General features: G+C 70.0%; 57 protein-coding genes, 1 tRNA gene and 2 pseudogenes (2 of these 60 cut by a window edge). 36 read left to right on the forward strand and 24 right to left on the reverse strand.

The window, feature by feature from the left end:
• A protein-coding gene (locus ACLQ2N_RS14155; protein WP_425812702.1) for a pyridoxal phosphate-dependent aminotransferase crosses the window boundary here: on the forward strand, nucleotides 1-52 show its end. It extends 1,124 nt beyond the left edge of the window; 52 of the gene's 1,176 nt are visible here — the last part of the coding sequence; the start codon falls outside the window, past its left edge; it ends in the stop codon at nucleotides 50-52.
• A 130-nt stretch (nucleotides 53-182) separates the two neighbouring features.
• Here ACLQ2N_RS14155 and ACLQ2N_RS14160 read toward each other — a convergent pair.
• From ACLQ2N_RS14160 to clpB, 4 genes and pseudogenes are all read right to left on the reverse strand, one after another.
• Nucleotides 183-284 (reverse strand): annotated as a pseudogene (locus ACLQ2N_RS14160) (class I tRNA ligase family protein); the annotation flags it as partial.
• Between the two features lie 330 nt (nucleotides 285-614).
• The gene (locus ACLQ2N_RS14165) at nucleotides 615-1,178 is read right to left on the reverse strand and encodes a YbjN domain-containing protein (protein WP_425812704.1); all 564 of its coding nucleotides are present in this window, start codon (nucleotides 1,176-1,178) and stop codon (nucleotides 615-617) included.
• A gap of 80 nt (nucleotides 1,179-1,258) precedes the next feature.
• Nucleotides 1,259-2,524 carry an MFS transporter gene (locus ACLQ2N_RS14170; protein ID WP_425812706.1) on the reverse strand — a complete coding sequence of 422 codons (1,266 nt, stop codon included), beginning with the start codon at nucleotides 2,522-2,524 and terminating at the stop codon, nucleotides 1,259-1,261.
• Nucleotides 2,525-2,837: 313 nt separating this feature from the next.
• A complete protein-coding gene (gene clpB, locus ACLQ2N_RS14175) occupies nucleotides 2,838-5,432 on the reverse strand; it encodes an ATP-dependent chaperone ClpB (RefSeq protein WP_425812708.1) in 2,595 nt (864 codons plus the stop codon).
• Between the two features lie 214 nt (nucleotides 5,433-5,646).
• Here clpB and ACLQ2N_RS14180 point away from each other — a divergent pair, with 214 nt between their 5' ends.
• Nucleotides 5,647-6,051, forward strand: a complete 405-nt coding sequence (locus ACLQ2N_RS14180; RefSeq protein ID WP_425812710.1) for a pyridoxamine 5'-phosphate oxidase family protein — start codon at nucleotides 5,647-5,649, stop codon at nucleotides 6,049-6,051.
• 107 nt (nucleotides 6,052-6,158) lie between these two features.
• Here ACLQ2N_RS14180 and ACLQ2N_RS14185 read toward each other — a convergent pair whose 3' ends face one another.
• Both ACLQ2N_RS14185 and ACLQ2N_RS14190 read right to left on the reverse strand, forming a co-directional pair.
• Nucleotides 6,159-6,479 (reverse strand): (2Fe-2S)-binding protein, encoded by a 321-nt coding sequence (locus ACLQ2N_RS14185; protein ID WP_425812712.1) that lies wholly within the window; start codon nucleotides 6,477-6,479, stop codon nucleotides 6,159-6,161.
• Nucleotide 6,480: 1 nt separating this feature from the next.
• Nucleotides 6,481-6,702 carry a hypothetical protein gene (locus ACLQ2N_RS14190; RefSeq protein WP_425812714.1) on the reverse strand — a complete coding sequence of 74 codons (222 nt, stop codon included), beginning with the start codon at nucleotides 6,700-6,702 and terminating at the stop codon, nucleotides 6,481-6,483.
• 128 nt (nucleotides 6,703-6,830) lie between these two features.
• Here ACLQ2N_RS14190 and ACLQ2N_RS14195 point away from each other — a divergent pair, with 128 nt between their 5' ends.
• The 3 genes from ACLQ2N_RS14195 to ACLQ2N_RS14205 all read left to right on the forward strand — a co-directional run bounded on the left by ACLQ2N_RS14195 (nucleotide 6,831) and on the right by ACLQ2N_RS14205 (nucleotide 10,008).
• Nucleotides 6,831-7,814, forward strand: a complete 984-nt coding sequence (locus tag ACLQ2N_RS14195; protein WP_425813224.1) for a helix-turn-helix transcriptional regulator — start codon at nucleotides 6,831-6,833, stop codon at nucleotides 7,812-7,814.
• Between the two features lie 185 nt (nucleotides 7,815-7,999).
• Complete coding sequence (locus ACLQ2N_RS14200; RefSeq protein ID WP_425812716.1) at nucleotides 8,000-9,004, forward strand: LuxR C-terminal-related transcriptional regulator; 1,005 nt, start codon at nucleotides 8,000-8,002, stop codon at nucleotides 9,002-9,004.
• Entirely contained in the window at nucleotides 9,001-10,008 is a 1,008-nt protein-coding gene (locus ACLQ2N_RS14205; RefSeq protein WP_425812718.1) for a LuxR C-terminal-related transcriptional regulator, read from the forward strand. The genes ACLQ2N_RS14200 and ACLQ2N_RS14205 overlap by 4 nt, the downstream gene beginning before the upstream one ends.
• A 30-nt stretch (nucleotides 10,009-10,038) precedes the next feature.
• Here the strand turns inward: ACLQ2N_RS14205 and ACLQ2N_RS14210 are convergent, their stop codons facing one another.
• The 4 genes from ACLQ2N_RS14210 to dnaK form a co-directional block, all read right to left on the reverse strand.
• Nucleotides 10,039-10,485, reverse strand: a complete 447-nt coding sequence (locus tag ACLQ2N_RS14210) for a heat shock protein transcriptional repressor HspR (RefSeq protein WP_018522258.1) — start codon at nucleotides 10,483-10,485, stop codon at nucleotides 10,039-10,041.
• A 1-nt stretch (nucleotide 10,486) separates the two neighbouring features.
• Entirely contained in the window at nucleotides 10,487-11,665 is a 1,179-nt protein-coding gene (dnaJ, locus tag ACLQ2N_RS14215) for a molecular chaperone DnaJ (RefSeq protein WP_425812720.1), read from the reverse strand.
• Between the two features lie 132 nt (nucleotides 11,666-11,797).
• Nucleotides 11,798-12,451 carry a nucleotide exchange factor GrpE gene (gene grpE, locus ACLQ2N_RS14220; RefSeq protein WP_425812722.1) on the reverse strand — a complete coding sequence of 218 codons (654 nt, stop codon included), beginning with the start codon at nucleotides 12,449-12,451 and terminating at the stop codon, nucleotides 11,798-11,800.
• Nucleotides 12,448-14,307 (reverse strand): molecular chaperone DnaK, encoded by a 1,860-nt coding sequence (dnaK, locus tag ACLQ2N_RS14225; protein WP_425812724.1) that lies wholly within the window; start codon nucleotides 14,305-14,307, stop codon nucleotides 12,448-12,450. The genes grpE and dnaK overlap by 4 nt, the downstream gene beginning before the upstream one ends.
• Nucleotides 14,308-14,556: 249 nt before the next feature.
• On the opposite strand from dnaK, the gene ACLQ2N_RS14230 reads away from it, so the two are divergent.
• From ACLQ2N_RS14230 to ACLQ2N_RS14240, 3 genes are all read left to right on the forward strand, one after another.
• Nucleotides 14,557-15,228, forward strand: a complete 672-nt coding sequence (locus tag ACLQ2N_RS14230) for a sugar transferase (protein WP_425812726.1) — start codon at nucleotides 14,557-14,559, stop codon at nucleotides 15,226-15,228.
• Between the two features lie 137 nt (nucleotides 15,229-15,365).
• Entirely contained in the window at nucleotides 15,366-17,633 is a 2,268-nt protein-coding gene (locus tag ACLQ2N_RS14235) for a (Fe-S)-binding protein (protein ID WP_425812728.1), read from the forward strand.
• 195 nt (nucleotides 17,634-17,828) lie between these two features.
• On the forward strand, nucleotides 17,829-18,764 hold the full coding sequence (locus ACLQ2N_RS14240; protein ID WP_425812730.1) for a Yip1 family protein: 936 nt from the start codon (nucleotides 17,829-17,831) through the stop codon (nucleotides 18,762-18,764).
• 65 nt (nucleotides 18,765-18,829) lie between these two features.
• On the opposite strand, the gene ACLQ2N_RS14245 is transcribed toward ACLQ2N_RS14240, so the two are convergent.
• Nucleotides 18,830-19,330: a phosphoribosyltransferase gene (locus ACLQ2N_RS14245; protein ID WP_361027588.1), complete on the reverse strand. Its 501-nt coding sequence runs from the start codon at nucleotides 19,328-19,330 to the stop codon at nucleotides 18,830-18,832.
• A gap of 7 nt (nucleotides 19,331-19,337) precedes the next feature.
• Nucleotides 19,338-19,913 carry a dCTP deaminase gene (gene dcd / locus ACLQ2N_RS14250; protein WP_018102070.1) on the reverse strand — a complete coding sequence of 192 codons (576 nt, stop codon included), beginning with the start codon at nucleotides 19,911-19,913 and terminating at the stop codon, nucleotides 19,338-19,340.
• A gap of 453 nt (nucleotides 19,914-20,366) precedes the next feature.
• On the opposite strand from dcd, the gene ACLQ2N_RS14255 reads away from it, so the two are divergent.
• Both ACLQ2N_RS14255 and ACLQ2N_RS14260 read left to right on the forward strand, forming a co-directional pair.
• Nucleotides 20,367-20,440, forward strand: a tRNA-Gly gene (locus ACLQ2N_RS14255).
• A gap of 816 nt (nucleotides 20,441-21,256) precedes the next feature.
• Nucleotides 21,257-23,026 (forward strand): ATP-dependent nuclease, encoded by a 1,770-nt coding sequence (locus tag ACLQ2N_RS14260; protein WP_425812733.1) that lies wholly within the window; start codon nucleotides 21,257-21,259, stop codon nucleotides 23,024-23,026.
• A gap of 423 nt (nucleotides 23,027-23,449) precedes the next feature.
• Here ACLQ2N_RS14260 and ACLQ2N_RS14265 read toward each other — a convergent pair whose 3' ends face one another.
• On the reverse strand, nucleotides 23,450-24,292 hold the full coding sequence (locus ACLQ2N_RS14265) for a DUF1932 domain-containing protein (protein WP_425812735.1): 843 nt from the start codon (nucleotides 24,290-24,292) through the stop codon (nucleotides 23,450-23,452).
• Nucleotides 24,293-24,520: 228 nt separating this feature from the next.
• Between ACLQ2N_RS14265 and ACLQ2N_RS14270 the strand changes: the two genes are divergently transcribed.
• The 9 genes from ACLQ2N_RS14270 to ACLQ2N_RS14310 all read left to right on the forward strand — a co-directional run bounded on the left by ACLQ2N_RS14270 (nucleotide 24,521) and on the right by ACLQ2N_RS14310 (nucleotide 30,494).
• Nucleotides 24,521-25,750: a helix-turn-helix domain-containing protein gene (locus ACLQ2N_RS14270; RefSeq protein ID WP_425812737.1), complete on the forward strand. Its 1,230-nt coding sequence runs from the start codon at nucleotides 24,521-24,523 to the stop codon at nucleotides 25,748-25,750.
• A 404-nt stretch (nucleotides 25,751-26,154) separates the two neighbouring features.
• A complete protein-coding gene (locus tag ACLQ2N_RS14275; protein WP_425812739.1) occupies nucleotides 26,155-26,472 on the forward strand; it encodes a hypothetical protein in 318 nt (105 codons plus the stop codon).
• A 203-nt stretch (nucleotides 26,473-26,675) separates the two neighbouring features.
• Entirely contained in the window at nucleotides 26,676-27,227 is a 552-nt protein-coding gene (locus ACLQ2N_RS14280; RefSeq protein WP_425812741.1) for a hypothetical protein, read from the forward strand.
• A 130-nt stretch (nucleotides 27,228-27,357) separates the two neighbouring features.
• Entirely contained in the window at nucleotides 27,358-27,606 is a 249-nt protein-coding gene (locus ACLQ2N_RS14285) for a type II toxin-antitoxin system CcdA family antitoxin (RefSeq protein WP_329043579.1), read from the forward strand.
• Nucleotides 27,603-28,004 carry a DNA-binding protein gene (locus tag ACLQ2N_RS14290; RefSeq protein WP_425812743.1) on the forward strand — a complete coding sequence of 134 codons (402 nt, stop codon included), beginning with the start codon at nucleotides 27,603-27,605 and terminating at the stop codon, nucleotides 28,002-28,004. Before ACLQ2N_RS14285 ends, ACLQ2N_RS14290 begins: the two co-directional genes overlap by 4 nt.
• A gap of 612 nt (nucleotides 28,005-28,616) precedes the next feature.
• Nucleotides 28,617-29,366: an SDR family NAD(P)-dependent oxidoreductase gene (locus tag ACLQ2N_RS14295; protein WP_124277767.1), complete on the forward strand. Its 750-nt coding sequence runs from the start codon at nucleotides 28,617-28,619 to the stop codon at nucleotides 29,364-29,366.
• A gap of 97 nt (nucleotides 29,367-29,463) precedes the next feature.
• Complete coding sequence (locus tag ACLQ2N_RS14300) at nucleotides 29,464-29,607, forward strand: hypothetical protein (RefSeq protein ID WP_425812745.1); 144 nt, start codon at nucleotides 29,464-29,466, stop codon at nucleotides 29,605-29,607.
• A 267-nt stretch (nucleotides 29,608-29,874) separates the two neighbouring features.
• Nucleotides 29,875-30,264 (forward strand): VOC family protein, encoded by a 390-nt coding sequence (locus ACLQ2N_RS14305; RefSeq protein WP_425812747.1) that lies wholly within the window; start codon nucleotides 29,875-29,877, stop codon nucleotides 30,262-30,264.
• On the forward strand, nucleotides 30,252-30,494 hold the full coding sequence (locus ACLQ2N_RS14310; RefSeq protein WP_425813226.1) for a YciI family protein: 243 nt from the start codon (nucleotides 30,252-30,254) through the stop codon (nucleotides 30,492-30,494). Before ACLQ2N_RS14305 ends, ACLQ2N_RS14310 begins: the two co-directional genes overlap by 13 nt.
• Before the next feature lie 94 nt (nucleotides 30,495-30,588).
• On the opposite strand, the gene ACLQ2N_RS14315 is transcribed toward ACLQ2N_RS14310, so the two are convergent.
• A complete protein-coding gene (locus ACLQ2N_RS14315; protein WP_425812749.1) occupies nucleotides 30,589-30,801 on the reverse strand; it encodes a DUF6243 family protein in 213 nt (70 codons plus the stop codon).
• 543 nt (nucleotides 30,802-31,344) lie between these two features.
• On the opposite strand from ACLQ2N_RS14315, the gene ACLQ2N_RS14320 reads away from it, so the two are divergent.
• The 4 genes from ACLQ2N_RS14320 to ACLQ2N_RS14335 all read left to right on the forward strand — a co-directional run bounded on the left by ACLQ2N_RS14320 (nucleotide 31,345) and on the right by ACLQ2N_RS14335 (nucleotide 34,007).
• A complete protein-coding gene (locus tag ACLQ2N_RS14320) occupies nucleotides 31,345-31,548 on the forward strand; it encodes a cold-shock protein (RefSeq protein WP_072489439.1) in 204 nt (67 codons plus the stop codon).
• Between the two features lie 225 nt (nucleotides 31,549-31,773).
• The gene (locus tag ACLQ2N_RS14325) at nucleotides 31,774-33,264 is read left to right on the forward strand and encodes a DEAD/DEAH box helicase (protein ID WP_425812751.1); all 1,491 of its coding nucleotides are present in this window, start codon (nucleotides 31,774-31,776) and stop codon (nucleotides 33,262-33,264) included.
• A 42-nt stretch (nucleotides 33,265-33,306) separates the two neighbouring features.
• Complete coding sequence (locus tag ACLQ2N_RS14330) at nucleotides 33,307-33,651, forward strand: CBS domain-containing protein (protein ID WP_425812752.1); 345 nt, start codon at nucleotides 33,307-33,309, stop codon at nucleotides 33,649-33,651.
• Between the two features lie 44 nt (nucleotides 33,652-33,695).
• Nucleotides 33,696-34,007, forward strand: coding sequence for an SCO5918 family protein (locus ACLQ2N_RS14335; protein ID WP_425812754.1), 312 nt, complete (start codon nucleotides 33,696-33,698; stop codon nucleotides 34,005-34,007).
• Nucleotides 34,008-34,105: 98 nt separating this feature from the next.
• Here ACLQ2N_RS14335 and ACLQ2N_RS14340 read toward each other — a convergent pair whose 3' ends face one another.
• Entirely contained in the window at nucleotides 34,106-34,465 is a 360-nt protein-coding gene (locus tag ACLQ2N_RS14340) for a hypothetical protein (protein WP_425812756.1), read from the reverse strand.
• A 670-nt stretch (nucleotides 34,466-35,135) separates the two neighbouring features.
• On the opposite strand from ACLQ2N_RS14340, the gene ACLQ2N_RS14345 reads away from it, so the two are divergent.
• Both ACLQ2N_RS14345 and ACLQ2N_RS14350 read left to right on the forward strand, forming a co-directional pair.
• Nucleotides 35,136-35,465, forward strand: coding sequence for a MerR family transcriptional regulator (locus tag ACLQ2N_RS14345; RefSeq protein ID WP_425812758.1), 330 nt, complete (start codon nucleotides 35,136-35,138; stop codon nucleotides 35,463-35,465).
• A 206-nt stretch (nucleotides 35,466-35,671) separates the two neighbouring features.
• Complete coding sequence (locus ACLQ2N_RS14350) at nucleotides 35,672-36,019, forward strand: hypothetical protein (RefSeq protein WP_425812760.1); 348 nt, start codon at nucleotides 35,672-35,674, stop codon at nucleotides 36,017-36,019.
• 214 nt (nucleotides 36,020-36,233) lie between these two features.
• Here the strand turns inward: ACLQ2N_RS14350 and ACLQ2N_RS14355 are convergent, their stop codons facing one another.
• Nucleotides 36,234-37,010 carry a hypothetical protein gene (locus ACLQ2N_RS14355; RefSeq protein ID WP_425812762.1) on the reverse strand — a complete coding sequence of 259 codons (777 nt, stop codon included), beginning with the start codon at nucleotides 37,008-37,010 and terminating at the stop codon, nucleotides 36,234-36,236.
• Between the two features lie 147 nt (nucleotides 37,011-37,157).
• On the opposite strand from ACLQ2N_RS14355, the gene ACLQ2N_RS14360 reads away from it, so the two are divergent.
• Entirely contained in the window at nucleotides 37,158-38,069 is a 912-nt protein-coding gene (locus ACLQ2N_RS14360; RefSeq protein ID WP_425812764.1) for a glycosyltransferase family 2 protein, read from the forward strand.
• 57 nt (nucleotides 38,070-38,126) lie between these two features.
• Here the strand turns inward: ACLQ2N_RS14360 and ACLQ2N_RS14365 are convergent, their stop codons facing one another.
• Entirely contained in the window at nucleotides 38,127-39,143 is a 1,017-nt protein-coding gene (locus tag ACLQ2N_RS14365; protein ID WP_425812766.1) for a glycoside hydrolase family 11 protein, read from the reverse strand.
• A gap of 308 nt (nucleotides 39,144-39,451) precedes the next feature.
• Between ACLQ2N_RS14365 and ACLQ2N_RS14370 the strand changes: the two genes are divergently transcribed.
• The 3 genes from ACLQ2N_RS14370 to ACLQ2N_RS14380 all read left to right on the forward strand — a co-directional run bounded on the left by ACLQ2N_RS14370 (nucleotide 39,452) and on the right by ACLQ2N_RS14380 (nucleotide 42,860).
• Nucleotides 39,452-41,080, forward strand: coding sequence for a hypothetical protein (locus ACLQ2N_RS14370; RefSeq protein WP_425812768.1), 1,629 nt, complete (start codon nucleotides 39,452-39,454; stop codon nucleotides 41,078-41,080).
• A gap of 137 nt (nucleotides 41,081-41,217) precedes the next feature.
• Nucleotides 41,218-42,525, forward strand: a complete 1,308-nt coding sequence (locus ACLQ2N_RS14375; protein ID WP_425812770.1) for an ammonium transporter — start codon at nucleotides 41,218-41,220, stop codon at nucleotides 42,523-42,525.
• Nucleotides 42,522-42,860, forward strand: coding sequence for a P-II family nitrogen regulator (locus ACLQ2N_RS14380; RefSeq protein WP_425812772.1), 339 nt, complete (start codon nucleotides 42,522-42,524; stop codon nucleotides 42,858-42,860). Before ACLQ2N_RS14375 ends, ACLQ2N_RS14380 begins: the two co-directional genes overlap by 4 nt.
• 6 nt (nucleotides 42,861-42,866) lie before the next feature.
• Here the strand turns inward: ACLQ2N_RS14380 and ACLQ2N_RS14385 are convergent, their stop codons facing one another.
• The 4 genes from ACLQ2N_RS14385 to ACLQ2N_RS14400 all read right to left on the reverse strand — a co-directional run bounded on the left by ACLQ2N_RS14385 (nucleotide 42,867) and on the right by ACLQ2N_RS14400 (nucleotide 47,557).
• Entirely contained in the window at nucleotides 42,867-43,511 is a 645-nt protein-coding gene (locus ACLQ2N_RS14385; RefSeq protein WP_425812774.1) for a response regulator, read from the reverse strand.
• Nucleotides 43,508-44,698, reverse strand: a complete 1,191-nt coding sequence (locus ACLQ2N_RS14390; RefSeq protein WP_425812776.1) for a sensor histidine kinase — start codon at nucleotides 44,696-44,698, stop codon at nucleotides 43,508-43,510. Before ACLQ2N_RS14390 ends, ACLQ2N_RS14385 begins: the two co-directional genes overlap by 4 nt.
• 5 nt (nucleotides 44,699-44,703) lie before the next feature.
• Nucleotides 44,704-46,893, reverse strand: coding sequence for an MMPL family transporter (locus ACLQ2N_RS14395; RefSeq protein WP_425812778.1), 2,190 nt, complete (start codon nucleotides 46,891-46,893; stop codon nucleotides 44,704-44,706).
• 82 nt (nucleotides 46,894-46,975) lie between these two features.
• On the reverse strand, nucleotides 46,976-47,557 hold the full coding sequence (locus ACLQ2N_RS14400; protein ID WP_425812780.1) for a TetR family transcriptional regulator: 582 nt from the start codon (nucleotides 47,555-47,557) through the stop codon (nucleotides 46,976-46,978).
• A 120-nt stretch (nucleotides 47,558-47,677) separates the two neighbouring features.
• On the opposite strand from ACLQ2N_RS14400, the gene ACLQ2N_RS14405 reads away from it, so the two are divergent.
• A complete protein-coding gene (locus tag ACLQ2N_RS14405) occupies nucleotides 47,678-48,067 on the forward strand; it encodes a VOC family protein (RefSeq protein ID WP_425812782.1) in 390 nt (129 codons plus the stop codon).
• Nucleotides 48,068-48,099: 32 nt separating this feature from the next.
• A pseudogene (locus ACLQ2N_RS14410) lies at nucleotides 48,100-48,515 on the forward strand (DUF4267 domain-containing protein).
• 48 nt (nucleotides 48,516-48,563) lie between these two features.
• Here ACLQ2N_RS14410 and ACLQ2N_RS14415 read toward each other — a convergent pair.
• The gene (locus tag ACLQ2N_RS14415) at nucleotides 48,564-49,148 is read right to left on the reverse strand and encodes a GNAT family N-acetyltransferase (protein ID WP_425812784.1); all 585 of its coding nucleotides are present in this window, start codon (nucleotides 49,146-49,148) and stop codon (nucleotides 48,564-48,566) included.
• Nucleotides 49,149-49,195: 47 nt separating this feature from the next.
• Nucleotides 49,196-49,972, reverse strand: a complete 777-nt coding sequence (locus ACLQ2N_RS14420; RefSeq protein WP_425812786.1) for a peptidoglycan recognition protein family protein — start codon at nucleotides 49,970-49,972, stop codon at nucleotides 49,196-49,198.
• A gap of 251 nt (nucleotides 49,973-50,223) precedes the next feature.
• Between ACLQ2N_RS14420 and crcB (ACLQ2N_RS14425) the strand changes: the two genes are divergently transcribed.
• From crcB (ACLQ2N_RS14425) to crcB (ACLQ2N_RS14435), 3 genes are read left to right on the forward strand one after another with little or no spacing between them, the layout of a single operon-like run.
• Entirely contained in the window at nucleotides 50,224-50,643 is a 420-nt protein-coding gene (crcB, locus tag ACLQ2N_RS14425) for a fluoride efflux transporter CrcB (RefSeq protein WP_425812788.1), read from the forward strand.
• Entirely contained in the window at nucleotides 50,640-50,993 is a 354-nt protein-coding gene (locus ACLQ2N_RS14430) for a DUF190 domain-containing protein (RefSeq protein ID WP_425812790.1), read from the forward strand. Before crcB (ACLQ2N_RS14425) ends, ACLQ2N_RS14430 begins: the two co-directional genes overlap by 4 nt.
• On the forward strand, nucleotides 50,990-51,364 hold the full coding sequence (gene crcB, locus ACLQ2N_RS14435) for a fluoride efflux transporter CrcB (protein ID WP_425812792.1): 375 nt from the start codon (nucleotides 50,990-50,992) through the stop codon (nucleotides 51,362-51,364). Before ACLQ2N_RS14430 ends, crcB (ACLQ2N_RS14435) begins: the two co-directional genes overlap by 4 nt.
• Here the strand turns inward: crcB (ACLQ2N_RS14435) and ACLQ2N_RS14440 are convergent.
• Nucleotides 51,336-52,778 (reverse strand): DEAD/DEAH box helicase, encoded by a 1,443-nt coding sequence (locus ACLQ2N_RS14440; RefSeq protein WP_425812794.1) that lies wholly within the window; start codon nucleotides 52,776-52,778, stop codon nucleotides 51,336-51,338. The two genes, crcB (ACLQ2N_RS14435) and ACLQ2N_RS14440, sit on opposite strands and share 29 nt — an antisense overlap.
• 477 nt (nucleotides 52,779-53,255) lie before the next feature.
• Between ACLQ2N_RS14440 and ACLQ2N_RS14445 the strand changes: the two genes are divergently transcribed.
• Nucleotides 53,256-53,702, forward strand: a complete 447-nt coding sequence (locus ACLQ2N_RS14445) for a hypothetical protein (RefSeq protein ID WP_425812796.1) — start codon at nucleotides 53,256-53,258, stop codon at nucleotides 53,700-53,702.
• Nucleotides 53,703-53,705: 3 nt separating this feature from the next.
• Nucleotides 53,706-54,252, forward strand: the 5' portion of a protein-coding gene (locus tag ACLQ2N_RS14450) for a toxin (protein ID WP_425812798.1). The gene runs 14 nt beyond the window's last position; 547 of the gene's 561 nt are visible here — the first part of the coding sequence; the start codon lies at nucleotides 53,706-53,708; its stop codon lies beyond the right edge, outside the window.

The following is a 54,252-nucleotide window of genomic DNA, read 5'->3' on the forward strand; positions in this document are numbered from 1 at the left end:
CTGCAAGCGGACCACCGTTCTCCAAGAGGCGCTCACCCGGCTTCGGCGATAGCGGGATCGTCCTTCCGAGCGCTGCCCAGCCTCCGCAGGAGAAGATCCCGTACTCCCGCAAACGATTCACCGCGTCGCCGAGGAGATCAGGACTCGTCGGGTCGAGGCACAGGGCCGAAAGAGGGATTCGCACCGGCCACCGTCGTGTAGGCGTGACCCAGGTGGGGGGCGTCGTTGACGTAGTAGATGGGTGTGGAAACGTAGTAAGTGGCGGGATTCCGGAGCGTGTTCACACCCGGGGCCTAAAGGCGGCCCCGGGGCCCGGCCGGAAGGCGGCGGCGGCCGGCGCGCGGCGGTGCGGGTCCGGGCCGGACCGCCCGTCCAACCGCGGACGGCGGGCAGATGGACGGACGGTCCGCGTCCGCTCACGCGGGTTCGGCGGAGAGGTGACCCCGCTGCACGGCGTGGGCGCCGGCCTGAAACCGGCTGTGCGCGGAGCAGCTCGGGGGCCAGGGCACGTAGGCGTGCTGCACGGACGCGGGCCCCTTCCTCCGGGCCGGGCGACATGAAGAGGCCCGGCGCGGGTTCCCCCGGCCGGGCCTCTTCACACGTGCGGAGAGGACTCAGGCGTCCGGAGCGGACTGCTCCGTGCCGTCCTCGGACTTCTGCTCGGCCGGGGCCAGGCCCAGGCGCTCCAGCAGCCACTTGTCGAACTCGATGGAGGCGCGCACCCAGCTGACCGTCGAGGAGACGAAGTGCTCCAGGGAGACGCCGGTGCCGATGAGCATCTGCGCCTCGCCGATCAGGCGGACCGAGGGACCGCCCTCCTCCGCGCCCTCCTCGGGCTCGTGGGTGTGCGTGTAGACCTTGGGCCACAGGGTGCGGCGGTTCCAGTCGTCGATCGCGTCGAGGAGGACCGGGCGCTGGTCCGTGGCGTGCGGGCGGTCGTAGAACGTACGGACCGAGAAGACCTGCTGCTCGCCCTCGCCGCGGAACATGAAGTACGTGCGGAATTCCTCCCACGGCGCGGCGAGGTCGCCCTCGTCGTCGACGACGTACTTCAGCTCCATCTGGTCCAGCAGCTGCTTGACGAGGTCCTGGTCGGGGACGACGGGGCCCTCCGGTCCTGCCGCCTGCGGTTCGGGCTGAGCCCCGAAGTTGGGAATCGAGGACGGGTCGATAGACATTGCCGGTACTCCTGTGGATCTCGTGGTTTCCTGCCGACGACCCTAGCCGCGATCGGCCGCCGGGGCGTAGACGGCCCGGGCTACGCCTTTCCGGGAATCATCGTGGCGCCTGCTCCCTGGGCCCGGGTCCAGGCGGTGGCGACCAGGACGGCGCAGACCACCCCGAGCAGCCCGGCGGCCCCTATGGTGTTCGCCGAGGACCCGGTCAGCTCGGTCACCGCGCCCCCGGCCGCCACGCCGATGCCCTGCATGGCGATCATCCCCGACCGGGCGAGCCCCAGTGCCTGGCCCCGCCGGTCGGCCGGGGTGAGGAGGACGAAGGTGGCTCCGGCGGTGATCTGGTACGCCGAGCACACCCCGGCGACGAACAGCAGGACCATCGCCGCTTCCGTACGGGGATCGAGCAGGTAGAGGACCAGCGGCAGGTTCGCGGCGACCGCCAGCGGGCCGAGCAGCCGGCGCCGGGTCTCGTCCCCGACGCCGGACCGTCCCAGCAGGGCCGCCCCCAGCACCATGCCCGCCGGGTGCGAGGCGAGCAGCAGCCCCACCGCGTAGGCCCCGCCGCCCGCCTCGTCCGCGAACGGGGCGGCCAGGCCCTCCGGCAGGACGACGAACCCCGCGAGCCAGCCCAGCCCGAGCAGCGAGCGGAGCCTGCGGTCCGACCAGATCAGTGCCGCGGCACCGCCGACCCGGGCGCCGAGCTTCGCCGTACGGGCCTCGGCGCTCGTCACCGGGCGGGCCTTCACGCCGAACCGGATGAGGGCCGCCGAGAGCAGGAAGGTCGCCGCGTTCACCGCCAGCGAGCGGTTGCTGCCCAGCCACGCGGCGAGCAGTCCGCCCCCGGCGAAACCGACCAGCTGGCCGACCTGATGGGTGATCTGCATGATCCGCTGGCCCCGCTCGTAGCGTCCGGCGCCGAGCACGGTGGGCAGCAGCGCGCCCTGAGCGGCGCCGAAGGGCGCCTCGGCCAGCTGCGCCAGCACGAGCAGGCCGGCGAGCAGCGGGAGCGGCATCCCCGGCAGCGCCATCAGCCCCACCAGCACCATCCGGGTCAGGTCGCAGCTGACCATGACCGTGCGCCGGGGGAAACGGTCCGCCAGGCCGGAGAGCAGTACCCCGGACACCAGGGCCGGGAGGGTGGTCAGGGCATAGGTCGCCGCGGTCCATCCCGGTGAGTGCGTACGCTCGAACACGAACAACGACAACGCCACACGTGCCAGCTGGTCGCCCAGGATCGACTGAGCATAAGCAACCCAAAGCGTACGGAATTCGCCGAGGTGAAAGAGCTTGTCAGATCCGGACTTCTTGGGTCCGTTGTCTGTCTCATCGCCTGTCCGCTCGTTCATGCGGGCACGCTACCGGCGGTCCAATCCGACTTCTAACCCCAGCTACGGGCAGGTTGGCGCAGGTAAGGCGGGGTGTCCTGTTTATGCGCGCGGCCAGGGCCGGAGCCCATGGCCTGGTGTACGCAACTCCCTTGGCAGAAGCGGTGCACCGGGGTGACGAGCGCTCCCGCGAGGGAGTTCACTCACCAGGGGTCCGGCGGAGTGTTTGGCGTGATACCGATGTTGAAAGATTGATCACTTGAGGGCGGCGCCGGGCATGTGACACCCGCTCCCCGGGTGCCACATGCCCGGCCCACGGCCCGGCCGGGCGCTCTCAGCTCGCCGCGCCGACGATCAGGCCGTCCTCGAACCGGTCCACGCGGACCGTGTCGCCGTCCTTGATCTCGCCCGCCAGGATCTCCTTCGCGAGCCGGTCGCCGATCGCCGTCTGGATGAGGCGGCGCAGCGGCCGGGCACCGTACGCCGGGTCGTTGCCCTCCTCGGCCAGCCAGGCCAGGGCCTCGGGGGTGACGTCCAGGGTGAGCCGCCGGTCGGCCAGGCGCCCCGCGAGCCGGTCGATCTGGAGGCCCGCGATGTGCGCCAGCTCGTCGCCGGACAGGGCGGAGAAGACCACCAGGTCGTCCAGCCGGTTCAGGAACTCCGGCTTGAAGGAGGCCCGGACGACGTCCAGGACCTGGCGCTTCTTCTCCTCCGGTTTGACCAGGGGATCGGTCAGGTACTGGCTGCCGAGGTTGGACGTCAGGATCAGGATGGTGTTCCGGAAGTCCACCGTCCGGCCCTGTCCGTCGGTGAGCCGGCCGTCGTCCAGGACCTGGAGCAGGATGTCGAAGACCTCGGGGTGGGCCTTCTCGACCTCGTCCAGCAGGACGACGGTGTACGGGCGGCGGCGGACCGCCTCGGTCAGCTGGCCGCCCTCCTCGTAACCGACGTAACCGGGCGGGGCACCGACCAGGCGGGCGACGCTGTGCTTCTCGCCGTACTCGCTCATGTCGATGCGGACCATGGCCCGCTCGTCGTCGAAGAGGAAGTCCGCGAGGGCCTTCGCCAGCTCGGTCTTGCCGACACCGGTCGGGCCGAGGAACAGGAACGAGCCGGTCGGGCGGTCGGGGTCGGCGATACCGGCGCGGGTGCGGCGCACCGCGTCCGAGACGGCCTGCACGGCCTCGGTCTGCCCGATCAGGCGCTTGCCCAGCTCCGACTCCATGCGCAGCAGCTTCTGCGTCTCGCCCTCCAGGAGGCGGCCGGCCGGGATGCCGGTCCAGGCGCCCACGACATCGGCGATGTCGTCCGGCCCCACCTCTTCCTTGACCAGGGTCTCCTTGGGCTCGCGGGCGGCCTCCTGCTCGGCCTCGTCGGCCTCGGCCAGTTCGCGTTCCAGGCCGGGGATCTCCCCGTACAGCAGCTTCGACGCGGTGTCGAAGTCGCCGTCGCGCTGGGCGCGTTCGGCCTGGCCGCGCAGGTCGTCCAGGCGTTCCTTCAGCTCACCGACCCGGTTGAGGCCCTGCTTCTCCTTCTCCCAGCGGGCGTTGAGGCCGCGCAGCTCCTCCTCCTTGTCGGCGAGGTCGCGGCGCAGCTTCTCCAGGCGCTGCTTGGAGGCGGCGTCGGTCTCGTTCCTGAGGGCCAGCTCCTCCATGTGCAGACGGTCGACGGAGCGCTGGAGCTCGTCGATCTCGACGGGCGAGGAGTCGATCTCCATGCGCAGCCGCGAGGCCGCCTCGTCCACGAGGTCGATGGCCTTGTCGGGCAGGAAGCGGGAGGTGATGTAGCGGTCGGACAGGGTCGCGGCGGCGACCAGGGACGCGTCCGCGATCTGGACCTTGTGGTGGGCTTCGTAACGCCCCTTGAGGCCGCGGAGGATCGCGATGGTGTCCTCCACGGACGGCTCGGCGACCAGCACCTGCTGGAAGCGCCGCTCCAGGGCGGGGTCCTTCTCGATCCGCTCGCGGTACTCGTCGAGCGTGGTCGCGCCGACCATCCGCAGCTCGCCGCGGGCCAGCATCGGCTTGAGCATGTTGCCCGCGTCCATCGCTGAGTCACCGCCGGCGCCCGCGCCCACGACCGTGTGCAGCTCGTCGATGAACGTGATGATCTGCCCGTCGCTCTCCTTGATCTCGGAGAGGACGGTCTTCAGGCGCTCCTCGAACTCGCCGCGGTACTTCGCGCCGGCGACCATCGCCCCCAGGTCGAGCGAGACGAGCCGTTTGTCCTTGAGGGACTCGGGAACGTCGCCCTTCACGATGCGCTGGGCGAGCCCTTCGACGACGGCGGTCTTGCCGACGCCCGGCTCACCGATGAGCACCGGGTTGTTCTTGGTGCGCCGCGAGAGCACCTGGACGACGCGACGGATCTCCTGGTCGCGCCCGATGACCGGGTCGAGCTTGCCCTCGCGCGCGGCGGCGGTGAAGTCGGTGCCGAATTTCTCCAGGGCCTTGTACTGGCCCTCCGGGTCGGGAGTGGTCACCCGTCGCCCTCCCCTGCTCTTCTCGAACGCGTCCAGCAGCTTCTTCGCACTGGCACCCTGCCCGTCGAGGATCTCACCCGCCCGGCCGCCCTTCGCGGCGATCCCGATCAGCAGGTGCTCGGTGGAGACGTAGTCGTCGCCCAGCTCCTCGGCGCGCTGCGCGGCGTCCGCGATGACGGCGAGCAGCTCGCGGTTGGGCTGGGGCGGCGCGACGGTCGCCCCGGTCACGCTGGGCTGCGCGGCGAGGAGCCGCTCCGTCTCGGTGCGTACGGCGATCTGGTCGGCCTCGACGGAGGCCAGCAGATCGACCAGATTCTCGTTGTCCTCGCCCGAGAGCAGCGCCAGCAGCAGATGCCCCGGGGTCAGATCGGGGTGCCCGTCCTTCACGGCCCTGCCGGTGGCCGCGTTGATGGCGTCCCTGCTCCTGTTGGTCAGCTCGGCGTCCACGTGCGCTGTCTCCTCCTTGCGACGACTGGTCCGACTCTCACTTCTGACACGGTCAACGTGTACAAAGTTGAGTCTATTCCACTCAAGGCAAGGCGCGCCGAGAGTTGAGCGCGTTCCACTCAAGGCGAAAGGGCGGCCCTGTCCTCGTCCGAGTGAACCGGCCACTGCCGGCACCCGCCACCGCAGCGCGCGGGGCCCCGCATACGCTGGGGCCATGGCAGTCGACGTACACCAGCCGAGCCCCGAGTACCTCGCCTTCTGGCGCGAGAGCCACGTGTGCACGCTCACCACGCCCCGCCCCGACGGCACGCCGCACGTGGTCCCGGTGTGCGTGACGTACGACCCCGAGGCCGGCCTCGCCCGGGTCATCACCAACAAGCACAGCCGCAAGGTGGCCAACATCCTGGCCGCCGGCCCGGACGGCGCCCGCGTCGCGGCATGCCAGGTGCACCGCCGCCGCTGGGCGACCCTGGAGGGCGTGGCCAGGATCAGCACGGACCCGGAACGGGTCGCGGAGGCCGTACGCCGCCACACGGAGCGCTACGACCGCGTGCCCTCCCCCAACCCGGACCGGGTCGTCATCGAGATCAGCCTGGACCGGGCGCTCGGACGCGGCTGAGCGCGCCGCCCCCGCCGGCACAGCACAACGGCGCCACCGTGTTCAGGTCACGGTGGCGCCGTTGTGTGGGGGAAGTGACTGAGCGACGTGGAACGACGGGGGATCGCTCAGGCACTGCGGGGGGTGGCGGAAATGGCTTCTGGTTCGAACAGCTGATGGTCGCGCTGCGCGAGGTTCACAAAGATCATGTCGTACCGGATGGCACAGCGCACCGGCTGCGGCGCGCCCCGCGGCTTGCGCAGGCAGCGGTAGGCACGGACCTCACCGTCGTCCTCGCGGGCGACGACGACCGGGTCGCCGAACAGAGTGACCATCAACGAGTCACCACGGTGGGGCAGCGCCGTGACGAGATCGATGAAATGCCACCCTGACCGGTAGGCGGTCGCCATCTCACGCCGGAAGGTCCGGTCGTCCGGTGGGGTGGCCATGTCAGGCGCCCGCACCGGTCGACGCGGCCGAGGCGATGTCCGCTCCGGCGGGCGCGACGGTCCAGCCGATGTCCGACTTGGCAGGCGAGACAGTCCAGCCGATGTCCGCGGCAGAGGTGGTCCCGGTGCTGACCTGCCCAAAGCCGCTGCCGCCCAACAATCCTATGCCCAGGGCCGCAACGAACGACGCGGCAAGCGCCGAGCGAAGCATTCGCTTATACATAGTCGGCTTCGTCCTCACTTGTGGATTCCTCTCCCCCGCATCAAAAACGATGTCTCACAGGGGCACGCGAGCACCACTGAGGAGATGCATCATGTTCCTGTATGTTCATGAACCTGGGGGGTGAAGATATGGCCACAATAAGCACGAAACCGGCACATCCTCATGGGATCACCGAACTTTGCCAGGCCGGGGAGCACCTTTACGCCAGCGCGTTGCGCCTGGGACGCATAGCGCGGGCGGACATCGGACCCGCGCCCTGCCTCGTGGATTTCGCCCTGCTTCACCCCGACCCCGATGACCCGGCATGGCTCCGGCCGGTCCCGCCTTCGGTCGCGCTGGCCCAGCACCTGCAGCCCCTGGAACGGGAGATCCTCGAGCGCCGCAGGCATACGGTCCAACTGACCGAATCATTCGAGCCATTCATGGACATCAGCACGCAGGGGCCTCCCGTCACCCACGCGATCACCGTGCTGGAGGGCGTCAACCGGATCAACGCCGCGCTCGACCAGGCCACGGCGGAGTGCCGTACGGAGGTCCTGACGGTCCAGCCCGGTGGCGGACGTATCGAGGACCGCCTCAGCAAATCGCTGGACCGCGGGCTCTCGGTCGTCCGGCGAGGTGTCCGGATGCGCACCCTCTATCAGCACACCGTGCGGCACAGCCCCAGCACCCTCGCGTACGCGGAGCGCATGGCTGACAGCGACGTGGAGATCCGGACACTCGAGGAGCTCATCGAGCGCCTGATCGTGTTCGACCGGACGGTGGCCTTCATCCCGGCCCAGGACGACCGTCAAGTCGCCCTGGAACTGCGCCATCCCGGACTCGTCGAGTACCTGGCCAACGTGTTCGAGCAGCTCTGGACGCGGGCGGCTCCCTTGCGGGAGGAGGTCAAGTACGAACCGACCCGTCTGGGGATCAGCGGGGTTCAGCACTCCATCGCCCAACTGCTCGTCGAGGGACACGTCGATGACTCGATCGCCCGTCGGCTCGGTATGAACGTCCGTACCTGCCGGGCCCATGTCGCCAAGCTCGCCGCCACGCTCGGCAGCACCAGCCGTGCCCAACTCGGCTACCTGATCGCCCGGTCAGGAATCCTGGACCAGGATTCCTGACCGGCCGGCCCCAAAGATCCCCACCCCCCGGGCCGGGCGGGCGTGCCACGCAATGGGGGAGAGCATGGCCACGCCCTAGATCAGCCGGGGGAGTTCCCGGCTCCCCCGACACCCCCACACTGGCCCGGGAACTAGGCTGGCACCACCGTCATCTTGCTGCACTGCCAAAAGTGAGGGGGTCACGAATGGGCAAGGACGAGGGCATACCGCACCAGCCGCACGGTGATCTGGAACTGTGCGACGCCGGCGTCAGGACGTACACCGAAGCACTCGGAGCCGGCCGGCTGCCGCGCTCCGCTCTCGAACCCGTCCCTTGCCTCGTCGAGTTGGCCCTCGTCCACGCCGATCCCCAGGACGATGGCTGGATCCGTCCGGTGCCTCCGTCCGCCGCGCTCGCCCATCTGCTCCAGCCCGTCACCCGGGAGATCCACGAGCGCATACGGCTCTCCGCCGCCCTGGCCGACTCCCTGGCCCCCCTGGCCTCCGTCGCCAGCACCGACCCCAACCTCGCCATCACCGTCCTCGAGGGCCTCCCGCTGATCGAGGCGGCCATCCAGAACGCCACGGACGGCGCACGGGAGGAGGTCCTGACCCTGCAGCCCAGCGGCAACCGCCCCGTGGACCAGCTCAAGAAGGCGCTGGACCGGGCACTGTCCATGGCCGGCCGGGGAGTGACGCTGCGCCACATCTACCAGCACCCCGCCCGGTACAGCCCGGCCATCAAGGCGTACCTGGACGACATACCGTCGGGCTTCATCCAGGTACGCACCATCGAGCAGACGGTCGAGCGCCTCTTCGTCTTCGACCGCACCGTCGCCTTCATCCCGGCCAGTCCCCGGCGCGACATCGCCCTGGAGATCCGCCACCCCGCCCTCGTGCGCTACCTGATCCAGGTGTACGAGGTGCTGTGGGCCCAGGCCAAGCCGCTCACGGCCCCCCTCCAGGCGCCCGCGCACGACATGCCGATCACCGCCGTCCAACTGAGCATCGCCCGACTCCTCGTCGAGGGCAACACCGACCAGGTCGTGGCCCGCAAGCTGGCCATCAGCGTCCGCACGTGCCGCGCCCACATCGCCAAGCTCATGCACACCCTCGACGCCACCAGCCGCACCCACCTCGGCGCCCTGCTCGTCCACTGCGGCGTCGTGGAAGGCGTTGCAGGGGGCGCCGGGGAAGGCGCCGGGGAATGACCGTTCAGGCGACGCACCCCCACAGCGAACGGGAGCTCTGCGAAGCCGCCCTCGCCCTTTACGGGGACGCCCTCGCCGCCGGCCGCATCGCCCGCAGCGCCACGGAGCCCGCGCCCTGCCTCACCGCACTCGGACTGCTCCTCCCCGACCCGCGGGACGAGGCGTGGCTGCGCCCCGTGCCGCCGTCCGCGGTCCTGGGGCAACTGCTCAGCCCTCTCAGCCGGGAGATCGACGCACGGCTCCGGCTGACGACCCAGCTGACCCGGTCCCTGCTGCCGCTGCTCACGGGGGCCGACGAGGACCCGAGCCGGTCGATCACCGTGATCGAGGGGCCCGAACGGATCAACGCGGCACTCCGCGACGCCTCGCGGTCGGCCAGGGACGAAGTCCTCACCGCCCAGCCCGGCGGCAACCGCCTGGTCCACAACATGCGCCAGGGCCGGATGAACGCGGAGTTCGTCCTCGCGGCGGGCGGACGGCTCCGACATCTCTACCAGCACTCGGCGCGCTACAGCCCCCGGCTCAAGGAGTACCTGGCGGAGATCCCGGCCGGCCGTCTCCGGATCCGCACCATGGAGCAGAGCGTGGGCCGCATGCTCGTCTTCGACCGGACCGTCGCATACCTCCCCGCCGACCCCGACGGCAGCGCCGCCCTGGAGATCCGCCACCCCGCCCTCGTGCGCTCCCTGGCCACCATCTACGAAACCCTCTGGGCCGGAGCCACGCCCTTCGGCGACCCCCTCCCCACCGCGCTCCCCGGTGCCCCCGTCACCGCCGTCCAGCAGAGCATCGCCCGCCTCCTCACCGACGGCTGCACCGACCAGGCCGCCGCCGAAAAACTCGGCATCAGCGTCCGCACCTGCCGCGCACACATCGCCAAGCTCATGCAGACCCTCGGCGCCACCACCCGCACCCACCTCGGCGCCCTGCTCGTCCGGTCGAGCATCGTGGAAGGCCCCGTACCGCCGCCGTGGACAGCGAAGCGGCCCGCCACCTCGGAGTGACGGGCCGCACAGGCGAACAGTGAGCAGCGCTCAGTCCTTCGGGCGCTTGGGGCGCCAGACCACCAGGGCGCTGGTCTGCTGCACGTCCTGGTACGGGACCAGGTCGCGCCGGTACGAGGCGTGGACCTGGGCCTCGCGCTGCTGCATGGCCGCCGCGGCTCCGTCCACGGCCGCCGAGAGCTCGGCGACGCGCTGCTGGAGCGCCGCGACCTGGTTCTCCAGCTCGATGATGCGCTTGATGCCGGCGAGGTTGATGCCCTCGTCCTGCGACAGCTGCTGCACCGTACGCAACAGCTCGATGTCGCGGGCCGAGTAGCGCCGGCCGCGTCCGGCCGTACGGTCCGGGGAAACCAGGCCGAGGCGGTCGTACTGGCGCAGTGTCTGCGGATGCAGGCCCGAGAGCTGGGCCGCGATCGAGATCACGTACACCGGGGACTCGTCGGTCAGTTCGTAAGGATTACGCCGTCGGCCGTCCACCTCAAGCTCCCTTCGCCGCCTGGAACAGCTCCGCCCTCGGGTCATGCCCCGCGGTCGCCTTGCGGTATGCCTCCAGCGCGTCCCTGGCCTCGGTACCGAGGTCGGTGGGCACGGACACCTCGACGGTGACCAGGAGGTCGCCCCGGGTGCCGTCCTTGCGGACCGCGCCCTTGCCGCGGGCCCGCATCGTACGCCCATTCGGCGTACCGGCGGGTAGCTTCAGGGTCACGGACGGGCCGCCGAGCGTCGGCACCTTCACCTCGCCGCCGAGCGCCGCCTCCGTGAAGGTGACGGGCACCGTGACGGTGAGGTTGTCGCCCTTGCGGCCGAAGACCGGGTGGGCGTCGACGTGGACCACGACGTACAGGTCGCCGGCCGGTCCGCCGCGCTCGCCCGGGGCGCCCTTGCCGCGCAGCCGGATGCGCTGCCCGTCCGAGACGCCCGCCGGGATGCGCACCTGCATGGTGTTCGAGGAGCGGGCCCGGCCGCTGCCCTTGCAGACCTCGCAGGGGTCCTGGGCGATGAGGCCGCGGCCCTTGCAGTCCACGCACGGGTCGGTGAGCGAGAAGCCGCCGCCGCTGCCGCGCGAGACCTGACCGGTGCCGACACAGGTCGGGCACACCCTGGGCGTGCCGTTCTTGTCGCCGGTGCCGGAGCACGCCTTGCAGGGGGCCTGGCTGGACATCCGGAGCGGGACCGTGGCCCCGTCGACCGCCTCGGTGAAGCTCAGCGTCACCTCGGACTCGATGTCCTGGCCGCGCCGCGGCTGCACCCGCGTACCGGCGCCGCCGCCGCGGTTGAAGAGGCCGCCGAACACGTCGCCGAGGCCGCCACCACCGCCGAAGCCGCCCTGGCCCCCGCCCGGGGCGCCTCCGAAGAGGTCCCCCAGGTCGAAGTTGAAGTTGCCCTGGGCGCCGCCGGGGCCGGCGCGGAAGCCGCCGTTGCCGAAGAGGGCGCGCGCCTCGTCGTACTCCTTGCGCCTCTTGGCGTCGCCGAGGACGTCATTCGCCTCGGAGATCTCCTTGAAGCGCTCCTCCGCCTTGTCGTCGCCCTTGTTGGCGTCCGGGTGGAACTCGCGGGCGAGCTTCCGGTACGCCTTCTTGATCTCGGCGTCGGTGGCGTCCTTGGGGACGCCGAGAACCTTGTAGTAGTCCTTCTCGACGAAGTCCTTCGTACTCATCGACGTCCCTCCTTCCGGACGACCGGCCGGGAGCCTCCCGTCCGGGCGGTGCCGGGCCCGCAGGCCCTGGTACCGACCGGACGGGAGGCCCGGGTGGCCGGGCGGTGTGCTGCCAGGTGATCGGACGGAATGTCAGACCTCCTCGCCGCCACCGCTCTCCTCGTCGTCTGCCTTCTCTTCCTTCGCGGCGGCGGGAGCCGCCCCCGGCTGGGGTTCGGCGACCGCGACCCGCGCGGGGCGAATGGTGCGCTCGCCGATCCGGTAGCCGGGCTGCAGGATCGCCACGCAGGTCGTCTCCTCGACGTCCGGCGCGTAGCTGTGCATCAGGGCCTCGTGGACCGTCGGGTCGAAGGGCTCGCCCTCCTTGCCGAACTGCTGCAGGCCCAGCTTCGCGACGACCGTCTCCAGCGATTCGGCCACCGACTTGAACCCGCCCACGAGCTCGCCGTGCTCCCGGGCCCGGCCGACGTCGTCGAGGACGGGCAGCAGCTCGGACAGGAGGTTCGCGACGGCGATCTCCTTGACCGTGACCCGGTCCCGCTCCACGCGGCGGCGGTAGTTCTGGTATTCGGCCTGCAGCCGCTGGAGGTCGCCGGTGCGCTCGTTGAGCGCGCTGCGTGCCTGGTCCAGCTGCGCGGTCAGGGCCGTGGTCTCGTTCGCGTCCCCGGCCGGGGCCGCCGCCGCCTCCTCCTCGGAGGGGGCGGCGGCCTTCGGCTCGGCGTCGTCAGAGGTGGCGCCGGAGGGGACGTCGGGCTCCTCCTCGAAGCCCGGAGTCTCCTCGGTCACGCCGCACCGCCCTTGGAGTCCTTCTCGTCGTCCACGATCTCGGCGTCCACGACGTCGTCCTGGGCGTCGCCCTGGGCCTGCCCGGCGCCCGGCTGCGCGTCGCCCTGCGGGCCGCCCTCGGCCTGCGCGTTGGCGTACATCGCCTGGCCCAGCTTCTGGGAGACGGCGGCGACCTTCTCGGTGGCCGTGCGGATCTCGGCGGAGTCCTCGCCCTTGAGCTTCTCCTTCAGCTCGGCGACCGCGGTCTCCACCTCCGTCTTCACGTCGGCCGGGACCTTGTCCTCGTTGTCCTTGAGGAACTTCTCCGTCTGGTAGACGAGCTGCTCGCCCTGGTTGCGCGACTCGGCGGCCTCGCGGCGGGCGTGGTCCTCCTCCGCGTACTTCTCGGCCTCCTCACGCATCCGGTTGACCTCGTCCTTCGGCAGCGAGGAGCCGCCGGTGACGGTCATCTTCTGCTCCTTGCCGGTGCCGAGGTCCTTGGCCGTCACGTGCATGATGCCGTTGGCGTCGATGTCGAAGGAGACCTCGATCTGCGGGACCCCGCGCGGGGCCGGCGGCAGACCGGTCAGCTCGAACATCCCGAGCTTCTTGTTGTACGCCGCGATCTCGCGCTCGCCCTGGTAGACCTGGATCTGCACGGACGGCTGGTTGTCCTCGGCCGTCGTGAAGATCTCGGACCGCTTGGTCGGGATCGTGGTGTTGCGCTCGATGAGCTTGGTCATGATGCCGCCCTTGGTCTCGATACCGAGGGACAGCGGGGTGACGTCGAGGAGCAGGACGTCCTTGACCTCGCCCTTGAGGACACCGGCCTGGAGCGAGGCGCCGATGGCGACGACCTCGTCCGGGTTCACGCTCTTGTTGGCCTCCTGGCCACCGGTCAGCTCCTTGACGAGCTCGGTGACGGCCGGCATACGGGTCGAGCCACCGACGAGAACGACGTGGTCGATCTCGGAGAGCTGGATGCCCGCGTCCTTGATGACGTTGTGGAACGGGGTCTTGCAGCGGTCCAGGAGGTCCGCGGTGAGCTGCTGGAACTGCGAGCGCGTGAGCTTCTCGTCCAGGTGCAGCGGGCCCTCGGCCGAGGCCGTGATGTACGGCAGGTTGATCGTGGTCTCCGTCGAGGAGGACAGCTCGATCTTCGCCTTCTCCGCGGCCTCGCGGAGACGCTGGAGAGCCATCTTGTCCTTGGACAGGTCCACGCCGTGGCCGTTGGCGAACTGCTTCACCAGGTAGTCGACGACGCGCTGGTCCCAGTCGTCACCACCGAGCTGGTTGTCACCGTTGGTGGCCTTCACCTCGACGACGCCGTCGCCGATCTCCAGGAGGGACACGTCGAAGGTGCCGCCACCGAGGTCGAACACGAGGATCGTCTGGTCGTCCTTGTCGAGCCCGTACGCCAGCGCGGCGGCGGTCGGCTCGTTGACGATGCGCAGGACGTTCAGGCCCGCGATCTCGCCGGCCTCCTTCGTCGCCTGGCGCTCGGAGTCGTTGAAGTACGCCGGGACGGTGATCACCGCGTCGGTGACCTTCTCGCCCAGGTACGACTCGGCGTCACGCTTGAGCTTCTGCAGGATGAAGGCGCTCATCTGCTGCGGGTTGAAGCTCTTGCCGTCCAGGTCGACCTTCCAGTCAGTGCCCATGTGGCGCTTGACGGAGCGGATGGTCCTGTCGACGTTGGTCACTGCCTGGCGCTTGGCGACCTCGCCGACCAGCACCTCGCCGTTCTTCGCGAAGGCGACGACGGACGGCGTGGTCCTGGCGCCCTCTGCGTTGGTGATGACGGTGGGCTCGCCGCCTTCGAGAACGCTGACGACGGAGTTAGTCGTGCCCAGGTCGATGCCGACCGCACGTGCCATTTCGATTCCTCCAACTGACTACTTGAGTGGATCTGACTCAAGGATGCACGACTCCGCCGACCGAGTCAATAGACCTGAGTCTCCACGACTCAACTTACGTGCACCCGCCCCGCGCCATCGGCGACACCTGGCGCCTCACGCGCCGCACAGCCCTCCCCCATCATGGCCGCGTGGGATCGTTCTGTCACAAAATGCCGCGAGCAGCACAAATGCGGCATTCGATTCGCCGATTTCAGGCAGGTGCGAACGATGCGTACGCAGAAACAGTGGGGAAGAGGACCCCGGCCGCGCCCCTGGCGCCCGCCCCGGGCCTCCCGTCCGGCAGCCGCGCGGGCCTCCCTGCGCGCCCTGCTGCCCGCTCCTCTCCCCCGCCCGACCGCCAAGCGCACCCTCGATCTGGCCCTCGGTTCGGCCCTGCTGCTCCTCGCCTCCCCTTTACTGGGGGCCGCCGCCCTGATGCTGGCCGTGCGCGGCCGCCGCGTGACGAGGCGCTCCCCGCGCGCCGGCCTGCACGGCAGACCCTTCGTCCTGCGCTCCCTGGACACCCGGCGGCTGAAGCTGGACGTGGTCTCGCGCCTGCACCACGTGGTGCGCGGCGAGCTCTCCCTCGTCGGCCCGGCGCCGCTCGCCCCGGGCGACGTACGGAACGGCACCGGGGGCGGCCGACGCTGGCGCCAGGAACTGAAGCCCGGGCTGACCGGCCTGGCCCAGGTGCGGCACCGCTCGGGGATGCCGTGGAACGAGGCGGACCTCCTGGACCAGCACTACGCCGAGCACCAAGGGCTGCGGCTGGACCTCGCGGTCCTCGCCGAGGCCGTACGCGTACCCCTGCGCGAGGCCGTCCACACCCTTCCGTGGCCCGGCAAGGCACGCCTGAGCGACACAGATCACCGCCTGCCCGGCTACAGGACGGCGGAATAAGTGGGTAGTGTCGGCTCAGACTGATTAAGTTACTGCTTAGTAGTAGCGATACTCGTAGTCCAGGCGGTCACCGGACGACGCAGTACTCGCTGGTAACGCTGGATCGATCCCACCCTCGCAGGCCCGAGGAGCCCCCAATGCAACTCGCCGCGATCATCGTGTCGCTGGTGCTGACCGTGGTCGGCGTTGCGCTCATCGCCCGAGCCGTCGCGCAGATCTACCGGTTCGTCACGCTCGGACAGCCGGTCCCGGCCGGCAGCCGCACCGACAACCCCAAGCAGCGCACGATCACCCTGGTCAGGGAATTCCTCGGCCACACCCGGATGAACCGGTGGGGGATCGTCGGCTTCGCCCACTGGTTCGTCGCCATCGGCTTCCTGACCCTGCCGCCGACGCTGCTCCAGGCGTACGGGCAGCTGTTCAAGGCCGACTGGGTGCTGCCGGTCATCGGCGAATGGCTGCCGTTCGAGCTGTACATCGAGTTCATCGGCCTGATGACGACGGTCGGCATCCTGGTGCTCATCGCCATCCGGCTGCTGAACCTCCCGTCCCGGGCGGGCCGCAAGTCCCGCTTCGCGGGCTCCAAGGCGTGGCAGGCGTACTTCGTGGAGTACGTCATCCTCATCATCGGCCTCGCGATCCTCACCCTGCGGGGTCTCGAGGGCGCGATCCACCACGTCGACGGCTACGAGGCCGCGTACTTCGTCTCGTACCCGCTGGTCCTCGCCTTCAAGGGACTGGCCCTCGGCACCCTCCAGAACCTCATCTACTTCGTCGCGATGATCAAGATCGGCACCTCGCTGATCTGGGTGATCACGGTGTCGCTCAACACCAACATGGGTGTGGCCTGGCACCGCTTCCTCGGCTTCCCGAACATCTGGTTCAAGCGGAACGCCGACGGCGCGGTGGCGCTGGGCGCGCTGCAGCCGATGACCACGGGCGGCACGGAGATCGACTGGGAGGACCCGGCCGACGACGCCGTCTTCGGCGTCTCCCAGGTCGAGCAGTTCTCCTGGAAGGGCATCCTCGACTTCTCCACCTGCACCGAGTGCGGCCGCTGCCAGTCGCAGTGCCCCGCCTGGAACACCGGCAAGCCGCTCTCCCCGAAGCTCCTGATCATGTCCCTGCGCGACCACGCGCACGCCAAGGCCCCGTACCTGCTGGCCGGCGGCGGCAAGGACATGGAGGGCGAGGAGAAGGCGACCGAGGAGCAGCTGAAGGACGTTCCCGCGGCCGCCCTCGCGGAGGCCGAGCGCCCGCTGATCGGCACGGTCGAGGAGAACGGCGTCATCGACCCGGACGTCCTCTGGTCCTGCACCACCTGCGGCGCCTGCGTGGAGCAGTGCCCGGTCGACATCGAGCACGTCGACCACATCGTCGACATGCGCCGCTACCAGGTGATGATCGAGTCCGCGTTCCCGTCCGAGGCGGGGACCATGCTCAAGAACCTGGAGAAGAAGGGCAACCCCTGGGGGCTCGCCAAGAAGCAGCGCGTCGAGTGGACCAAGGAGGTCGACTTCGAGGTCCCGATCGTCGGCAAGGACGTCGAGGACCTGACCGAGGTCGACTACCTCTACTGGGTCGGCTGCGCCGGCGCCCTGGAGGACCGCGCCAAGAAGACCACCAAGGCATTCGCGGAGCTGCTGCACATCGCGGGCGTGAAGTTCGCGATCATGGGCGGCGACGAGAAGTGCACCGGTGACTCGGCCCGCCGCCTCGGCAACGAGCCGCTGTTCCAGCAGCTCGGCCAGGAGAACGTCGCGATGCTGAACATGGCGTTCGGCGAGGACGACGAGGACGACTCCACCAAGAAGGCGAAGTCGGCGAAGAAGATCGTCGCGACCTGCCCGCACTGCTTCAACACCATCGCGAACGAGTACCCGCAGCTGGGCGGCGAGTACGAGGTCATCCACCACACGCAGCTGCTCCAGCACCTGGTGGACGAGGGCAAGCTGATCCCGGTGACCCCGGTCGAGGGTCTGATCACGTACCACGACCCCTGCTACCTGGGCCGCCACAACAAGATCTACACGCCCCCGCGCGAGATCATCGCGAAGGTCCCGGGCCTCCGGAACGAGGAGATGCACCGCCACAAGGAGCGCGGCTTCTGCTGCGGCGCCGGTGGTGCCCGGATGTGGATGGAGGAGCGGATCGGCAAGCGCATCAACAACGAGCGCGTGGACGAGGCCCTCTCCCTCAACCCGGACATCGTCTCCACCGCCTGCCCGTTCTGCCTGGTCATGCTGACCGACTCGGTCAACGGCAAGAAGAACGAGGGCAAGGCCAAGGAGTCCGTCCAGGTGGTGGACGTCTCCCAGCTGCTGCTCGACTCCGTGAAGACCCCGGCCGACCCGGCGGGCGACCCGGAGTCGGCGGACGAACCGGAACCGGAACCGGTGAAGTAACCGGGCCGGCGTCACGGCGCGGCGAAGCGGTCGGACCTGCCTCGGGGGCAGGACCGGCCGCTTCCGCGTTGCCCCTCCACATGCTGGGGATAACCCCCCGGGGTTCCCTTAGGGGATGTCACATCTACGCGTCAAAGGCCGGTACTTCCCCGGCCGCGGGCCCCCGTGACCGGCGGACCGGGTACGTTCGATGACGTGGCTGGATTCAGGATCGGACGCGGCCGGGACAACCGCACCCCGCAGCAAGGGCAACAGCAACCGCGGCAACAGCCGTACGGCGGCCAGGCACCGCCGCCGCCGTACGGGCAGCAGCAATGGCCGCCGTCGGGAGGACAGGGCGCCCCGCATCACGCCGCACCGGGTTACCACGGCGGCGGTGCGTATGCCGCCGGCAGCGGCTGCAGGGGCGCCGGCCCCGACGAGCCGGAGTACTTCACCGACCCGACGCCGTACCCGTACCCCCAGGGCCCCAGCCCCGGGGACCCCTACGCGAACAACCCGGGCCACACGCAGGCGTTCCGCGTCGACGAGGAGCCGTACAGCGACGGCAACGCCTACCGCGCGGGCCACGCTCCCGCGGCCCCCATGGGCCCGCGCCTGCACTGGAAGCAGCTGCTGAGCGGCATCGTGACGCGCCCCAGCCCGACGTTCTGGCAGATGCGCGACTACGCGGTCTGGGGCCCCGCCCTGATCGTGACGTTCCTCTACGGCCTGCTGGCGCTCTTCGGCTTCGACCAGGCCCGCGACGACGCGATCCACTCCCCGGTCTCCACCGCCGTCCCCTACGTGATCCTCACCGGCGTCTGCTTCGTGCTCGGTGGTCTGGTGCTGGGCGCGGTCACCCACACGCTGGCCCGCCAGCTCGGCGGCGACGGCGCGTGGCAGCCGACGGTGGGCCTGTCCATGCTGATCATGTCGATCACGGACGTGCCGCGCCTGGTCTTCGCGATGTTCCTGGGCGGCGAGAACGCGCTGGTCGTCATCCTCGGCTGGGTCACCTGGCTGGCCGCCGCGGCGCTCCTCACCTCGATGGTGAGCAAGTCGCACGACCTGCCGTGGCCGAAGGCGCTGGGCGCGTCGGCGATCCAGCTGCTGGCCCTGGTCTCGATCCTGAAGCTGGGAACGATCTGACGACGGCGCGGTGTGCGGCCGAAAGGGCCCCGGGGTGACCGGGGCCCTTTCGCGTACTTACGCGGTCACGCGTCGAGAACCTGCCCGCCGCGCCGCACGACGGGCTTCTCCACGCTCCACGGGAAGTTGATCCAGCGGTCGGTCTTCTTCCACACGTACTCGCACTTCACGAGCGAGTGGGACTTCTCGTAGATGACCGCGGACCGCACCTCGGCGACGTGGTCGATGCAGAAGTCGCGCACCAGCTTCAGCGTCTTGCCGGTGTCGGCGACGTCGTCCGCGATCAGGACCTTCTTGTCCGAGAAGTCGATGACGTTGGGCACGGGCGCCAGCATCACCGGCATCTCCAGGGTGGTGCCCACGCCGGTGTAGAACTCCACGTTCACCAGGTGGATGTTCTTGCAGTCCAGCGCGTACGCCAGACCGCCCGCGACGAACACCCCGCCGCGCGCGATGCTCAGCACCACGTCCGGCTCGTACCCGTCGTCGGCCACGGCCTGCGCCAGCTCCCGTACGGCGTGCCCGAAGCCGTCGTACGTCAGGTTCTCCCGTACATCGTCAGTCATCGGGGCCTCACACCTGCGTCCGGTGGAAATTCATGAAGGAGCGCGACGCGGTGGGACCGCGCTGCCCCTGATATCGCGACCCGTACCGCTCGGAGCCGTAAGGGAACTCGGACGGAGAACTCAGCCGGAACATGCACAGCTGGCCGATCTTCATACCGGGCCAGAGCTTTATCGGCAGCGTCGCGAGATTCGACAGCTCCAGCGTCACGTGCCCGGAGAAGCCCGGGTCGATGAAGCCCGCCGTGGAATGCGTGACCAGCCCGAGCCGGCCGAGCGAGCTCTTCCCCTCCAGCCGCGACGCGAGATCGTCGGGCAGCGAGATGACCTCGTACGTCGATGCCAGTACGAACTCCCCGGGGTGCAGGATGAACGCGTCGTCCCCCTCCGGTTCGACGGTGCGGGTCAGGTCCACCTGCTCGACGGCGGGGTCGATGTGCGGGTAGCGGTGGTTCTCGAACACCCGGAAGTAGCGGTCGAGCCGCACGTCGATACTCGACGGCTGCACCATCGACGCGTCGAATGGATCAATGCGTACGCGTCCGGCGTCGATCTCGGCGCGGATGTCCTTGTCTGAGAGAAGCACCCACCGAGGATACGCAGAACGCGCGGGCCCGCCCTCATCGGGCCGCCCGCGCGCCTGCCGTCCGTCACCCGCCGTCGCTACCGCTGCTCGAACGCCACGGGCACGGCATGCCGCAACCGAGCGCACCGGGGACACCGGATGAGCCGCCCGGGCCCGATCCGCCCTGCCCCGAGCTGCTGCATCGGAAACGAGCTGGTAGCGAAAACGTGCCCTTCGGCACAGCGGACGACGGTGCGCTCCATGGAGTCCATCAAGTCCCTTCCCCATCAAGCCGTGGACGAGACCGCCACATTAGGGGATGAAGAGGACCCGCCTCCACGCGGCACTCCGGCCCCCCACGCTACGCCCCAACTCCCGCCCCACCCACAGCCGATCCGGCACGTCCCCGGGAGAGGATCGCGATGAGGTACAGTATGCGAGGATGCGCCGCTGGACACAGCGTCCGCCATTTTTGCGGGTGTAGTTTAATGGTAGAACATGAGCTTCCCAAGCTCAGAGCGCGAGTTCGATTCTCGTCACCCGCTCCACGAAGAAGGCCCAGGTCAACGACCGGGGCCTTTCTTGTTGTCTAGACCAGTTGAGATGCGGCGTGCCCTCCGCGTGCCCCAACCTCCAGAATGCCCGCTGCTGCATCACGCCCGCATGCCGCTGTCGTCACCCGAAGACGCCCTCCGCGTGACGCGCATGCTGGACCCTGCGACGGCTGCAGGCCCCGCCGTCGGCTTCGGCTCCGAACCAACAAGCTGTACTACACGCGCGACCGGCAGCCTTTGGCCGAAGTCCGCGACGCGTTCCGCGAGCTGGAATTCATGATGACCGAGGCATTTCCCTGGGATCAAGCCCATGCAGGGAACGTCGTGTCATAACCAGTCAGCGAAGCGAGCCCTTCGCAAACACCGCATGGATCCCGACGTCGTAGAACTTTCCCTATCAGGGCGGCTCGCTCGGCTCGCCGGGCGCTCTCTGGCTCACCGCCGGGATCCGACGCTCCTGCCTTCGGCCCGCTCAGGCCCAGCTACGCCAGTCGCGCGGGCTGAAGCGAGCATCTGATGGGGAAGGAGCCCGCTGTGGCCGGGGCGTCGACTCCGTGGCATTAGCCGTCGAGCAGGACCAGGGAGGCCACTGGCTCAACTTCCAGGCAGGAGCACAGCTGGCTCGATCGAGTTGCCAGTCACCGTACGGCCTCCTGATCATGCTCGACGCGGGCCCGAACCGGCAGGGCACCGGCCAATCCCGCTCCCCCAACCGTCGGGTGCGGGAGAGAAAATACCTCACACTACAAGCACCCCCCATATAAAACAAATGGATGGAAGGCCCTCAAGATCAGTGGTAAACAGGACTCGATGGTCTTAGCAACAGCAACCTCAGGGGGGGCGTTGATCAAAGAAATTAAGTTCACGAATTTCAAGGCATTCGGGAACTTCACGATGACATTTAAAGGTGCTTCGCTTCTGGTGGGTCCAAACAGTGCAGGAAAAAGCACCATCCTAACCGCACTACGGCTCGCGGAAACATGTCTCAGACTCGCAAAAAGAACACGCCCAAACGCGACTGAACAACACGCAGGATCTTACTATCTATCTTACCCCGTACCAACACGCGATTTCGCCGCCCTGAACGAGAGCGTCCGACACAATTTTCGCGACGCCGAGACAAGCATGGAATTGTCATGGAAAAACGGCTGCAAAATGCGGATCGTGTGGCCGGAACGGCGCCCGCACGAAGACGAGCCTAATCCATTCTTTTACCTCCTCGAAGAGAACGGAAACCCCCCGAGAACGGTTGCGCCGGTCAAAGCAAATTTCTCGACAATTGGCGTGATTCCTACACTGTCACCGCTTGAGCACGAAGAGCCAATCCTGGAATCAGAGACGGTCCGGAAAAACCTTTCAACCCGTCTCAGTAGTCGTCATTTCAGAAATCAACTGAGGCTACTTGACCAGGCAGGGGAATGGGAGGAATTTATTGACTTTGCCTCACCTTGGCTAGCAGGCGTTAATCTGAGAAAGCCAGTAGCACGATACGACACGTCGAGCATCGATGTTTTCTTTACGGAAGCAGGGAATAACTCGGAGAAAGAGATCGTATGGGCTGGCGACGGAGTACAGATTTGGCTGCAGCTTCTGCTTCACATCTATCGCTCCCGAGGTTTGCCTACACTCGTGCTCGACGAGCCGGAGGTGTTCCTCCACGCAGATCTACAAAGACGTCTAGTCCGTCTGCTCGAAGCTTTGGATACCCAAATCGTGTTGGCAACTCACTCAACCGAGGTCCTCACCGAAGCCGAGCCCGACTCCATCGTTTGGGTAGATAAGACCCGACGTAGAGCAGTACGGGCACCCAAAGATGCAAATCTCAACGGCTTGAATGCTGCACTCGGCAGCTCCTTCAACTTGGCGATGGCGAAAGCCTTGCGGGCCCATGGCGTGATTTTTGTTGAAGGAAAAGATATCCGAACCCTCAAGCGAATTTCCAGAACACTCGGACTGGGTAAAATTTCCGAAGATATCTCATTGGCCGTCGTGCCCATGAACGGATACTCCCGATGGGAACACGCTGAAGCATTCGGCTGGTTTCTCAGGAAATTCCTTGGAGACACGGTCAAGGCTCTAGTTCTACTGGATCGCGACTTTCGCACCGAGGCACAGGTCGAAGAAGTAATCAGGCGTTTTGACAACGTTAACGTACATGCTCACGTCTGGAGGAAGAAGGAACTCGAAAGTTACCTCATCATTCCGGAATCCATCGCACGGCTCTCCCAGTGCCCAGTCGGAGACGTAGAGGAGATACTGGACGACGTAATGATTGGAATGCAGAACAAGGTCACGTCACGAATCCTTGCAGAGAAAGTGATCACTGAAAGGTCATCAGGTAAAAGTGTGGCCACCATTAATGAAGACGGCTTGAATGATCTAGCCGAAAAATGGAAAAGGAGCAATTTTCGCTATTCTGTTTGCCCACCCAAGGAAGTTATGGCAGCTACAAATAGAGAGTTGCAGAATCGCGGCTACAAGGCCGTCGCCTTCGACACAATCGCAAAATACGCCAAGGCAAGTGAAATTCATCCTGAAATGGTTGCACTTCTGGAGAAAATCGAGCAGCTAGCCGATTAAGCCGCGCTCCGGGCTCGGCGCTGGCTAGCCCCGCACGCAATGGGCCGCGCTGCGCGCCTAGCACCTGCCAATGCGCATGGGATGTGATTGGCAGTGTCGAGCGGCGCATCGTCGAACTCGTGCCAGGTGACGCGAGTTCGCCGGTCATCATCACGCACTGGCCCACCCGCCAACCCGGAACCTGCACCCTGGCCGGTTCCCGTCGCACGGCGGCCTCGTGCCCCATCCGTGCCCAGCATGGCGGACAACAGAGGTCAGATGCAGCTTCCAGAGACTGCGGCCCCGTGGGCAGCCCACCAGGAAAGCGCAGGTCGGCGGTCCCTGGGCGGCCCAAGCCCCGCTGACTCCCAAGCTCAGAGCGCGAGTTCGATTCTCGTCACCCGCTCTTCGAAGAATGGCCCCGGTCACCGACCGGGGCCATTCTTATTCGGCCCTCTGGGTTCGGAGCCGCGACAGGGTTTCCGCGACGGGTGTTTCATACCGGTCCCTGTCTTTTTCCCAGAGCGAAAGAACCCGGCCCGCGGCCTTGGCCATGTCCGTGGGCAGGTCAGCCGCACGAAGCGCATCGGCGACCTCCTCCATCTCGGGTGCCCACCGCCAGGCCCGGGCTGCCACGCTCGGCAGGTACTCCGGATCGGAGAGAATCGCGGAGACCATGACGTCCGCTTCGGCCGTCAACTGCTCGCCGACCCCATGGGCGTCGGCGAGCGCGTGCGCGACGCCGGCGAGCGTACGAGCGGCCTTCTGGTAACTGGCAAAGGCCATCTTGAGAGCAGAAGCAGAACCGACCATGTCACCGACTCGGCAGACGTGCAGGGCCGTGTCCGTGAACAACGAAGCGACCAGGTCAACGGCGGAGCCGGACCCTGCGAGGTAAAGCCGTGCCGTACGCCCGTCGCCCGGTGGCTGACCGAAAACGGAACCGTCGACGACTACGGAGCCGGGGCGGATTTCCTCGGCGATCCGCTGTGCGCGCTGAGGGCTGATGGCGTTGCCATCGACGTACACCCCGTCGAAAGCGTGCGCAGCTACGGCCGCGGCCACGTCCTCCGCCGCCTGCGGTGGGCAGACCGAGAGAACGACCGCGCTACGGGACAGAGCCTCCGCGAGTGAATCGCAGGCTGCGGCGCGGGCCTCCCTCGCTCGGCGCCACGTCTCCGCGCTGCGCTCCTTCGGCACCCACAGCACCTCGTGTCCGCCGCCGACAAGCTCGGCGCTGACCGCCGCGCCCATGGCCCCAGGGTGCAAGACGGTCACGACGGTCACTGGCTGCCTCCGGCGGAATGTTGATGAGGGGTGTCTCATCGACATGATCGTCTGCCGTGGTGCAGCACAGCGGGGGACTCGGCGCCTGGCTCGGACGAGCGGCCGACCGCCAGTACGGGACGGGGTCTCTCACGCGGAGGCCGTGTCATGGGTACCGTGCAAAAGACGAACTCTGGACGGACAGACCGGCGGTCGCACCGGAACGTCCGGCGGCCGGGAGGTGTCCAGATGCTGGAGGAAGCCGAGGAGATCGGCAAGCGCGCTCGCCGGGCGAGGCTGCGGTTGGGCATGCCGCAGGCCGACCTGGCGACAGCCCTCGGGAAGTCCCCGGGCTGGGTGTCGAAGATGGAGCGTGGCCTGATCGAGCTGGACCGGGTCGGGCTCCTCAACCAGGTGGCCGCCGAGCTGCACGTCCATCCGAACGACCTGATCGGACGCCCATACAGCAACTCCCCCGACGACAACCAGTGGCAGGTCGCCGCCTCATCGATTCTGCGCGAACTGCGCCGCTACGACCTCGTCCCCGTCTTCGACGGGACTCCCCGGCCCTCATCGCATCTGTGGCGTGAGGTGACCCGGCTGCACCGCCTGCGGGACACCGCTTCCAACGTGGCGATTCTCCGGGTCCTCCCCGACCTGTTCCGCGAGGCGCGAGCTCTGGCTGAGGAGTCGGAGGGGCACGAGCGAGAGGAGGCGTACGCCGTTTATACCGTGTGCTGCAAGTTCGCGCACACCGCCGCCCACGCCCTCGGGCATCCCGGACTGGTCGCCATGGCGTGCGAACGGGCCGCGTGGTCGGCCAGGCTGTCGGGGGACCCCGTGTTGCCCGCCGTCGCCGACTGGATGCGGGTCTGGGACATGTGGGCGACGGCTGACTGGACCGACGCCCTGACGCTCTCGGACAAGGCGATCACCTCGGTGGAGCAGGAGTACGACCGTGGCGAACCGCTGGCCGTACGAGCCTGGGGGACGCTGCAGCTGCGAGCTGCGGTCTCCGCCGCCCGAGCCGGCCGCGCCTCGGAGGCCGAGGACCGGATCGGTCACGCGAAGGTTGCTGCCGAACGCATGGACGCGTACGTCGGAGCGCCGGTGTACGACCGTCATTCGCTGACCTTCTCCGCCGGGAACGTGCAGATCCACGCCATCAGTGTGGCTCTGGAGATGGGCAAGCAGGGCAAGGCCCTTGAGATAAACCGTCGTACCAGCCCGGACCTGGTCGGGTCGCTGCCCAACTCCCGTCAGGGGCATCACCACATGGATGTCGCCCGCGCCTGGCTGTGGGACGGGAACCGCATAAAGGCCCTGGCCGAGTTGGAGACAGCCGAGCGGATCGCGCCCCAGCTCGTGCGGAACCATCCCATCGCCCGTTCGACGCTACGCAACATCGTCTACGCGGAACGAGCAGTGACGCGGGAGAAGTTGCGGCGCATGTCCGACCGCTTCCGCCTGGACGGATAGGGGTCGTATTCCTCCGGCTCATATTCGAGGGTCGTCGTATCCCTAACTTCAGAGCATGACGCGACAACCCTTTTCCCATCTCCCCTCGCAGGGAGTCGAGTTAGGTATGGCAGCGCCCTTCGTTCCACGGCTCGGCGACCTCGCCACTGACAGCGCCCGTGAGGGTCGTGTCGGTGTCGTGGGGGGGGGGGCCCCCCCCCCGGGGGGCCCCCCGCGGGCGCCACACCCCCCCCCCCGCGCCCCACCCCCCGGGGGGCCCCCGCCCCGCCCCGGGCCGGGGGGGGTGGTGGGGGTGGGGTGGGGGCCCCCCCCCGGGGGCGGCCCCCCCCACGACTTACCACCTGCGCCCGCCCGGAGGCGGAACCCAGTGGTCCGCGCCCGCCGACGGGACGACGCTCAGGCCGGTGCCGGCGAAGGCCACGCACGCCACGCTGCTGGCCGGCGGGGACGCGGTCTACGACCGGAGGGCCCGGCAGGGATCGGTCCCCGTCGAGTTCCACTTCGACGACGGCTCGACCCTCGACGGCGCACTCATCCTCACCACGGCGGAGCTGGAGCGGCTGTACGTGCAGAACAGAACGACGGCCCGCGTGCCCGCTTCCGACGTGGTGGCCCCTTCAGCACGCCTGCCCGTGGTCAGCTCCGCGGCCTGCCTGGCACAGACGGCGACGTCCGTCCGCACCGCCGTAGACCATCAAAACTGCATCCGCCGTCTGGTCTAGGTTTTGCCTGTGAACCACAGCTGTTCCAACGGCGGCGCACCCCGCGAGCCCGACTTGCCGAATTACCAGATAGTCCTGTCGGAGACTGATTGGGGTTCGCTCGAGACGCCTTTCGGGAACGGTGAGGACCTCCCCGAGGTCCTCACACGGCTGCTGACCCCGACCCCAGGGCCCAGGTCAACGCTCTGTCAGAGCTAGGTGAGATGGTCGGCCACCAGAACACCATCTACGAAGCCACCGCTCCCGTCGCCATGTATGTCGCCGGCATCCTCACCCACCCGGCGGCTACGACCCCCCGGCCCTATCGCAAGGTCCCCATCCGCGCGGCACTGTTGAACTGGTTGGTTTCCACGGCTTACGACGCCTCCGACGAGGTTGCGAGCCGCACGGAGCAGTACTTCCCTGGCTTCCTGGCCCCCGGCACCGTCGTGGCGTCCTTCCGGGGCCTGCGCCCGATGCTCTACCAGGCGGTCTCGCCCTTCCTCCGAGACAGCCACGAGGACGTGCGCGAAGCCGCCGTTATCGCCGCGCTCATCCTCGCCGAGCACCCCGCGCTCGCCGAACACCGCGATCACCTCGCCGTGCACGCGCGCGCCATCCTGGACACCAGCGGCGACGACCCCAACCGGCGTGTTACCCGGAGGGCGCTCGAAGCGTGGGGCCACGACGCCCCCGACTCCGAGCCTTTCCTGGAGGAGTCCTGGGACTGGGGGCCGCACGGTGATGGCCGCAGCTATCTCGAACCGCCCTTCTGACCGATACGCGCATGGTCGGCGGGCTCGTACTCCCGGCGCCGGAAACCACACCCTCCGGTCGCGAAACCTTGACCAGAAGGATGGGTGCCGCAAACCCAAGTCTGCACGCATACTCCAGTATGCTTACCGCATGTCCTCAACGACTCGCATCACCGTCACGCTCCCCAGCGACCAGGTGGCGGAGCTCCGCAAGCTCACGGACAACGTCTCCGGCTACGTAGCGGAAGCCGTGGCCCGCCAGATCCGCCACCAGCTTCTGGGCGACGACCTTCGCCGGCATGAAGAAGAGCACGGAGGCTTCAGCGACGAGGAGCTCGCCGAGGCCCACTCGAAGATCTTCGGCGCCACCAACTCCTCCAAGGGCGCGGACGCCGCGTGAGCGAGCGCATTGAGACCGTCGTCCTGGACTCGGAAGGGCTCTCCGCCTGGATCGCGCAGGACCGCAAGCTCCTCGCGATGCTGCAGGTCTTCCACGACATGGGAGCCGACCTGGTGATCGGGGCGAACACCATCGTGGAAGTGACCCACTCCCGTAGTAACATGCCTCGTCTGAACTGGGCCCTGTCGCGCATCAAGGTGGAGCCGGTCACCGAGCAGGCGGCGAAAGCGGCAGCGGCGCTGCTCAAAGGTGCCGGACTGCACGGGCACAAGTACGCCATCGACGCCACGGTCGCCGAGGTCGCGCTCCGCCAGCCGAAGCCCGTCGCCCTGCTGACGTCCGACCGCGATGACATGACCAAGCTCTGCGGCAGCCAAGTCCGCATCGTCCCCCTCTGACCAGTCGGCCCGCCCGGAGCACGCGTCGCACTGGCAGCTCTCGTGCCCCATCCGTGCCCAGCAGAGCGGACAACAGCGGTCAGATACGGCTCCCAGAGACCGGGCGCCATCCACCTGCCCGTTGCGAAACCGCAGGTCAGAGCCCCTCCAATAACGTAAGAACCGTTGATTCCCAAGCTCAGAGCGCGAGTTCGATTCTCGTCACCCGCTCTACGAAAAGCCCCAGCCCAGCGGCCGGGGGCTTCTTTGTTGTCTGGACCACTTCAGGCACCTTGTGTCCTATGCATGCCAGACTCTCGCTCATCTCCCCCGCAGGGGCCATTTCCTTTCGAGCTCGATGACTGAGTTCTTGCTGGTCAGGCAGAGGGCCGAGGTATGCGTGGCAGGCAGTCCGCGTCGTGTCCGTGCGGTCGCGGAGGTTCGGGATGCCGTCAGTGATCGGGCTGTTGAAGAAGCGGGAAGGCATCGCCGCTCAGCGCGGAGCGGATCCGGGCTCCGCCATCCGGGTAAGGAGCCTGCGGCACCTGCCCGTTGACGCCGAAGGCCGACGGTCGTACCGTCGCCGGACAGAGATGTGACCATCGTTCATAAACGAGAATATGAGGTGGGGTCATGGGGCAGCGCAAGGTCGTGGTGTCGGGTGGCGGTACGGGGATCGGGCGGGCGGTGGCCGAGGTCTTTGCGGCGGACGGCGACCACGTCGTCCTCATCGGGCGGCGCGAGGAGCCCCTGGAGAAGGCCGCCGGAGAGCTCGACGCCGCGCATGGTGCGGGAACGGCCTCCTGGGTCGCCGCCGATCTGAGCGATCCCGGCCAGGCCCGCAGAGCCGTGGAGTTCTGCACCGCGGGCGGCGCGCAGGTCGACGTGATCGTCGCCAACGCCGGCGGCAACGTCGCACCGGCCCACGACGGCACCCTCGAAGGCGTCGCGGACAGCTTCCGCCGCAACTTCGAGGCCAACGTGCTCACCGCCGTGCTGCTCACCGAAGGATTGCTGCCCCACCTCACCCGGCCCGGCGGGCGGATCATCCAGATGTCGTCTATCGCCGCGCTGCGCGGCCCCGGTTCGTACGGCGGCTCCAAGGCCACCGTCAACGCCTACACCGTCGACCTGGCACAGAAGCTCGGCCCGCAGGGCATCACCGTGAACGCGGTCGCTCCAGGCTTTGTCGCCGACACCGAGTTCTTCGGCGACCGGGCCACGCCCGAGTTCGTCGCCGCCCGGACCAAGCAATCGCTGACGGGCCAGGCGGGCCGCCCCTCGGACATCGCCGCCGCGGTGCACTATGTGGCGTCACCTGAAGCGGCGTACATGACGGCGCAGATCGTGCATGTGAACGGGGGTGCTTCACTGGGGCGGTGACGGTCCGTGACCTGGTCATAAGCGCCCGTGCGGAACTGACCACGGCCGAAGACCGTACTTCCGGGGGATCGACGCCGACGGCTCGCTCCCACCCTGGATGACCGTCCGGCCGCTGGCCTCCCCGAGCCCCGGCGGCCCTCACATCGTGGACCTGGCCGGCGGACGCGGCTGGCTCATCTCCACCTTCATGCGCCGCTACGCCGATCCCCAGATCGTCGTCACCGAAACCTTCTGGGCCTGACGTCTGCGCCACCGGAGCGTCTGCAGCACAGGTGGCTCCCGTTCCGCTCTCCGTCACCCGCTCCAGCACAGAACCTCCGGCTGATGCCCCGCAGTCGACGTGCCTCATCCGCGCCCCGCCGAGCGGACAACAGCGGCCAGATGCGGCTGCAGGATCAACTTCCTTGATCCATCGGGCAGATGGACATATGGTCTACGGCAACATCGCGTGTCGGTCACCGGCTGGGTGAGGCATGGAGGTGTCGGGACATGCCTTCGGAGGCATTCCTTGTCAGTCGAGTTGAATCACACGATCGTCCACGCCCGGAACAACCGGGAGTCCGCAGAGTTCTTCGCGAACCTGCTCAACCTCGAGATCACCGCCGAGTGGGGTCCGTTCATCGCGGTGGGTCTGGGTAACGGCGTCACACTGGACTTCGCCACCGTCCCGGTGGACAGCATCACGCCGCAGCACTACGCCTTCCTGATCTCCGAGGAGGAGTTCGACGCGGCGTACGCGCAGATCACAGAGCGCGGCATCGAGCACTACGCCGACCCCCGGCAAAAGCAGCCGGGCACGGTCAATCACAACGACGGCGGCCGCGGCGTGTACTTCATGGATCCGGCGGGTCACGCCATGGAGCTCATCACCGTGCCGTACGGCGGCTGGGCCTCGTAAAGCTCGTCGGCGGCGATGCCCTGGAGACGGAGCGCATTCCCCCCGCGACGGTTCGCAGGACGGCCGACGGGACGACGGCGGTCACCGACGGGCCCGCGCACGCCGGTGAGGAGACCCTCGGTGGCTGGTTCGTCGTCGATGTGGCCGACCGCGAGGAGGCCGTCGAACTGGCCAGGAGCCTCCCCACCCCGGAGACCGTCGAGATCCGCCCGGTCCTCGACTCCGCCTGAGCGACACGGTCCCGGCCGCGGAACGCCGCGTGGGCCGGAGCAGTCGCACGGCCGGGGCACGGCCGTCGGGCCGTGCCCCGGCGTGCGCGGTGCGTCAGCTTCGGGCGTCGTCGTCCGTCTGCCCCGTGCTCCCGGCCGCATGAGTCTTCTCGCGCATCTTGCGCACCAGCTCCGCCTTGCGGTCAGCGGCACCCCGGCGGTCGAGGTTCCGGTGCGGACCGTTGTTCTGCCGTTCCGCGCGGGACAGCCTCTTCCGGTGGCCGCCGCCCTGGCCCACGGGGTTGTTGATGTTCTTGCTGTCGGTCACGGGTTCTCCCGGTGGTGTGGTGAGGGGATCTACGGATGCACGGCGGGGACGGGAGGAGTGACGAAGGACGCCGGCGGGCCCGTCACGCTCTCACCCGTGAATCGGCGCCTGGAAGAACATGCCGAAGACGTTACCCGGTCCCGTCGGCCCCGCACACCGACCCTTTCGCCGTCCCGGCGTCCGGCGGCCCTCGGCGGGCGCCCGCGATCGACTCGTCCGGGACGCCGGTGCCTCCGGGCGGACGTGCTCCGCCCGAGTTCGCTGAATATCTCTTCCGGCCGTCTCAGAATTTAGCGGTCCGACCCAGGAGGGTTTTTGTCGCGACGTGTGCGGGAAAATGCTGAACGCACATAATCCTCCTTGGCGTGCTACTGTCGTAGTCAGTTGCAGTTTTGGTACCCAAAAAAACTTCAGGCGCCTCAGTTCGGCCGCAAGCCGTAGAGGGGCGCTTCGTATTTCCGGTCATTTCCGGGCAGGGCATCATCGCGGCGACACGGGGTCCGTAAAGTGCGGATTCTGCTGTACTGCCCAAAGGAGATTGACATGGCTACTGGCACCGTGAAGTGGTTCAACGCGGAAAAGGGTTTCGGCTTCATCGAGCAGGACGGTGGCGGCGCTGACGTGTTCGCCCACTTCTCGAACATCGCCGCCCAGGGCTTCCGCGAGCTGCAGGAGGGCCAGAAGGTGTCCTTCGACATCGCGCAGGGCCAGAAGGGCCCGACGGCCGAGAACATCGTTTCCGCCTGACGCTGACGCGCATGTGTAGCTGGGGCCCGCATCCCTCGGGGTGCGGGCCCCAGCTACTTGCTTTTCCGGATTACCCCCCGCGCACCACCCCTCATTTTTCGCCTACGCCGCCACGGAGTTCCCGCGGGCCGCGTTCGCATTTCATTCGGTCCGTGCCTGTGATTCCCCGCGCTGCTTTTCCGCTGCGGAATTCCTTGATGCGTGCCGTATCAAGGAAGGTTCGACATGAACCCCACGCGCACGAATACCCGGTCCTCCCGCACCGCCTCCCGCGGGGACGGCCGCGGAGGCCACCCCACCGCCGGCCCGTTCCGGGGCCGTGGCTCCGGCTCGTCCGCGCCGAGCCGCTCGGGCGGCCGGCGGCCCGCCCCGATACGGGGAGAGTTCGCCCTGCCCAAGACGGTCACCCCGGCGCTGCCCGCGGTCGAGGTGTTCAGCGGCCTCGACCTGCCGAGGAGCCTGCTGTCCGCGCTCACCGCGCAGGGGCTGACCACACCGTTCCCGATCCAGGGGGCGACGCTGCCGAACTCCCTGGCCGGACGCGACGTCCTCGGCCGCGGCCGGACCGGCTCCGGCAAGACGCTCGCCTTCGGCCTGGCCCTGCTGGCCCGCACCGCCGGTCAGCGCGCCGAGCCCCGCCAGCCGCTGGCCCTGGTCCTCGTTCCGACCCGGGAGCTCGCTCAGCAGGTCACCGATGCCCTCACCCCGTACGCCCGCGCCGTGAAGCTGCGGCTGGCCACCGTCGTCGGCGGGATGTCGATCGGCCGGCAGGCGCACGCGCTGCGGGGCGGTACCGAAGTCGTCGTGGCCACCCCCGGCCGCCTCAAGGACCTGATCGAGCGCGGTGACTGCCGGCTGGACCGGGTCGCGATCACGGTCCTGGACGAGGCGGACCAGATGGCCGACATGGGGTTCATGCCGCAGGTCACCGCGCTCCTGGACCAGGTCCGCCCCGGGGGCCAGCGCATGCTCTTCTCCGCGACTCTGGACCGTAACGTCGACCTGCTGGTCCGGCGGTACCTCACCGACCCCGTCGTCCACTCCGTGGACCCGTCCCAGGGTGCGGTCACCACCATGGAGCACCACGTCCTGCACGTGCACGGTGCCGACAAGCACCGGCTGACGACGGAGATCGCGGCGCGCGAGGGCCGGGTGATCATGTTCCTGGACACCAAGCACGCCGTGGACCGCCTGACCCAGCACCTGCTCGCCAGCGGGGTCCGCGCCGCCGCTCTGCACGGAGGCAAGTCGCAGCCGCAGCGCACCCGTACCCTCGCCCAGTTCAAGACGGGGCACGTCACGGTCCTGGTGGCGACGAATGTCGCGGCGCGCGGGATCCACGTCGACAACCTGGACCTCGTCGTCAACGTCGATCCGCCGACCGACCACAAGGACTACCTCCACCGCGGCGGACGCACCGCGCGGGCGGGCGAGTCCGGCAGCGTCGTCACCCTGGTCACCGCCGGCCAGCGCCGCGAGATGACGCGTCTCATGGCGGCCGCCGGCATCGTGCCCCGGACCACCGAGGTCCGCTCCGGCGAGGCGGCCCTCAGCCGGATCACCGGCGCCCGGACCCCCTCCGGCGTCCCCGTGACGATCACGACGCCGGTGCCCGAGCGGCGCAGGCGCGGCGCGTCCCCCGCCGCCCGGCGCAACCCGGGCACGGGGGCCCGGCGCGGGGGCGGGCGACGGCCCGCCGCGAACGCGGCGGCCTGAGCACCGCGTGATCCCAAGGCCCATCTCCGCAGGAGGCACGTTGTGACATCGGTCCAGAACCAGCCCGCCCCGGCGCACACCGGCCCCGTCCTCCCGTCGGTACTCGACGCCATGGACGCGGCCGGGCCGCAGGTCTGCGACGACATGACCGTCGAGGTGGCCCTGTCCGTCATGGCCAGTGCCCGGACCGTACGCCTGAGGGTCTGCGACAACGACGGCATGTGCACCGCACTGGTCACCCGGGCCCAGCTCGCCGTCGTCCGCGACGGCCCCGGCTACTCGGACCGGGTCCAGCTGCGCGACATCCTCGGCGAGCGGGGGACGCGTGCACCGGCGGCCGGGCGGACCGCGTACCGGCGGACGTCCGCCCTCGTCCCGGCCCTCTGAAGCGTCTCCCCCGCGGAACCATCCCTTTCTCCCTGTGAGGCATCGTGCGCTGTGTCATCGCCCGCTTCCCGTTCGAGCTCACCAAGAGCGGTGTCCTGGACTCCATGAAGGGCGTCAAGCCCGAGGAGGTCGCCGGAGACTCCGTGACCATCGGCCGCCGCGCCTACCCCGTCAAGCAGGTCGGTGAGGTCATCACCCGCCAGGACCGCCGCGACTTCAGCTCCGGTGAAGTCATCCGGGCGATGACCAAGCTCGGCTTCACCTGCCGCAGCGCTCCCGGGGCCGCCGCGCCCGCCCCGGCCCTCAGCCCGCTCCAGCACGCCTCCGCGATGCTCGGCACCCCGGTGGCCGTCTGACCGCCTGATGCCCGCGGGAAGCGCGGGCCCCGCCCTGAGCGGACGGGAGGGCCCGACCGGCATGCCGGTCGGGCCCTCCCGCGTACCCGGTGGGAACGTCAGTGCTCGGAGTACGTGAAGTCGCCCATGGTCCAGGCGCTGACGTCGGCGATCGCGACGCGGTACATCCCGCCCGTCTCCGGGATTCCCACCGTGCCCTGGAGGATCCGCGCCATGTGGAAGTGCAGATAGTCGGGCGGGCCCTCCCTCCGGGCCGCAGCGGTGAATACGGCGGAGAACTCGCCCAGCCGGGCCGAGTCGGTCAGGACCTCCGACACCCGCTGCCGCCATACGGCTTCGGGTGCCAGACGGCCGGTGATGACGGCACCACCGGTGACCACGGTGAGGGACATCTGGTTGCTGTGCCCGGACTCCACCAGCGTGGCGACGTCTACGAGCAGCTCGTCAGGCTTCGGCATGAGAGCCGATCCTATGCACGGGTCGGCCCGGTGTCCCCCCGGCCCCTCGGAAAGGCCGGTTGGCGACGGGCGGCCGGCTCCTCCGGCGCGGCCGACTGCCTCCTCGGAGTGAATCCGAAAATCTATGGTGACCACAGTAGACATTGCCCACTGACGTGGTTAGGGTTTCTCTTGTAACCCAGAGAGACAGTGATACCCGGCAGGGACGGACTGCCGGTGGTGGACGTAGTCGCAGGACGGTGCGGCGGTGGAGTTTCGAAGCCAGGGTTGTTGCGTGACGGCGACGGGACTGACGGCCGGACCGGGTGGCCCGCAGCAAGGGGCCGCCACAGCGGGGCCGCCGACACGACAGACGTGGCGCCCCCGCACGCAGTACGCAGTACCCGCAGGAAAGAAGTGTTGATCACCACAGGAAGAAGGAGGAGCCCGCGCCATCAGGATCGCCCGGGACGCGGCCGTCGGCCCGCCCGGGTACCGCAGGACATCGATAGTGAGGTGGTCTCCGGTCGAGCAACCGCGATCCCCGCACTCCCGACAGCAGCCAGGTCGGAGCCGCGGACAGAGAAGGCCGGTGCCGTGTCCGGGCCGGCAGGTGGTGTAGTAGTTCCTTCGGGGCCTTGGTGCCGTATGGCACCAAGGCCCCTCAACGCGTTCCACAAGAGAGGTGCAAGTGACAGCAGACGACTCGTACGGCCGTCTTGACGACGACGACTACCCCGCTTACACGATGGGCCGGGCCGCCGAGATGCTCGGCACGAGCCAAGGCTTCCTCCGCGCCATCGGCGAAGCCCGTCTGATCACCCCGCTGCGTTCGGAAGGCGGCCACCGCCGCTACTCCCGCTACCAACTGCGCATCGCCGCCCGCGCCCGCGAACTGGTCGACCAGGGCACGCCCATCGAGGCCGCCTGCCGCATCGTGGTCCTGGAGGACCAGCTGGAAGAGGCGCAGCGCATCAACGCCGAGTACCGCCGCGCGGCGGAAGCGGCGCCCGAGGACTGAGACGGCGGCGGGCTGCACGGGCGCGCGCCGGCGGCGCCCTCCCCGCCCCACAGCGGCCCCGCTCTCCCAGGTCCGCCACGGCCAGTCCGTCGACCGGGGAGACCCACGACGGACCGTCCTTCAGGTCGCGTCGAGGCCGAAGGGGGCGAGCACCGACGACGGCGGAGACCGGGGGCGGCTGCGCTCCGCGTCGTAACCTCGCCTCCATGCACAGAAGCCTGACGGCACACGCGCGGTGTCTGTACGGGGACGAGTACCGGCCCACCCCGGCGTGCGGGCTGGAACACCGGGAGCACTACTTCATCGAGGAGCTGACGTTCGCCGAAGCGGGCACCATCCTCGCCATGCTGCACGAACTCTGCCCGAACATCGTGGACGGCCGGCTGCCCGTGTGGGTACGCAACCTGGCCTACCGGCTGGTGCTGTTGCAGCGGCCGGACGAAACGGACGTGTTGCGGGAGGCGGCCCGGAGCTTGTGGCTGCACGGCCCGGACTGGGACGACGTGGCCGCCGGGCTGGTGGAGCGGGCCGACGCGCTGGAGTCACGCAGCTGATGCGTCGTCAGACACGTGGCACAGACGAGCTGCGGGGGCTGGGTCCATCCGTGCCGGGCCCCCGCGACCCAGCTCCCCGTGGGCCGGCTTCGCGGCCCGGGCGCGGACATGGACCGGCCTGGTCACGCAGATGCCCGCCCCCTGACGGACCGGCGCCCGGGCCGTGGCCTCCCGTGCGGGAGGCCACGGCCACGCAGCCGGGAGAGAGGCGCCCCTACGGGCAGGTCTCCTCGAACTTCACCGCCGTGATCTCCACCGGCTGCCCGCTCAGCTTCGTGCCCGCCGCCGGCACCTGGGTGCAGACCTTCCAGTTGCTCTCCAGCAGCACCATGCGGCCCTCGGCGGCGTCCTTCACCGTGAGCGAGGTCCCGGAGTCGAGGGCGTCGCGCGCGGTGTTCACCGACGTGCCCGCGAGGTCCGGCATCCGGCCGCCCACCGCCTTCGGGGGCTTCTGGTCCTCGGCCGGGCAGCTCTCCTCGGTCTTCACGGCGCCGAAGTCCAACTCGGTCGTCGTGGGGACCGACGCGCCGGCCGGCACGTTCTGGGAGCAGACCTTCCAGTTCCGGTCGAGCAGCTGCATCCGGTCCCGGCCCGCGCTGTCGTGCGAGGTCAGCGCGTAGAAACCCGTGGCCTGGGCCGCGTCCTGCGCGGACTGGAGGCCCATGCCGACGAAGTCGGGCACGGAGACCTTTGTGCCGGAGGCGTCGTCGGCCGGCCGGGCCGTGGCCTTCGGCGCGGGAGGCTCGGCGGCGGCCTTCGGCGTCGCCGTCACGGTGACCGTCGCGAGGGGCGCGGGCGTCGCGCCGGCGGCGTTCTCCGTACCGCTGCCGTCGGCGCCCGCGCTGCCCGCGACGGCTCCGGCGACGAACAGGCCGAGGGCCGCCGGGACGAGGACGCGCTTGCGCGCCCAGGCGGGCAGGCCCGAGGCCGCTCCGGCCGGCTTCTCCGGGGCCGGGCCCCAAGGTTGTTGGGTGCTGTTGTTCCAGCTCATTCGTCCCCCCAAGGTGCGATTGATGGAGGCATGACCGTATACGCACGCTCCGACGCAAGGGGAGGCAGGCCCTCCATAAGTGATGAATCCGTGACGACCACGAAGGCTCTAGCATCGGGTCCCTGTCGATCAGTGAGGTGAACCACCGTGCCCTTGCCGCGTATCGGGATCGTCATCGTGACCATGGGAACCCGCCCCCGGGAGCTGGAGGCACTGCTCGCGTCCGTGGCGAAGCAGGACGTCCCGGCCGCCCGCGTGGTGCTGGTGGGCAACGCGACCTCGCTGGACGACGTCTCGACCGATGTCCTCGGCGCGGCGGGCTCCCCCGGCGCGACCACGGTGACCAGGGTGCCGCTCACGGAGAATCTGGGGTGCCCCGGCGGCCGGAACGTGGGCCTCGCGCTGCTGCGCGACGCGGACGAGGTCGATGTGGTGGTCGAGTTGGACGACGACGGGCTGCTCATCGCGACGGACGTGTTCCGCGAGGTGCGGCGGCAGTTCGCGGAGGACCCGAAGCTGGGGATCATCGGGTTCCGGGTCGCCGACGAGCACGGGCGGACCGAGCGGCGCTGGGTGCCCCGGCTGCGGGCGGGCGATCCGATGCGCGGGGGTCCGGTGACCGCGTTCCTGGGCGGCGGGCACGCGTTCTCGGTGCCGATGCTCCGGCGGATCGGGCTCTGGCCCGGGGAGTTCTTCTTCGGCCACGAGGAGTCGGACCTCGCGTGGCGGGCGCTGGACGGCGGATGGGAGATCCGTTACGTGCCGACGCTCGTCCTCCAGCACCCCCGGACGTCGCCCGCCCGGCACGCCGTCTACTACCGGTTCACCGCGCGGAACAGGGTGTGGCTCGCGCGCAGGCGGCTCCCGGCGCCGCTGATCCCGGTCTATCTCGGCGTGTGGATCACGCTGGCCATGCTGCGGATGCGCTCACTGACCGGGCTGAAGGCGTGGTGGGGCGGGTTCGCCGAGGGGGTCAGGACGCCGGCCGGGGAGCGGGCGCCGATGAGCTGGCGGACGGTGTGGCGGATGACCCGGCTGGGGCGGCCGCCGGTTCTGTGAGGCGGACGGCCGGTGCGCTCCGGACCGGCCGCCGCCGCCCCGGAGCGCACCGCACGGTCAGCCCGTGGTGCAGGAGACCGACGGCCAGGTCCAGGTGCCGTTGGTCTGGATGGTGACGCCGAAGGTGTTGCCGCTGCCGTTGGGCTTGGCGGTCAGCACTTGGGCGCTGGGGTAACTCGCGCTGGTGTTCCAGGTGGAGAGGATCTTCTCCGGGGACGGGACGTTCATCGTCACGGTCCAGTTGCTGGAGCCGGAGACCGCGACATTGAGGTTGTAGCGGTCGCTCCACTTGTCGCCCGCGGTGAGGGTCGCGGTGCAGCCGTTGCTGCCGCCACCGGGGGTGCCGCCGCCGTTGTCACCGCCGCCGGAGGTGCTGCCCAGCGTGATGCTGGAGCTGCCGCTGCTCTGGTAGCCCTCGGTGGCCATGATCATGTAGTTGAAGCTGCCGAGGTTCATCCCGTGCTGGGCCCAGGCGTCGAAGTGGTTGCCGGTGGTGATGGTGCCCCCGGTCCGCTTGGACTGGCGGACGCTCCAGTACTGCTTGAACGTCTTGTTGCCCTCGATCGAGGGGGCGTTGGTGCGCGTCGTCTCGTAGATGTCGTACGTGCCGCCGTCACTGGTGACCGTGCCCTTGAAGGTGCCGGTGGGCCGGTAGGTGCCCCAGTTGTCGACGATGTAGTACTCCACGAGCGGGTTCTGCGACCAGCCGTAGAGGGCCAGATAGGCGTTGCCCGAGGGGTTGAAGGACCCGGAGTACGTCACGCTGCGGCGGCCGCCGGTGCTCCAGCCCTTGCCCGCGACGAAGTTTCCGGTGTTGCGCCAGGACGTTCCGTAACTGCCGCCGGAGCCCAGGTTCATGGAGACGGTGCCGGGGCTGTCGGTCCAGAACGAGTAGTAGTAGCCGTTGTTGTTCCCCGTCTGGTTCGAGGTGACGGTCGTGTCGGCGGTGGCCGTGCCGGGCAGGGCGACGGCGGCGACGACCGCGATCACCAGGGCGAAGGCGCTGCGGATGAACAGCCGTATCCCGGTGGGGGGTCTGGTGCGGCTCGTCGGATGTGCGGGGGCTGCGTGCATGGGGGTGTCCTCCTGGTCCCGTGAGCAGGTGGGCGTCGGCGGGGGGCTGCCGACGGCGCTCAGTGTTGGACCGGCCCCTGGGAGTGTCAATAGTTTCGGCACGAGTTGCGAAACCTTCGATTGCCCCTTGCCCTAGGGGAGTTGAGTCAATGCCCAGGTCATTCGACACCTCCTCGCCAGTAGCCGGGCGCGAATTCGGGCGGAAGCAAGCCGTCCCCTGATCTCTCACGCCTTCGATTTCGAAAGTTTCGGACCTTCTTGAAGGCCCCGGAGCGCCCCTGCCGACGGCGCCCCATAAGGTGTGCCGGATGGCGATCGGTGAGGGTGTACGGGCGGACACGGACAGTTCCAGCAGGGAGGCGGGTCGGCCCCCCTGGTGGCGGGTCCACCATGTCCCGTTGATCTCCGTCGCGGCCGTGCTGCCGCTGTACGCCGTGTGGGCCGCCTTCCTGGCCACCGGCGCCGGCGACCTCGCCGCGCAGCTCGCCTGGGCCGGGTTCACCGCGCGCCACCCGGGATCGGCGTACAACCTCTCCTGGTACGGGGGGACGCACACCGCGAACTACAGCGTCTTCTCCTCGTACGTCATGGCCTTCGCCGGCGTCCGCACGGTCTCCGTCGTCTCCGGGCTCGCCGCCACCTGGCTGCTGGCCCGCCTCTTCGCCCGTACGGGCCTGCGCCGGCCGCTCCCGCCCGCGCTGCTCGGCGCGTTCGCCCTGTGGTGCAACGTCGCGTCGGGGCGCACGACCTTCGCGCTCGGCGTGGCCGTCGGGCTCGTCGCCTGCCGGTACCTCCACCGGCCCGTGGTGGTCGTCGTCGCGGGGGCGCTGGCCACCATGGCGAGCCCGGTGGCCGGGCTCTTCCTGGTCGTCGTGGGGGCGGCCTACCTGCTCGACCGGCGGTGGCGCACGGGCGCGGTCCTGATGGTCCCGTTCTTCGCGGTCATCGGCGCGACGACGCTGCTGTTCCCCTTCCAGGGCGAGCAGCCCATGCACGCGGACCGGGTGTGTCTGCCGGTCCTCGTCTGCGCGGTGTTCGCGCTCGCGGCGCCCCGGACGCGGCAGTGGCGGCTGACACGGTACGGGGCCGTGGTGTACGCGGTCGGCGTGGTGCTGACGTTCTTCGTCGCGTCCCCCATCGGCACGAACGTCGAGCGGCTGCTCGGCCTGGTCGCCGTGCCCGTGCTGTGCGCGGCGATCCTCGACACGGCCCGTGCCGGGGCGCGGGCGCGTACGAAGTTCCTGGCCGCCGCCCTCGTGATCACCGGGTTCTGGCTCGTCAACAAGACGGTGGCCGACCTCCGCGTCGCCACCCCCGTGCCGGCCTGGGCGTCCCACACCGAGGGCGTCGTCGCCGCGCTCGACCGGCTGGGCGCCGACCGGGTCCGCGTCGAGGTCGTCCCCGCGCGCAACCACCGCGAGGCCGCCGTCCTCGCCCCGCACGTCAACATGGCCCGGGGCTGGAACCGCCAGCTGGACGTCGAGCGCGGGCGCCTCTTCTACGAGGGCGAGCTCACCCCGGACCGCTACCGCGCCTGGCTCGACCACTGGGCCGTGGGCCTCGTCGTCCTGCACCACGGGCGCCCGGACGGCCCCGCCGAGGCCGAAGCCGCCCTGATCAAGGGCGGGTTGCCGTGGCTGGAGCGGGTGTGGGAGGACGACGGCTGGACGGTCTACCGGGTCCGCGAGGCCACTCCGCTCGCGCCCCCGCCCGCCACGGTCACCGACAGCGGCGACGCGGATCTGGTCCTGCGCATGGAGCGGGCCGGCTCGGTGACCGTACGGGTCGCGTACTCGCCGTGGCTCCGGGTGCGGGGAGCGGGCGGGGCCTGTCTGCGGCAGGACGGCGAGTGGACGCGGCTGACCGTGCGGGCGGCGGGGACGTACCGGCTGGACTCGGCCTACGGGCTCGCCCGCTTCACGGGGGGCGGTTGCTGAGCCCGGGAGCCCGGTGAGCTCCCCGTCACGTCCGGGCAATGAAATACGGCGGAAACACACGGGGTCCCTCGCCGAAACGCGAGCCGGTCACGCTCGCAGTCGCTCCCACCGCTCCCCGCCCCGAGGAGGGACTCCCCGTGACCCCCGTGACCGTGGCCGCGCCCGGCCTGGACACCGGCGACACCGCCTGGCTGCTCGCCGCCACCGCCCTCGTCCTGCTGATGACGCCCGGGCTCGCGCTGTTCTACGCCGGCATGGTCCGCACGAAGAGCGTCCTCAACATGCTGATGATGAGCTTCGTCTCGATCGCCCTGGTCACGGTGGTCTGGCTGGTCGCGGGCTATGCGCTGGCCTTCGGTGACGACGCGTTCGGCGGGCTCGTGGGGAACCTGGACCACGCGGGTCTGGCGGACATCGGGCCGGACGCGCTGACCGGCGGAGTGCCGACCCTGCTCTTCACCACCTTCCAGCTCACCTTCGCGATCATCACGGCGGCGCTGATCAGCGGTGCGGTGGCGGACCGTACGAGGTTCGCCGCATGGCTCGTCTTCGTACCGGTGTGGACGCTGCTCGTATACGCACCCGTCGCGCACTGGGTCTGGGGGCCGGGCGGCTGGATCAAGGACGCCCTGGGGGCACTGGACTTCGCGGGCGGGCTCGTCGTGGAGATCGCGTCCGGGGCGTCGGGGCTGGCGCTGGCGCTCGTGGTGGGGCCGCGCATCGGATTCCGGAAGGACGCGATGCGCCCGCACAACCTGCCGATGGTGATGCTCGGCGCCGGGCTCCTCTGGTTCGGCTGGCTCGGCTTCAACGGCGGCTCCGCGCTCGCCGCGAACGGGCTCGCCGCCGCCTCGATGCTCAACACGGTCGTCGCGGGCTGCACCGGACTGCTCGGCTGGCTCTTCGTGGAGCAGCGGCGCGACGGGCACCCCACCACCTTCGGCGCGGCGTCGGGCGCGGTCGCCGGCCTGGTCGCGATCACCCCGGCCTGCGGCACGGTCTCCCTCGTGGGCGGTGCGGTGGTGGGGCTCGCGGCCGGTGCGGTCTGCTCGTACGCGGTCGCGTGGAAGTTCCGCTTCGGCTACGACGACGCGCTCGACGTCGTCGGGGTGCACTTCACCGGGGGCGTCGTCGGCACCCTGCTCATCGGCCTGTTCGCGACCGCCACGATGACCGGCGGCGCGGAGGGCCTGCTGTACGGGGGCGGGGCGGCCCTGCTCCTGAAGCAGGCGGTCGCCGTGCTCGCGGTGGCGGCGTACACCTTCCTCGTGACGTACGGGATCGGCAAGGCGATCGACCGGCTGATGGGCCTGCGGGCCTCCGCCGAGGAGGAGGTCACGGGCCTCGACCAGACGCTGCACGCGGAGAGCGCCTACGATCACGGCGCGCTGGGCCACGCGGCCCCGCAGCCGGCGCTCCCGAGGGACAGGAAGACCGCTCCATGAAGCTCATCACCGCCGTCATACGCCCGCACCGCCTGGACGAGGTGAAGACCGCGCTCCGGGAGGCCGGCGTCCAGGGCCTGACCGTCACCGAGGCCGGGGGCTACGGCCGCCAGCACGGGCACACCGAGGTGTACCGGGGCGCCGAGTACCGCGTGGATCTGGTGCCCAAGGTGCGGATCGAGGCGGTCGTGGACGACGCGGACGAGGAGGCCGCCGTCGGCGCGGTCGTCCGGGCCGCCCGGACGGACCGCATCGGCGACGGCAAGGTGTGGGTGCAGCAGGTGGAGACGGTGGTGCGGGTCCGCACGGGCGAGCGCGGGCCGGACGCGCTGTAGGGCGCGTCAACGGCGTTTCAGCAGGCCCGTGTCCAGCGCCACCACCACCGCGCGGGTGCGGTCGTTGACGTCCAGCTTGGCGAAGATGCGCAGCAGGTGCGTCTTGACCGTGGCCTCGCCGATGAACAGCCGGCGGCCGATCTCCGCGTTCGACAGCCCGTCCGCGACCGCTTCGAGGACGTCCGACTCGCGGGCCGTCAGGGCGACCGGGGCGGGACGCCGCATCTTGGCGACCAGGCGCTGGGCGACGCGCGGGGCGAGGACCGTCTCGCCGCGTGAGGCCGCGTGGATGGCGTCCACCAGCTGCTCGCGGGTGGCGTCCTTGAGCAGGTAGCCGGTGGCGCCCGCCTCCACCCCGCGTTCGATGTCCGCGTCGGTGTCGTACGTGGTGAGGATCAGCACCCGGGTCGGGGCGGGGCCCGCGACGATCTCCGTGGTGGCACCGACGCCGTCGAGGACCGGCATGCGCAGGTCGAGCAGGGCGACGTCCGGGCGGAGGCGTTCGGCCAGGGCGACCGCCTCGCGGCCGTCGCTCGCCTCGCCGACGATGTCGAGCGTGGGCTCGGAGCCGAGCAGGGCGACCAGTCCCGCGCGCATCACGGTGTGGTCGTCGGCCAGGATGATGCGCAGGGGCGCGGGGGTGGGCGTCATGGCACCTGGGGCCTCTCGTGCAGCGGGATGGTGGCGAGGACGCGGGTGCCGTCGCCGAGCGAGCTGGTGACCGTGAGCCCGCCGCCGAACTCCGCGAGGCGCCGGCGCATGCCGTCCAGGCCGAAGCCCCGGGAGTCCGCCACGACGAAGCCGCGCCCGTCGTCGGTGATCTCCAGCTCGGCGCCGCCGGGGTGGGCGGTGAGGACGACGCCCACGGTGGTGGCGGCGGCGTGTTTGCGTATGTTGGCCAGGGACTCCTGAGTGCAGCGGAGCAGGGCGACCCGGGTCGGCTGGTCGCAGTCGATGTCCGCGAGTTCGGCGGTGACGGTGAGGCCGGTGTCCTCGGTGAAGCGGTCCAGGGTGCGGCGGAGCGTCGCGGCGACGGAGCCCGCGGCGACCCCGCTGCTGGGGGCGGACCCGACGAGGACCCGGGCCTCGGCCAGGTTCTCCCGGGCCGTCTGCTCGATGGACTGCAACTGCTGGGCACTGCGCGCCGGGTCCGCGGCGAGCTGGGACCTGGCCGCCTCGGCGAGCACGATGATCGACGCGAAGCCCTGGGCGAGGGTGTCGTGGATCTCCCGGGCGAGGCGTTCGCGCTCCTCGGCCGCACCCTGGCGCCTCTGGCTCTCGGCCAGTTCGCGCTGGGTGCTCTGCAACTCGGCGCGGAGTGCGGCCCGTTCGTCGCGCTGGGCCAGGGCCCTGGGGGTGAGCACGGCCATCAGGACGGCGGCGGCCCAGACGGGGAGCGAGGAGAGGGTGTTGTGGAGGAAGACCTCCGGCTGCCCGCCCTCCCGCAGGCTCCCGCCGACCGTGATCCCGAGCGCCCCGAGCCCCGCGAAGAGGACGGCGCCCCGGGGGCTGTCCACGAAGACGATGAACTGGGCGAGCACCACGGTGTAGAGGGCGCCGAACCCGTCGCCCAGGTAGGCGAGGAGCCCGAGCCCCGCGGCGAGCACCGACAGATAGCCGTACGGGCCCGGTACCCGGCTCCCGGGGCGCAGCCGCACCCACGCGTAACAGGCGGCGATGAGGGCCGTCAGGCCGAGGATGGCGAGCTTCCGGTCCCCGGGCGACCCGCCCGCCATCGTGACCAGGGTGACGAGGGCGACGAGGCCCCAGGACAGGGCCTCCCAGCCGTGGAGCACCCAGATCCAGAGCGGGTCGCCGCGTTGGGGCCGTTGAAGCATGCCGGTCAGCCTACGGGGAGGGGTTCGGCGGCTGCCGGGACGTGACGCTTCCGGGGCCAGGCGCGCTCGCCGAGGAGCAGCAGGAGCGACGGCAGGATCATCATCCGGATCACCACGGCGTCCAGGAGGACGGCGACCGCGAGGCAGAAGCCCATCTGCTTCATCTCCGTGAGGTGCAGGAAGACGAACGCCGCGAAGATCGTGACCATGACGAGGGCGGCGCTCGTGACGACCTTGGCCGAGCGGGCGATGCCTTCGAGCACCGCTTCCCGGGCCGTCATGCCGTGGTCCATGGCCTCCTTGATCCGGCTGACGACGAAGACCTGGTAGTCCATCGAGAGGCCGAAGAGCAGCACGAAGAGGAAGAGCGGGACGCGGGAGGCGATGGCGCCGAGCGAGTCGAAGTCCAGCAGTCCTTCGGCCCAGGTGCCCTGGAAGACCAGGACGAGCGCGCCGAGCGCGGCGGCCGCCGAGAGCAGGTTGAGGACGACGCCGATCACTCCGATGACCGCCGAGCGGAAGGCGACCGCGGTCGTGACGAAGGTGAACAGCAGCAGGAAGCCGATCACCAGCGGCAGCTTGCCGCGTTCGTGGTGCACGTAGTCCTGCCCGCGTGCCACGTCACCGCTGACCGCCGTCTCGGCGCCGGTCAGCTTGCCGACGGTGGCGGGGATGTAGCGGTCGCGGAGGTGGTCCAGGGACGCGATGGCCCGGTCGGAGGGCGCGGGGTGCGGCACGGCCAGTTCGAGCACGGTGACGCGGCCGTCGGCGGAGGTGCGCAGGACCGGCTTCCCGGTCCGGGCGAAGAGCGGGTCGGCCTGGGCCCGCCGCCCCAGTTCGGTCAGCGCCGCCCTGGCCTCGGGTGCCCGGCCGGGGCTCGTACGGGTCACCACCTCGTGTTTCACGAGGAGTTCGGGGTAGGCCGCGGTCAGCCGGTCGTACACCTGCATGGCCGGGATCGAGCGGGAGAAGGTGTCCTTGCCGGGGTCGACGAGCTTGAGGCCCAGGGCGGGCGCGGCGACGGCGAGCATGACCAGGACGGACGCGCACAGGGTGGCCGCGGGGTGCCGCTGCGCGGGGCGCAGGAGGGCGGTGAACATCCGGCCGTTCTCGGGCTTCGGGCGCTTCGCGGCGACCGGCGCCCCGCGCTTCGCCCGCCGGGCTGCCCTGTTCGCGGCGCGGCGCTCCGCGCGGTGGCCCAGCTTGACCAGCAGGGCGGGGAGCACGGTGAGCGAGCTGAGCACGGCCACGGCGACGACGAGGATCGTGCCGGTGGCCAGCGAGGAGAAGATGACGTCCGTGGCGAGGTAGAGGGTCGCGGTGCAGACGATCACCGCGAGCCCGGAGACCACCACGGCCCGGCCGGCGGTCGCCGAGGCGAGTTCCACCAGGGCCTCGGGGCCGAGCCGGCCGCCCGCACGGGCCCGTTCCTCGCGTTCGCGCTTGAGGAAGAAGAGGGTGTAGTCGACGCCGACCGCGAGGCCCATGAGCAGGAGCATGTTGGTGCCGACGCCCGGGTCGGGCAGCAGGTGCGAGGCCAGCATGGACAGGCCCAGGGCCGCGGCGATCGAGGAGAGCGCGAGCAGCAGCGGCACCCCGGCCATGACCACCGAGCCGAACACGGCCAGCAGGATGACGAGCGTGACCGGCAGGGAGAGCCGTTCGGAGAGCGCGAGGTCGTCGCCGCGCTGGTCGTTGACGCCCTTGCTGATGGCCGGCGACCCGGTCTCCTCCACGACGAGCTCCGGGTGGGCGCCGGCCACCTCGGCGGTCTCGGCGAGGAGCGGGACGACGTTCTTCCTGCCGTCCAGCTCGGCGCCCTCCATGACGACGCTCACCCGCAGAGCGGTGCCGTCCTTCGAGGGGACCGGCGCCTCCACGTCGCGTACCTCGTCCAGCGCCCGCATGCGGGCGGTGAGTTCGCGGGCCGCCTCGTTCGCCCGGGCGGTGTCCAGGGGGCCGGAGGCGGAGCGGATCAGGATGTGTTCGGTGGGCCGGCGCTGGAGTCCGGCGTCGGTGGCCATCGACTCGGCGTGACCGGCCTCGCCGACCCGGAAGTCCTTGGTGGTGGCCGCGTTGGAGCCCGCCGCGATGCCGGCCCCGAGGCAGAGGAGGACGAAGAGGAACCATCCGGTGATCGCGCGCCAGGGGTGCCGGGCACTCCACCGGGCCAGGTGTAGGGGTCGAAGTCTCATGCCCTCCATGCTGTTTCGGAGGGGGGTGCGCCCGGCAGCCTCGACCGGTGGAACGGGGGGTCCACCGGTCGGTGGACATGAACTACGGCTCGGGTGCGGTGAGATACCGCTGGACGGTGGCCCCGAGCCAGTCCACGATCTCGTCCCGGTCGAGCGCCACGCTCGCCGGGAAGCGCAGTACGTAACGCGTCAGCGCGAGGCCCAGCACCGCCGAGGCGCAGAGCGCCGCCCGCGTCGTCGCCTGTTCGGGTGCGTGGCCGAGGCGGCGGGCCAGCGGGATGAGCTGGTCGCGCAGCACGCTCTGCATGCGTTCGGCGGCGGCCGGATCGGTGGAGCCGACCCGCAGCAGCGCGGTGAGTTCGCCGTTCTCCTCCCAGAGGGTGAGGAAGTGGCACACCAGCGTGCGGCCGATCTCGTCGTGCGGTTCGAGGGGCAGACCGGGCAGTTCGGGGTCGATGGCCACGGCCGCGGCGAACAGGCCCGCCTTGTTGCCGTAGTAGCGCATCACCATCGACGGGTCGATGTTCGCGTCGCACGCGATGGCCCGGATGGTCGCCTTCTGGTAGCCGTCGGCCGCGAACCGCGCGCGGGCGGCGGCGAGGATCGCGGCGCGGGTGGCGTCGGAACGCCGCGCGGCCTGTGGGTTCTCCGTGGTGCCGGTCATGCCAACGAGCGTATGCCAACAGGCGTTGACATACCAGAATCCGGGTTCTACGTTAGCCAACACGTGTTGGCCAACAGCTGTTGGCAAAGCGCGCCATCACACCCCTGGGAGGGGACCACCATGTCCGTGGAGCTGAACCACACCATCGTTCCGGCCAGTGATCCGCAGGTCTCGGCGCACTTCCTGGCCGACGTCCTCGGCCTGAGCGTCGATCCGCCACTGGCGCACTTCACGCCGGTCAGGCTGGCCAACCAGGTGACCCTGGACTACGACCGGGCGGAGCGTTTCGAGCCGCACCACTACGCGTTCATGGTCGGCGAGCAGGAGTTCGACGCCGCCTTCGCCCGCATCCGGGACGGCGGAATCACCTATTACGCCGACCCCGCGTGCCGGGAGCCCGGGCGGATCTACGAGAGCAAGCAGGTCCCCGGGCGCCGGGGCACCTACTTCCGCGACCCCGACGGACACCTGATGGAGATCCTCACCCCGGGCGGCACCGAGCACCGCTGACCGCCCACGCACCTGATCAACGGAGAAGCGCCATGTCACTGAAGAACGTCAACACCGCCCTGGCCGCGGTCTGCACCCTGTTCGTCCTCTGCCTCGGGCTGCTGTTCATCCTGGACCCCGTGGCGTCCACGCAAGGCGTCGGGCTGCCGGAGTGGGCCCCCGGCAACGGCGACGGCTTCCTCATCATGAAGGGCACCCGGGAATTCGCCATGGGCCTGGTCATCGGCGTGTTACTGATCACGGGCCACCGCCGCGCCCTGGCTGGGTCCTGCTGATGGAGGCCGTCGCCCCGTTCGGCGACATGATCAACGTCCTGGCCCACGACGGACCGCTCTCCGCCGCGCTCGGCGTCCACGGACTGACGTCGGCGTTCATCGCGGTCACCGGACTGCTGGTCCTCCGCGAGACCGGCCGGGCGCGCTCGGCCCCGGTGGCGCGGGCCGCCTGACGCGTCGAGGCGCCCGGCCCGGGAAGCCCCGGACCGGGCGTCCTCGCGTCAGAGCCGGGCCGCCAGGCGCGCCTTCGCCTCCGGCCACTCCTGCGCGAGCAGCGAGAAGTACACCGTGTCGCGCCAGCTGCCGTCCGGGCGGCGGCGGTGGCGGCGCAGAACGCCCTCGTGGCGGGCGCCGAGGCGGGCGATCGCCTTCTGGGAGCGGTCGTTGAGGTGGTCGGTCTTCAGCTGGACGCGGCCCATGCCCAGGTCCTCGAAGGCGTGGGTGAGCAGGAGCAGCTTGGTCTCCGTGTTGACGGCGGTCCGCCAGTGGGCGCGGCCGTACCAGGTCGCGCCGATCTCCAGGCGCTCGTGCGCCACGTCGATGTCCAGGAAGGCCGTCCAGCCGATGGCCAGCCCGGTGGGCAGGTGGACGACGGCGAACGGGACGTACGAGGCGTTGGCGAGCATCGCGGCGAGCGCGGCCTCCATGTCCTGACGGGTGCGTGGCACCGGACCGCCGAGCCAGCGCCACACCTCGTCGTCGTCGCCGCCGGCGGCGAACAGGTCGTCCAGGTGGGCGGGGGCGAGCGGTTCGACGCGGACGTGGCGGCCGGTCAGGGTCACGGGAAGGGGGCGCGTGGCGGTCATGCCCGCCACCCTACCCTTGTACGCACTAGCGTCAAGCAATTTATGCACTAGTGCATATTCCCGGCGTCCTCCGTGTCCGCACGGCCCTCGCGCCCGGCCGCCGCGCGCATGGCCGCCGCCATCGACCTGATCTCAGGCAGCTCGTCGTACAGCGCCTGGCCGGGGCAGCTCGTCTGATACGTGTCGCGGTGGCCGGAGATGACGTTCAGCACGGCCACCTCGCCCTTGGGGTAGCGGCTCGCGTCGTTGGTCGACCGCAGCCGTACCTTGCCGCGCGGGTCCTCGCCGGGGCGCAGCTTCCACGCCGCGAGGGACGCCAGGGCCCGCACGACGGGGGCCGGGACCTTCTCGCCGTCGCGGTAGTCGCCGAGCACCGCGATGCCCACGCTGTCGGCGTTGAAGCCCGTGGTGTGGGCGCCGCGCACCGAGCGCGTGATGCCGCCGGCCCGGCCCTCGTAGATCGTGCCGCACCGGTCGACCAGGAAGTTGTAGCCGATGTCGTCCCAGCCCCGGCCCTGGATGTGGGCCTCCTCGACGTTCCGGATCAGCTCGGGCGCCTCGGCGCAGTCGTACGCGTTCGTCTCGCCGGTGTGGTGGACGAAGACCGCCCGGACGGCGCCCGTGTAGGCGGCACGCTCGCGGACGAGGGACTCGTCCGCGTGCCAGGCCGTCCGGCTGACGATCACCGGCTGCGGCGCGGCCACCGCCCGCGTGCGGGGGGCGGCGGGCGGCTCGGCCAGGATGTGGGGCACCGGGGCGTCCCGCGGCGCCAGGAGAGCCAGCGGGAGGACCGCGGCACCCAGCCATATTCGGTGGGGCCACATGGCTCCACCCTGCGGCTATCCCGCCCGGCCCGCAGATGAGGTGGCCGATCGGGTGAAATGCCGCCGGACCCGGAACAACCCCGGGCCGCGCCCCGGCCGTACCCTGGGGATGGCGGAGGGCCGGTTCCGGCCCCTGCGCGGCGGTGGGGCCCGCCGTACCCGAACCGCGGACGCGTGACGCGCCGCCAACGGTCCCTACTTGCGCAGACGCGCGCCCGCGCCCGGCGGGCGCCCCGGCAGGTAGGAGACGTATGCCCGGCATCCTCACGAAGCACCCGCAGACCGCCGTCGTCGCCGTGGTCGCGCTCGGCGGCGCCGTCGGCGCCTCCGCCCGCTACGGCGCCTCGCTGCTCTGGCCCACCGCGTCCGGCGGCTTCCCCTGGACGACCCTCGTCGTCAATGCGACCGGCTGCGCGGTCATCGGCGTGTTCATGGTGGTGATCAGCGAGGCGTGGGCTGCGCACCGGCTGGTGAGGCCGTTCTTCGGTACCGGGGTCCTCGGCGGCTTCACCACGTTCTCGACCTACGCGGTGGACATCGAACAGCTCGTGGCCAGGGGCCGGGCCGGCACCGGACTGGTCTATCTCGGAGTGACACTGCTCGCGGCCCTCGCGGCGGTGTGGAGCGCGGTGCGGCTGACGCGCCGCGCACTGGCATGGAGGCAGGCATGACGACACCCGTGACCGAACCGGGGCTGCGGCTGACCGTGCTGGTCGGCGAGTCCGACACCTGGCACCACCGGCCCGTCTACACGGAGATCGTGCACCGGGCGCACGCCGCCGGGCTCTCCGGCGCCAGCGTCTTCCGGGGCATCGAGGGCTTCGGCGCCTCTTCGATGATCCACACCCAGCGGCTGCTGTCCCTGAGCGAGGACCTGCCGGTGGCGGTGGTGCTCGTGGACGCGGAGGAGGCGGTACGGGCCTTTCTGCCGGAGATCGCCGAGCTGACCAACGGCTGCCCCGTCACGCTGGACGCCTGCGAGATCGTACGGAACCCCGGGACGAAGGGGGAGCGGGGGTGAACTGGCTGCTCGTGATCGCCGGAGCGGCGGTCGGCGCCCCGCTGCGCTATCTGACCGACCGGGCGGTGCAGTCCCGCCACGACACCGTCTTCCCGTGGGGCACGTTCACCGTCAACACGGCCGGCTGCCTGGTCCTGGGCACGCTGACCGGTGCGGTGGCGGCCGGGGCGACCTCCTCGCACCTTCAGCTGCTGCTCGGGACCGGGCTGTGCGGGGCGCTGTCCACGTACTCCACGTTCAGCTACGAGACGCTGCGGCTCGCGGAGGACGGGGCCGGGTTCTACGCGGCGGCCAACGTCGTGGTGAGCGTCGTCGCGGGCCTCGGCGCGGCCTTCGCCGGCGTCACGCTCGCCGAGGCCCTCTGGGCCTGACCCGGCGCTCGGAGGACGGCGCGGTGATGGTGACGGGGACGCCGGAGGGGGGCCGGGCGCCGGTGATCCGGCTCAGCTCCTCGCCGCCGGAGCGGACCTCCGCGATCTGCGGGGTGATGCCCGCGTCGGCCATCAGCCGGGTCATGTCGCGGCGCTGGCTGGGCAGCACCAGCGTGACGACGCTGCCGGACTCCCCGGCCCGGGCGGTACGGCCGCCCCGGTGCAGGTAGTCCTTGTGGTCGGCCGGCGGATCGACGTTGACGACGAGGTCCAGGTTGTCGATGTGGATGCCGCGCGCCGCGACGTTCGTCGCCACCAGGACCGAGACGTGCCCGGTCTTGAAGCGCTCCAGGGTGCGGTTGCGCTCCGGCTGCGACTTCCCGCCGTGCAGGGCGGCCGCCCGGACCCCGCTGTTGAGGAGATGGGCCGTCAGCTCGTCCACCGCCTGCTTGGTGTCCAGGAACATGAGCACCCGCCCGTCGCGCGCCGCGATCTCCGTCGTGACGGCGAACTTGTCGGAGGGCCGTACGTGGAGCACGTGGTGCTCCATCGTCGTCACCGCGCCCGCGGCCGGGTCCACCGAGTGGACGACCGGGTCGTTCAGATAGCGCCGGACGAGCAGGTCGACGTCGCGGTCCAGGGTCGCCGAGAACAGCATGCGCTGGCCGCCCACCGGGATCTGGTTGAGCAACTGGGTGACCTGGGGCATGAACCCCAGGTCGGCCATCTGGTCCGCCTCGTCCAGCACCGTCACCTCGACCCGGTCCAGGACGCAGTCGCCGCGCTCGATGAGGTCCTTGAGGCGGCCCGGCGTGGCGACGACGACCTCGGTCCCGCCGCGCAGCGCGGCCGTCTGGCGGCCGATCGACATCCCTCCCACGACGGTCGCCAGGCGCACCCGCAGCGGCTTCGCGTACGGGGTCAGCGCGGCGGTCACCTGCTGGGCCAGCTCGCGGGTGGGGACCAGGATCAGGGCGCGCGGATGCCGGGCCTCCGCCCGATGCCCCGCCGTGCGGGCCAGCACCGCCAGGCCGAAGGCGAGGGTCTTGCCCGAGCCGGTGCGGCCCCGGCCCAGCACATCGCGCCCGGCCAGCGAGTTCGGCAGGGTGGCCGCCTGGATCGGGAACGGCTCGGTGACGCCCTGCGCGGTCAGCGCCGTCAGCACGGCGTCGGGCAGGTCCAGTTCGGCGAAGGCCGCCACGGGGGGCAGCGCCGGGGTGACGGTCCGCGGCAGCTCGTACTCGCCCTGCCGCGCGACGGGCGCCCGGCCCTTCCCGCCGAAGCGGCGGTCGGGGGCTCCGGAGCCGCCGGCGCCCCGGGTGCGGAAGCCACCGCCCGCGCGGGAGCCCGCGGCGCCCCGGCCACGGGAGCGGGAGGAGCGGTCGTGGGAGCGGGGGGTGCGGTCGCGGCTCAAGCGGAACCTTTTCGTCTGGGGCTGCGCGGCGTTCCGCGGGTCTTTTCCGATGGTAACCGGGGCGGGTGCGGGGCGCCGGGCCCGGAAAACACACCCCTCGCAAGGACACTGACCGGCCGGTCAGTTGATGACTGCCGGGGGCAGGGGTCATAATGTGCGGGTAGCCCTTCACGCATCCCCCGTCGTGAAGGGCTACACCCCTGTGTAGGCGCGCGCGGGGGCGCGCACGGGCGTCTTCACGGGCAAGGGACTCCCCTCGTGGCCCCCTGCCCATGTTTTTTCGAGTTAACAGTGACGTAGAGTGTTTGCGCAAGCCCGCTCCGGGCACCGGATCAGATTCTTCCGCTTCCCGTCCGCTCCGGGAGCCCGACCGGAAGGCCACGGTCCGCAGTTCGTTACAGTACGAGCCCGTTGACCGAATCGAGCGCCGCCCGGGGCCGGACAGGGGCCTGCGGCGGACGTGAACGTGGGGGCCGGATGGACAACGGGGAAGAGCGCGCGCCCGAGCTGCGGACGCTGCGCCAGAAGGTCGAGTACATGGTCGAGAAGACCTTTCCCGGCCGCAGGATCTCGGGCCGGTTCTTCGCCGACCTGGTCAGGGAGCGCGGCGGATCGCTCTCCCACAGCTACTTCTCCAACATCCTGGCCGGCAAGGTGACCCAGCCGTCCGAGGAGATCCTGAAGGCGCTCGGCCTGGGCTTCGGCGTGGACTGGCGGTTCTTCAAGGAGGAGTCCGAGGTCGTGGACGACGTCGTGGCCGGGCTCCAGTTCCTCGCCAAGCGCCGGACGGGCGAGATCAGCGGGCTCGCTGGGCGCGGGCTCGACGAGGACGGGCTGCCACCGGAGCTGCTGCGGTTCGCGATGTCCCTGCTGCGGGACGCCGAGGAGCGCACGCCCCCGGCCGGTGGCGGACAGCGGGGCTGAGCCATGTCCATGCGGAAGTTGCGGAGGGAGTGCGAGGAAGGGCTCGCGGAACTGCCGCTGCCCTCTCCGTTCTCGATACCCGGTCTGGTGGCCAACATGGAGGCGGCCCGGGGCCGCACCATCGTGCTGCACGAGATGCCCGGCCGGCTGGCGCGCGTCAACGCCGCCTGCGGGCTGCGCCTGAAGACCGGGGACACCAGCTTCGTGCTGTACCGCCGGCGCCCCACCGAGTACCAGACCCAGCACGTGATCCTGCACGAGCTGTGCCACGAGTGGTTCGACCACGGCACCTCGCTCGACGCGGAGCAGCTCCAGCGGCTGCTGCCGGTCTTCGACACCTCGCTCATCTCCCGGATGGTCGGCCCGGACGCGGCGCTCGCTCCGGACGCCGTGCAGGCGCGCGCGCAGTACGACACCCACGACGAACGCATGGCCGAATTCGGTGCCTCGTTGATCCCCCGGATGGCCCGGGACGTCACGAGCGATGACATGGTGGGGCGGCTCGCCAACTCGCTCTCGCGCCCGGTCGCCCACCGCCGCGGCGGCCTGT

This window comes from Streptomyces sp. DT224, assembly GCF_049844595.1.
Classification (GTDB): Bacteria; Actinomycetota; Actinomycetes; order Streptomycetales; family Streptomycetaceae; genus Streptomyces.

Excerpts from the sequence above, each read along its gene's own strand:
- ACLQ2N_RS14165 (WP_425812704.1), bottom strand. The coding sequence starts at position 1,178 with ATGTCTATCGACCCGTCCTCGATTCCCAACTTCGGGGCTCAGCCCGAA.
- ACLQ2N_RS14170 (WP_425812706.1), bottom strand. The coding sequence starts at position 2,524 with ATGAACGAGCGGACAGGCGATGAGACAGACAACGGACCCAAGAAGTCC.
- ACLQ2N_RS14180 (WP_425812710.1), top strand. The coding sequence starts at position 5,647 with ATGGCAGTCGACGTACACCAGCCGAGCCCCGAGTACCTCGCCTTCTGG.
- ACLQ2N_RS14185 (WP_425812712.1), bottom strand. The coding sequence starts at position 6,479 with ATGGCCACCCCACCGGACGACCGGACCTTCCGGCGTGAGATGGCGACC.
- ACLQ2N_RS14190 (WP_425812714.1), bottom strand. The coding sequence starts at position 6,702 with ATGTATAAGCGAATGCTTCGCTCGGCGCTTGCCGCGTCGTTCGTTGCG.
- ACLQ2N_RS14195 (WP_425813224.1), top strand. The coding sequence starts at position 6,831 with ATGGCCACAATAAGCACGAAACCGGCACATCCTCATGGGATCACCGAA.
- ACLQ2N_RS14200 (WP_425812716.1), top strand. The coding sequence starts at position 8,000 with ATGGGCAAGGACGAGGGCATACCGCACCAGCCGCACGGTGATCTGGAA.
- ACLQ2N_RS14205 (WP_425812718.1), top strand. The coding sequence starts at position 9,001 with ATGACCGTTCAGGCGACGCACCCCCACAGCGAACGGGAGCTCTGCGAA.
- dnaJ (WP_425812720.1), bottom strand. The coding sequence starts at position 11,665 with ATGAGTACGAAGGACTTCGTCGAGAAGGACTACTACAAGGTTCTCGGC.
- dnaK (WP_425812724.1), bottom strand. The coding sequence starts at position 14,307 with ATGGCACGTGCGGTCGGCATCGACCTGGGCACGACTAACTCCGTCGTC.
- ACLQ2N_RS14230 (WP_425812726.1), top strand. The coding sequence starts at position 14,557 with ATGCGTACGCAGAAACAGTGGGGAAGAGGACCCCGGCCGCGCCCCTGG.
- ACLQ2N_RS14235 (WP_425812728.1), top strand. The coding sequence starts at position 15,366 with ATGCAACTCGCCGCGATCATCGTGTCGCTGGTGCTGACCGTGGTCGGC.
- ACLQ2N_RS14245 (WP_361027588.1), bottom strand. The coding sequence starts at position 19,330 with ATGACTGACGATGTACGGGAGAACCTGACGTACGACGGCTTCGGGCAC.
- ACLQ2N_RS14260 (WP_425812733.1), top strand. The coding sequence starts at position 21,257 with ATGGTCTTAGCAACAGCAACCTCAGGGGGGGCGTTGATCAAAGAAATT.
- ACLQ2N_RS14270 (WP_425812737.1), top strand. The coding sequence starts at position 24,521 with ATGCTGGAGGAAGCCGAGGAGATCGGCAAGCGCGCTCGCCGGGCGAGG.
- ACLQ2N_RS14280 (WP_425812741.1), top strand. The coding sequence starts at position 26,676 with ATGGTCGGCCACCAGAACACCATCTACGAAGCCACCGCTCCCGTCGCC.
- ACLQ2N_RS14285 (WP_329043579.1), top strand. The coding sequence starts at position 27,358 with ATGTCCTCAACGACTCGCATCACCGTCACGCTCCCCAGCGACCAGGTG.
- ACLQ2N_RS14295 (WP_124277767.1), top strand. The coding sequence starts at position 28,617 with ATGGGGCAGCGCAAGGTCGTGGTGTCGGGTGGCGGTACGGGGATCGGG.
- ACLQ2N_RS14300 (WP_425812745.1), top strand. The coding sequence starts at position 29,464 with ATGACCGTCCGGCCGCTGGCCTCCCCGAGCCCCGGCGGCCCTCACATC.
- ACLQ2N_RS14320 (WP_072489439.1), top strand. The coding sequence starts at position 31,345 with ATGGCTACTGGCACCGTGAAGTGGTTCAACGCGGAAAAGGGTTTCGGC.
- ACLQ2N_RS14325 (WP_425812751.1), top strand. The coding sequence starts at position 31,774 with ATGAACCCCACGCGCACGAATACCCGGTCCTCCCGCACCGCCTCCCGC.
- ACLQ2N_RS14340 (WP_425812756.1), bottom strand. The coding sequence starts at position 34,465 with ATGCCGAAGCCTGACGAGCTGCTCGTAGACGTCGCCACGCTGGTGGAG.
- ACLQ2N_RS14350 (WP_425812760.1), top strand. The coding sequence starts at position 35,672 with ATGCACAGAAGCCTGACGGCACACGCGCGGTGTCTGTACGGGGACGAG.
- ACLQ2N_RS14355 (WP_425812762.1), bottom strand. The coding sequence starts at position 37,010 with ATGAGCTGGAACAACAGCACCCAACAACCTTGGGGCCCGGCCCCGGAG.
- ACLQ2N_RS14365 (WP_425812766.1), bottom strand. The coding sequence starts at position 39,143 with ATGCACGCAGCCCCCGCACATCCGACGAGCCGCACCAGACCCCCCACC.
- ACLQ2N_RS14370 (WP_425812768.1), top strand. The coding sequence starts at position 39,452 with ATGGCGATCGGTGAGGGTGTACGGGCGGACACGGACAGTTCCAGCAGG.
- ACLQ2N_RS14380 (WP_425812772.1), top strand. The coding sequence starts at position 42,522 with ATGAAGCTCATCACCGCCGTCATACGCCCGCACCGCCTGGACGAGGTG.
- ACLQ2N_RS14385 (WP_425812774.1), bottom strand. The coding sequence starts at position 43,511 with ATGACGCCCACCCCCGCGCCCCTGCGCATCATCCTGGCCGACGACCAC.
- ACLQ2N_RS14390 (WP_425812776.1), bottom strand. The coding sequence starts at position 44,698 with ATGCTTCAACGGCCCCAACGCGGCGACCCGCTCTGGATCTGGGTGCTC.
- ACLQ2N_RS14395 (WP_425812778.1), bottom strand. The coding sequence starts at position 46,893 with ATGAGACTTCGACCCCTACACCTGGCCCGGTGGAGTGCCCGGCACCCC.
- ACLQ2N_RS14400 (WP_425812780.1), bottom strand. The coding sequence starts at position 47,557 with ATGACCGGCACCACGGAGAACCCACAGGCCGCGCGGCGTTCCGACGCC.
- ACLQ2N_RS14405 (WP_425812782.1), top strand. The coding sequence starts at position 47,678 with ATGTCCGTGGAGCTGAACCACACCATCGTTCCGGCCAGTGATCCGCAG.
- ACLQ2N_RS14415 (WP_425812784.1), bottom strand. The coding sequence starts at position 49,148 with ATGACCGCCACGCGCCCCCTTCCCGTGACCCTGACCGGCCGCCACGTC.
- ACLQ2N_RS14420 (WP_425812786.1), bottom strand. The coding sequence starts at position 49,972 with ATGTGGCCCCACCGAATATGGCTGGGTGCCGCGGTCCTCCCGCTGGCT.
- crcB (WP_425812788.1), top strand. The coding sequence starts at position 50,224 with ATGCCCGGCATCCTCACGAAGCACCCGCAGACCGCCGTCGTCGCCGTG.
- ACLQ2N_RS14430 (WP_425812790.1), top strand. The coding sequence starts at position 50,640 with ATGACGACACCCGTGACCGAACCGGGGCTGCGGCTGACCGTGCTGGTC.
- ACLQ2N_RS14445 (WP_425812796.1), top strand. The coding sequence starts at position 53,256 with ATGGACAACGGGGAAGAGCGCGCGCCCGAGCTGCGGACGCTGCGCCAG.